The sequence below is a fragment of the Vibrio sp. 1069 genome (genome assembly GCF_033340555.1).
Genome location: NZ_JAWOWP010000007.1, coordinates 1 through 57671 on the forward strand (window position 1 = coordinate 1; position 57671 = coordinate 57671).

Annotated in this window: 56 protein-coding genes (1 of these 56 running past the window's edge); 49 read left to right on the plus strand and 7 right to left on the minus strand. The window is 45.7% G+C overall.

What is annotated here, in order from left to right; all coding sequences use genetic code 11:
* From R7040_RS12550 to fliJ, 15 genes are all read left to right on the plus strand, one after another.
* The coding region (locus R7040_RS12550) for a flagellin (protein ID WP_318081604.1) at nt 1–465 on the plus strand (465 nt) is incomplete at its 5' end.
* 288 nt (nt 466–753) lie between these two features.
* A complete protein-coding gene (locus R7040_RS12555) occupies nt 754–1884 on the plus strand; it encodes a flagellin (RefSeq protein ID WP_005380449.1) in 1131 nt (376 codons plus the stop codon).
* A 92-nt stretch (nt 1885–1976) separates the two neighbouring features.
* Complete coding sequence (gene flaG, locus R7040_RS12560; protein WP_005384493.1) at nt 1977–2411, plus strand: flagellar protein FlaG; 435 nt, start codon at nt 1977–1979, stop codon at nt 2409–2411.
* A gap of 21 nt (nt 2412–2432) precedes the next feature.
* Nucleotides 2433–4427, plus strand: a complete 1995-nt coding sequence (gene fliD, locus R7040_RS12565; protein WP_318081602.1) for a flagellar filament capping protein FliD — start codon at nt 2433–2435, stop codon at nt 4425–4427.
* Between the two features lie 3 nt (nt 4428–4430).
* Nucleotides 4431–4736 carry a flagellar protein FliT gene (locus R7040_RS12570; RefSeq protein ID WP_213866398.1) on the plus strand — a complete coding sequence of 102 codons (306 nt, stop codon included), beginning with the start codon at nt 4431–4433 and terminating at the stop codon, nt 4734–4736.
* Between the two features lie 12 nt (nt 4737–4748).
* A complete protein-coding gene (gene fliS / locus R7040_RS12575) occupies nt 4749–5159 on the plus strand; it encodes a flagellar export chaperone FliS (RefSeq protein WP_005380457.1) in 411 nt (136 codons plus the stop codon).
* 287 nt (nt 5160–5446) lie between these two features.
* Complete coding sequence (locus R7040_RS12580; protein ID WP_005384490.1) at nt 5447–6913, plus strand: sigma-54 dependent transcriptional regulator; 1467 nt, start codon at nt 5447–5449, stop codon at nt 6911–6913.
* 199 nt (nt 6914–7112) lie between these two features.
* Nucleotides 7113–8144 (plus strand): sensor histidine kinase, encoded by a 1032-nt coding sequence (locus tag R7040_RS12585; RefSeq protein ID WP_005380459.1) that lies wholly within the window; start codon nt 7113–7115, stop codon nt 8142–8144.
* A gap of 36 nt (nt 8145–8180) precedes the next feature.
* Nucleotides 8181–9590 carry a sigma-54-dependent transcriptional regulator gene (locus tag R7040_RS12590; protein ID WP_005394318.1) on the plus strand — a complete coding sequence of 470 codons (1410 nt, stop codon included), beginning with the start codon at nt 8181–8183 and terminating at the stop codon, nt 9588–9590.
* Between the two features lie 123 nt (nt 9591–9713).
* Complete coding sequence (fliE, locus tag R7040_RS12595; RefSeq protein ID WP_005384482.1) at nt 9714–10025, plus strand: flagellar hook-basal body complex protein FliE; 312 nt, start codon at nt 9714–9716, stop codon at nt 10023–10025.
* Nucleotides 10026–10039: 14 nt separating this feature from the next.
* The gene (gene fliF / locus R7040_RS12600; RefSeq protein ID WP_005380462.1) at nt 10040–11782 is read left to right on the plus strand and encodes a flagellar basal-body MS-ring/collar protein FliF; all 1743 of its coding nucleotides are present in this window, start codon (nt 10040–10042) and stop codon (nt 11780–11782) included.
* On the plus strand, nt 11775–12830 hold the full coding sequence (gene fliG / locus R7040_RS12605; protein WP_005380470.1) for a flagellar motor switch protein FliG: 1056 nt from the start codon (nt 11775–11777) through the stop codon (nt 12828–12830). Before fliF ends, fliG begins: the two co-directional genes overlap by 8 nt.
* A 71-nt stretch (nt 12831–12901) precedes the next feature.
* Nucleotides 12902–13702, plus strand: coding sequence for a flagellar assembly protein FliH (fliH, locus tag R7040_RS12610; protein ID WP_005394317.1), 801 nt, complete (start codon nt 12902–12904; stop codon nt 13700–13702).
* Between the two features lie 3 nt (nt 13703–13705).
* A complete protein-coding gene (fliI, locus tag R7040_RS12615; protein ID WP_005384474.1) occupies nt 13706–15025 on the plus strand; it encodes a flagellar protein export ATPase FliI in 1320 nt (439 codons plus the stop codon).
* Nucleotides 15026–15031: 6 nt separating this feature from the next.
* On the plus strand, nt 15032–15475 hold the full coding sequence (gene fliJ / locus R7040_RS12620) for a flagellar export protein FliJ (RefSeq protein WP_005380474.1): 444 nt from the start codon (nt 15032–15034) through the stop codon (nt 15473–15475).
* A 40-nt stretch (nt 15476–15515) separates the two neighbouring features.
* On the opposite strand, the gene R7040_RS12625 is transcribed toward fliJ, so the two are convergent.
* Nucleotides 15516–15830 carry an NIPSNAP family protein gene (locus R7040_RS12625; RefSeq protein ID WP_017820815.1) on the minus strand — a complete coding sequence of 105 codons (315 nt, stop codon included), beginning with the start codon at nt 15828–15830 and terminating at the stop codon, nt 15516–15518.
* Between the two features lie 280 nt (nt 15831–16110).
* On the opposite strand from R7040_RS12625, the gene R7040_RS12630 reads away from it, so the two are divergent.
* The 31 genes from R7040_RS12630 to R7040_RS12780 all read left to right on the plus strand — a co-directional run bounded on the left by R7040_RS12630 (nt 16111) and on the right by R7040_RS12780 (nt 44940).
* Entirely contained in the window at nt 16111–17964 is a 1854-nt protein-coding gene (locus tag R7040_RS12630; protein WP_318081601.1) for a flagellar hook-length control protein FliK, read from the plus strand.
* Nucleotides 17965–18049: 85 nt separating this feature from the next.
* Nucleotides 18050–18553, plus strand: coding sequence for a flagellar basal body-associated protein FliL (fliL, locus tag R7040_RS12635; RefSeq protein WP_005380477.1), 504 nt, complete (start codon nt 18050–18052; stop codon nt 18551–18553).
* A gap of 7 nt (nt 18554–18560) precedes the next feature.
* Complete coding sequence (fliM, locus tag R7040_RS12640) at nt 18561–19607, plus strand: flagellar motor switch protein FliM (RefSeq protein WP_005380478.1); 1047 nt, start codon at nt 18561–18563, stop codon at nt 19605–19607.
* Nucleotides 19608–19665: 58 nt separating this feature from the next.
* Nucleotides 19666–20076 carry a flagellar motor switch protein FliN gene (gene fliN, locus R7040_RS12645; protein ID WP_005380479.1) on the plus strand — a complete coding sequence of 137 codons (411 nt, stop codon included), beginning with the start codon at nt 19666–19668 and terminating at the stop codon, nt 20074–20076.
* 1 nt (nt 20077) lies between these two features.
* Nucleotides 20078–20491 (plus strand): flagellar biosynthetic protein FliO, encoded by a 414-nt coding sequence (fliO, locus tag R7040_RS12650; RefSeq protein WP_005380480.1) that lies wholly within the window; start codon nt 20078–20080, stop codon nt 20489–20491.
* Nucleotides 20478–21347 (plus strand): flagellar type III secretion system pore protein FliP, encoded by an 870-nt coding sequence (gene fliP / locus R7040_RS12655; protein ID WP_005394311.1) that lies wholly within the window; start codon nt 20478–20480, stop codon nt 21345–21347. The genes fliO and fliP overlap by 14 nt, the downstream gene beginning before the upstream one ends.
* A gap of 24 nt (nt 21348–21371) precedes the next feature.
* Nucleotides 21372–21641: a flagellar biosynthesis protein FliQ gene (gene fliQ, locus R7040_RS12660; protein ID WP_005380488.1), complete on the plus strand. Its 270-nt coding sequence runs from the start codon at nt 21372–21374 to the stop codon at nt 21639–21641.
* Nucleotides 21642–21649: 8 nt separating this feature from the next.
* On the plus strand, nt 21650–22432 hold the full coding sequence (gene fliR, locus R7040_RS12665; protein ID WP_005384463.1) for a flagellar biosynthetic protein FliR: 783 nt from the start codon (nt 21650–21652) through the stop codon (nt 22430–22432).
* Between the two features lie 3 nt (nt 22433–22435).
* Entirely contained in the window at nt 22436–23566 is a 1131-nt protein-coding gene (gene flhB, locus R7040_RS12670) for a flagellar biosynthesis protein FlhB (RefSeq protein ID WP_005380490.1), read from the plus strand.
* A gap of 210 nt (nt 23567–23776) precedes the next feature.
* A complete protein-coding gene (gene flhA, locus R7040_RS12675; RefSeq protein WP_025998722.1) occupies nt 23777–25876 on the plus strand; it encodes a flagellar biosynthesis protein FlhA in 2100 nt (699 codons plus the stop codon).
* A gap of 28 nt (nt 25877–25904) precedes the next feature.
* Nucleotides 25905–27422, plus strand: coding sequence for a flagellar biosynthesis protein FlhF (gene flhF, locus R7040_RS12680; protein ID WP_085569739.1), 1518 nt, complete (start codon nt 25905–25907; stop codon nt 27420–27422).
* Nucleotides 27423–27436: 14 nt separating this feature from the next.
* Entirely contained in the window at nt 27437–28324 is an 888-nt protein-coding gene (locus tag R7040_RS12685; protein WP_005380498.1) for a MinD/ParA family protein, read from the plus strand.
* A complete protein-coding gene (locus R7040_RS12690; RefSeq protein ID WP_005380499.1) occupies nt 28317–29051 on the plus strand; it encodes an RNA polymerase sigma factor FliA in 735 nt (244 codons plus the stop codon). Before R7040_RS12685 ends, R7040_RS12690 begins: the two co-directional genes overlap by 8 nt.
* A 45-nt stretch (nt 29052–29096) precedes the next feature.
* The gene (cheY, locus tag R7040_RS12695; protein WP_017635949.1) at nt 29097–29465 is read left to right on the plus strand and encodes a chemotaxis response regulator CheY; all 369 of its coding nucleotides are present in this window, start codon (nt 29097–29099) and stop codon (nt 29463–29465) included.
* A gap of 116 nt (nt 29466–29581) precedes the next feature.
* Entirely contained in the window at nt 29582–30322 is a 741-nt protein-coding gene (locus tag R7040_RS12700; protein WP_005380502.1) for a protein phosphatase CheZ, read from the plus strand.
* 9 nt (nt 30323–30331) lie between these two features.
* Nucleotides 30332–32566, plus strand: coding sequence for a chemotaxis protein CheA (locus R7040_RS12705; protein ID WP_318081600.1), 2235 nt, complete (start codon nt 30332–30334; stop codon nt 32564–32566).
* Between the two features lie 29 nt (nt 32567–32595).
* Nucleotides 32596–33708, plus strand: a complete 1113-nt coding sequence (locus R7040_RS12710; RefSeq protein WP_318081599.1) for a chemotaxis response regulator protein-glutamate methylesterase — start codon at nt 32596–32598, stop codon at nt 33706–33708.
* A gap of 8 nt (nt 33709–33716) precedes the next feature.
* Entirely contained in the window at nt 33717–34496 is a 780-nt protein-coding gene (locus R7040_RS12715) for a ParA family protein (protein ID WP_005380505.1), read from the plus strand.
* A complete protein-coding gene (locus R7040_RS12720; RefSeq protein WP_318096879.1) occupies nt 34486–35556 on the plus strand; it encodes a chemotaxis protein CheW in 1071 nt (356 codons plus the stop codon). Before R7040_RS12715 ends, R7040_RS12720 begins: the two co-directional genes overlap by 11 nt.
* A gap of 35 nt (nt 35557–35591) precedes the next feature.
* Nucleotides 35592–36086: a chemotaxis protein CheW gene (locus R7040_RS12725; RefSeq protein WP_005380507.1), complete on the plus strand. Its 495-nt coding sequence runs from the start codon at nt 35592–35594 to the stop codon at nt 36084–36086.
* Between the two features lie 13 nt (nt 36087–36099).
* Nucleotides 36100–36594, plus strand: coding sequence for a DUF2802 domain-containing protein (locus R7040_RS12730; RefSeq protein ID WP_213868031.1), 495 nt, complete (start codon nt 36100–36102; stop codon nt 36592–36594).
* 290 nt (nt 36595–36884) lie between these two features.
* Nucleotides 36885–37502, plus strand: a complete 618-nt coding sequence (gene ccmA / locus R7040_RS12735; protein WP_151515036.1) for a cytochrome c biogenesis heme-transporting ATPase CcmA — start codon at nt 36885–36887, stop codon at nt 37500–37502.
* Nucleotide 37503: 1 nt separating this feature from the next.
* Entirely contained in the window at nt 37504–38172 is a 669-nt protein-coding gene (ccmB, locus tag R7040_RS12740; protein WP_005380512.1) for a heme exporter protein CcmB, read from the plus strand.
* Nucleotides 38173–38281: 109 nt separating this feature from the next.
* Nucleotides 38282–39025, plus strand: a complete 744-nt coding sequence (locus R7040_RS12745) for a heme ABC transporter permease (protein WP_005380513.1) — start codon at nt 38282–38284, stop codon at nt 39023–39025.
* A gap of 11 nt (nt 39026–39036) precedes the next feature.
* Nucleotides 39037–39243, plus strand: coding sequence for a heme exporter protein CcmD (gene ccmD, locus R7040_RS12750; protein ID WP_005380515.1), 207 nt, complete (start codon nt 39037–39039; stop codon nt 39241–39243).
* Complete coding sequence (gene ccmE / locus R7040_RS12755) at nt 39240–39725, plus strand: cytochrome c maturation protein CcmE (RefSeq protein WP_005380516.1); 486 nt, start codon at nt 39240–39242, stop codon at nt 39723–39725. The genes ccmD and ccmE overlap by 4 nt, the downstream gene beginning before the upstream one ends.
* Nucleotides 39722–41698 carry a heme lyase CcmF/NrfE family subunit gene (locus tag R7040_RS12760; RefSeq protein ID WP_064354224.1) on the plus strand — a complete coding sequence of 659 codons (1977 nt, stop codon included), beginning with the start codon at nt 39722–39724 and terminating at the stop codon, nt 41696–41698. Before ccmE ends, R7040_RS12760 begins: the two co-directional genes overlap by 4 nt.
* Nucleotide 41699: 1 nt before the next feature.
* Nucleotides 41700–42254, plus strand: coding sequence for a DsbE family thiol:disulfide interchange protein (locus R7040_RS12765; RefSeq protein WP_005380518.1), 555 nt, complete (start codon nt 41700–41702; stop codon nt 42252–42254).
* Nucleotides 42251–42736, plus strand: a complete 486-nt coding sequence (locus R7040_RS12770; protein WP_005380519.1) for a cytochrome c-type biogenesis protein — start codon at nt 42251–42253, stop codon at nt 42734–42736. The genes R7040_RS12765 and R7040_RS12770 overlap by 4 nt, the downstream gene beginning before the upstream one ends.
* Nucleotides 42736–43950, plus strand: coding sequence for a c-type cytochrome biogenesis protein CcmI (ccmI, locus tag R7040_RS12775; RefSeq protein ID WP_064354223.1), 1215 nt, complete (start codon nt 42736–42738; stop codon nt 43948–43950). Before R7040_RS12770 ends, ccmI begins: the two co-directional genes overlap by 1 nt.
* Nucleotides 43951–44166: 216 nt before the next feature.
* Complete coding sequence (locus R7040_RS12780) at nt 44167–44940, plus strand: VacJ family lipoprotein (protein ID WP_005380523.1); 774 nt, start codon at nt 44167–44169, stop codon at nt 44938–44940.
* Nucleotides 44941–45014: 74 nt separating this feature from the next.
* On the opposite strand, the gene R7040_RS12785 is transcribed toward R7040_RS12780, so the two are convergent.
* The 4 genes from R7040_RS12785 to R7040_RS12800 form a co-directional block, all read right to left on the minus strand.
* Nucleotides 45015–46331, minus strand: coding sequence for an outer membrane protein transport protein (locus R7040_RS12785; RefSeq protein ID WP_047104363.1), 1317 nt, complete (start codon nt 46329–46331; stop codon nt 45015–45017).
* A 309-nt stretch (nt 46332–46640) separates the two neighbouring features.
* Nucleotides 46641–47900, minus strand: a complete 1260-nt coding sequence (locus tag R7040_RS12790; RefSeq protein ID WP_064354222.1) for an outer membrane protein transport protein — start codon at nt 47898–47900, stop codon at nt 46641–46643.
* Nucleotides 47901–48197: 297 nt separating this feature from the next.
* Nucleotides 48198–48929: a DUF3379 domain-containing protein gene (locus R7040_RS12795; protein WP_054576272.1), complete on the minus strand. Its 732-nt coding sequence runs from the start codon at nt 48927–48929 to the stop codon at nt 48198–48200.
* Complete coding sequence (locus R7040_RS12800; RefSeq protein ID WP_005380528.1) at nt 48922–49497, minus strand: sigma-70 family RNA polymerase sigma factor; 576 nt, start codon at nt 49495–49497, stop codon at nt 48922–48924. The genes R7040_RS12795 and R7040_RS12800 overlap by 8 nt, the downstream gene beginning before the upstream one ends.
* Before the next feature lie 720 nt (nt 49498–50217).
* On the opposite strand from R7040_RS12800, the gene fadI reads away from it, so the two are divergent.
* Nucleotides 50218–51525: an acetyl-CoA C-acyltransferase FadI gene (gene fadI / locus R7040_RS12805; RefSeq protein WP_213913642.1), complete on the plus strand. Its 1308-nt coding sequence runs from the start codon at nt 50218–50220 to the stop codon at nt 51523–51525.
* The gene (gene fadJ, locus R7040_RS12810; protein ID WP_005380532.1) at nt 51525–53636 is read left to right on the plus strand and encodes a fatty acid oxidation complex subunit alpha FadJ; all 2112 of its coding nucleotides are present in this window, start codon (nt 51525–51527) and stop codon (nt 53634–53636) included. The genes fadI and fadJ overlap by 1 nt, the downstream gene beginning before the upstream one ends.
* Before the next feature lie 62 nt (nt 53637–53698).
* Here fadJ and R7040_RS12815 read toward each other — a convergent pair whose 3' ends face one another.
* Nucleotides 53699–53953 (minus strand): hypothetical protein, encoded by a 255-nt coding sequence (locus tag R7040_RS12815; protein ID WP_005384444.1) that lies wholly within the window; start codon nt 53951–53953, stop codon nt 53699–53701.
* Between the two features lie 167 nt (nt 53954–54120).
* The gene (locus R7040_RS12820) at nt 54121–56898 is read right to left on the minus strand and encodes an insulinase family protein (protein ID WP_017635935.1); all 2778 of its coding nucleotides are present in this window, start codon (nt 56896–56898) and stop codon (nt 54121–54123) included.
* A gap of 374 nt (nt 56899–57272) precedes the next feature.
* Here R7040_RS12820 and sixA point away from each other — a divergent pair, with 374 nt between their 5' ends.
* Nucleotides 57273–57671, plus strand: the 5' portion of a protein-coding gene (gene sixA, locus R7040_RS12825; protein ID WP_005380537.1) for a phosphohistidine phosphatase SixA. It continues 66 nt past the right edge of the window; 399 of the gene's 465 nt are visible here — the first part of the coding sequence; it begins with the start codon at nt 57273–57275; its stop codon lies beyond the right edge, outside the window.

Here is a 57671-nt window from a genome sequence, read left to right on the forward strand (position 1 = left end):
ACTTACATTAACGGTCAAACTGACCTAGTGAAAGCCTCAGTAGACCAAGACGGTAAACTGCAAATCTTTGCTGGCAATAACAAAGTCGAAGGCGAAGTCGAGTTTTCAGGCGGCCTATCTGGCGAGCTAGGTTTGGGCGAAGGTAAAAAAGTGACGGTAGATACTATCGACGTAACCTCAGTTGGTGGCGCACAAGAATCTGTTGCTATCATCGATGCGGCACTGAAATACGTAGATAGCCACCGCGCAGAGCTGGGTGCTTTCCAGAACCGTTTCAACCACGCAATCAGCAACTTGGACAACATTAACGAGAACGTGAATGCGTCGAAGAGCCGTATCAAAGATACTGACTTCGCGAAAGAAACGACGGCAATGACCAAATCACAAATTCTATCGCAAGCGTCAAGCTCAATCCTTGCGCAAGCGAAACAAGCGCCTAACTCAGCGCTAAGTCTGCTAGGTTAATTTCAAACCTAAGACGAGAACCTCATTGGCTCGTGGTGAGAGATGAGCGAGTAAACCCAGCTTCGGCTGGGTTTTTTTCTGTCTTTTGGGGACTCAGGATTTCTGCGAATCACGGCATTAGAGCTTCATCACATTTCAGTAAACCAAAGAAAATAATCGCAAAAAATTGAAAATTTCTTCTAAAGGATATTCATTGGTCGCCGTTAAAGGGACTGAGAGAAATGAGATGTACCTAAGTGAGGTGAGAGACACGACGGTACATTCACTAAAGCCTTAAGGAGATCAATTATGGCGATTAACGTTAATACTAACGTTTCTGCGATGACTGCACAGCGTTACCTAAACCAGGCAGCTGACGGTCAACAAAAATCAATGGAGCGTTTGTCTTCGGGTTATAAAATCAATAGCGCGAAAGACGATGCTGCAGGTCTACAGATTTCAAACCGCTTGAATGCACAAAGCCGTGGCCTAGACATGGCAGTGAAAAACGCAAACGACGGTATTTCTATTGCACAGGTTGCTGAAGGTGCAATGAATGAATCTACCAACATCCTACAACGTATGCGTGATCTTTCGCTTCAATCGGCGAACGGCTCTAACTCAAAAGCAGAACGTGTAGCGATCCAAGAAGAAGTAACAGCGCTAAACGACGAGCTAAACCGTATTGCTGAAACTACCTCTTTCGGTGGTAACAAGCTTCTAAACGGTACTTACGGTACTCAATCTTTCCAAATCGGTGCGGACTCAGGTGAAGCAGTGATGCTTTCTATGGGTAACCTACGCTCAGACACTTCAGCAATGGGTGGTAAGAGCTACGCAGCAGAAGAGGGTAAAGACGCATCTTGGACTGTTGGTGAGAAAACCGAGTTCAAAATGAGTTACACCAACAAGCAGGGTGAAGAGAAAGAGCTATCAATCAGCGCTAAGCAAGGCGATGATATTGAGCAGCTAGCGACATACATCAACGGTCAAAACGATGATGTAAAAGCCTCTGTTGGCGAAGATGGCAAACTACAAGTATTTGCTTCTTCTCAAAAAGTTGAAGGTGATGTTGAGTTTTCTGGCAACCTAGCAGACGAGATCGGCTTTGGTGGCCCGAAAGACGTAACAGTAAAAGACATCGACGTAACCACAGTAGCTGGCTCTCAAGAAGCAGTAGCGGTTATCGACGGTGCTCTTAAGTCCGTAGACAGCCAACGAGCTTCACTCGGTGCTTTCCAAAACCGCTTCAACCACGCAATCAGCAACCTAGACAACATTAACGAGAACGTTAACGCGTCTAAAAGCCGTATTAAAGATACTGATTACGCGAAGGAAACCACTGCGATGACTAAGTCGCAAATTCTTCAGCAAGCAAGTACTTCAATCCTAGCTCAAGCGAAGCAGTCTCCATCTGCAGCGCTAAGCTTGTTGGGCTAAGTGGTAAACCCAGCCTGAGGTCAACACCTTAGTGCTGGGGCACCAAAGCGATAGATTCTATCGTTAGCCCATAAGGTGGAAGGGAGATTGTAATGGATATATCCTCCTACGCATCGAACATCCAGCCTTACGGCACGCCAAATGGCACAAAGTTTGCAAATAAAAATGGCAATGATATAGGCACGTCTAGCCCAGCAAATTCAAATGGTGAGATTTCGCCGCAAAAAGCGAAAAACACCGAATACGACTTCTCTGTTCAAGCTGCGATCGAGATGGCTGAAAGTCGTCAAGAACTGAACAAAGAAGAACGTGAAAAATTGGTCGCACAAATGAATGAATTTGTAACGTCCATAAACAAAGGAGTCGCATTTCGAGTGGATGAAGAATCCGGACGAGATGTGGTGACGATTTATGAAGCCAATACCGGTGACGTGATTCGTCAAATTCCTGATGAAGAAATGCTAGTGGTATTGCGTCGCCTAGCTGAGCACACAGCCAACAGCGGGTTGTTGACTGAAAAAGTGTAAGTCGTTTTTAGAGGTGATTTGATGAGTTTAGGCCCTTTGGGGATGTCTGGCGGCATGGATATTAATTCCATGGTCAGCAAAATTGTGGATGCCGAACGCGTACCAAAGCAGCAACGCATCGACAACGAACGCACGACAATTAATGCCAGTATCAGTGCTTACGGGCGACTCAGAGAATCATTGGATACGATGAAAAATCTCATGGCGAACTTTCGTCAGGAGAAAGCATTTGCCGTTCGCACCGTCGAAACGACCAATGACAATATTGTATCTGCCACGGCAACCACAGATGCTATCGCTGGCAAATATGCTATCGATGTGTTGCAGCTTGCTCAGAGCCATAAAGTCGCTTCTGACGTATTGCCAGAAGACGCAAAATTTGGCCCTGGTAAGCTGCAGATTTCGCTTGGTGACGAGCGTTTTAATATCGATGTTCGTTCCCGATCTAAGCTCATCGATGTCGTACGCGGCATTAATGGCGCTAAAGATAACCCTGGCGTTCGTGCATCTCTTATTAACGACGTCGAAGGTCCACGCCTTATCCTTGCTTCTAACCTCTCTGGTAAGGATCATCAAATCAGAGTCAGTGTGGAGGCAGAAAAAGGCAACCCTCTTAAATATTTCGAATACCAAACACTTGAAGACCGCGTCAACGCGCTTGAAGAAGCTCGTTCAGCGGCGGAAGATGTCTTAGGTCCTCTTAAATTTCCGGAACAACCAGCAGCAGAGCTGGATGCAAACGGCAATCCTCTACCTCCAGAAGAGCAAAAAGCGGCAGACGATGTACAAGATGATGCATCGCAAGCGCCAATCTCTGCGGCGGGTGCAGAAGCAGCCAAAGCTGGTCAAGAAGCCATTGATGAAGCCAACCGACGCGCGAGCTTACGCCCTGAAGACAGAATTCCAGGGTGGACAGAAACTGCGTCAGGTACTTTGTTGGACTCTTATGAAGAACCAGAGCTTGAACTCGACGAAAAGGCAATAGAGAAGGCACCAGATGTACCAGGCTGGAATAATGCCGCATCGGGCACCCTAACCGATTCTTACGTTACGACGAAAGAGGCTAAGCAGCTTCTTGAGCAAGAAAAAGCGGAAATCGAGCAAAAAATTGCGAGTGAAAAGCAAGCGTTAGACGAAAAAGTGGCACGTGGTGAACTTTCCGAAGCGCAAGCTAAGCAAATTCATCGCGCTAAACTTGATCCTCAAGAACGTGAGCGTCTGGAAAAAATTGATGAAGCAGAAGCGAAAATCGCAAAGGCACAATCTGCTTTTGAACAATACCTTGGGATGACAGAAGTACAAGCAGGGCAAGATTCAGAAGTTCTGCTTGATGGCGTGGCAAAGCTATCTAGCCACAACAATGTGATTGAAGATGCGATCGAAGGTGTTGATTTAACACTAAAAGGCAAATCAGAACCGAATAAACCGCCTGCTGAAATTGGTGTCGAGTACGACCGTCAAAGTGTACGCAACGATATCGAAAACTTTGTGGCAGCGTATAACTCGTTTTATCAAACCTCCCAAGCGTTGGCGAGTGTGGATCCGGTAACTGGCCAAAAAGGGCCGTTGTCAGGTGACAGCACCGTACGCAGTGCAGATTCACGATTAAAATCGGTCTTTTCTACTCGAATCGATAAAGCACCTGAAAACCTAAAGTCCTTAACAGAATTTGGCATTACGACCACACGTCAAGGCACCCTAGAAATCAACTATGACATGCTAGACCGCCAGTTGAACAATAACTTCAACGAGTTAGAAAAGTTCTTCGGTGGCAACACAGGTTTTGCTAAACGAGTAGAAGATGCGATTCACGGTATCACAGGTATTACAGGCAGTATTCGTACTCGAGAAAAAAGTCTCACAGAACAAAACTACCGTTTGAGTGACGATCAAGCGGCATTAGATCGCCGCATGGAAAGCCTAGAGAAGCGTACTCATGCGAAGTTTACCGCGATGCAAGATGCAACCGGTAAAATGCAAGGCCAGTTAGGCACTTTGATGAGTGCGTTGGGTTAATAAATGCAAAAAGAACTCATAGAAATTAGTGATATAGATCAACTAATTACGCAAGAATTAGAGAAAATTGATTTTAATGCTGAAGAAATTCTTCGCTTGGTCGATATCAGGGAACGGTTATTGCAAAACCTGTTACCAATTATTCATCAAAATCCTTTGGTTAAGCAGGATGCAGAGTGGCAAGCATTGCTAACTCGTACCAAAAGAATTGTCGAGCTGATGCAATCGGAAACGTCAAAGGTCGGAAAAGAGCTCCATAAGTTTCGTTATGGCCAGCGTTCACTTCAGCAGTACAAAAAATTTATTTAAAAGAGGATTACTATGCGCGGTTCTTTGCAAGCATACAAAAAGGTATCAGTCGACAGCCAGCTTAGCGCGGCTTCTCCGCACAAAGTCATTCAAATGCTTATGGCTGGTGCGATTGAGCGCCTTATTCAAGGTAAAGCAGCCATGCAAGCAGGCAATATTCCAGCAAAAGGTGAGCGCTTGGGTAAAGCGTTAGACATCATTATCGCGCTACGCAGCTGTCTATCTATGGATGACGGTGGTGATATTGCTTCAAACTTAGATTCACTGTATGAGTTTATGATCACGCAAATTTCTGCTGCTAACCATCAAAATGAGCCTCAGCTGATCGATGACGTTATCGACATTATCCGTGAGATCAAGTCCGCTTGGGACCAAATCCCAACAGAGTTTCATAATCTTACCGCTGCTGAAGTTGGTATTTAATAGTCAAAACAATGCGTTAAGATACTAGACGAATATATTTGTCAATTGCGCAACGAGTTGTGTAGCAAAGTTTCTATCAAGCTCACACCTCTCCATTGCTTGGTTGCCTTATTTTTATATTCAAATAAAATAGAAGCCATTAGTAGCCCTAATGGCTTTTTTGTTGCTGATTTTCCTATTTTGTCTATCGTAAATTGAGTGTGGTGGTTCTGCCTTCTTTAGCACCCAATTGCGCAAATCAAGGTTTGGCCGCAACGCACCTAAAATAAAGGCAATCATTCTTACTTATGCATGGTTTGGCAAAGCTGCTTGTAATTGATGATGACGCATCAAGTCGTTTAAATTTAAGCAATATATTGGAATTTGTTGGAGAAAATTGCGAAGCGGTCAGTTCTGATCAGCTCAGCGATGTTGATTGGTCTAGCGTATGGTCGTGCTGTATTGTTGGTAATATTCCAGCAGGTCAAGCGGCGAGTACGGTTATCTCTCATTTAAACAGCGCTTACCACATCCCTCTTCTAGTCATGGGCCGTTTTCCTTTGCCTGTTGATGATCTTCCAAATTTTGTTGGTGAACTAGAGCTGCCGCTTAATTACCCACAGCTTAGTGAAGCGTTACGCCACTGCAAAGATTTTCTGGGGCGAAAAGGAGTGAATGTTGTTGCTAGTGCACGCAAAAACACGCTTTTTCGCAGCTTAGTTGGTCAAAGTAGAGGTATTCAAGAAGTTCGACACCTGATTGAGCAAGTATCAAACACGGAAGCAAACGTGTTGATCTTAGGTGAGTCCGGTACGGGTAAAGAAGTTGTTGCGCGTAACATCCACTATCATTCTTCATACCGCGATGGCGCATTTGTACCTATTAACTGTGGTGCAATACCGCCTGAGCTCCTAGAAAGCGAATTATTTGGTCACGAAAAAGGCGCGTTTACTGGTGCGTTAACTGCCCGTAAAGGTCGATTTGAGCTCGCAGACGGTGGCACGATCTTTCTTGATGAGATTGGCGATATGCCAATGTCGATGCAAGTAAAGTTGCTTCGTGTATTGCAAGAACGCTGCTTTGAACGTGTAGGTGGCAATAGTACCATCAAGGTAAATGTTCGAGTGGTGGCGGCGACACACCGTAATCTAGAAAATATGATTGAAGAAGGCACGTTCCGAGAAGACTTGTTCTATCGCCTGAACGTGTTTCCAATTGAGATGCCAGCGCTGAAAGAGCGCAAACAAGATATACCATTGCTGCTGCAAGAACTGATGACACGTTTAGAGGCGGAAGGCGGACAACCTATCTGCTTTACACCTCGTGCAATCAACTCACTTATGGAGCATAACTGGCCGGGCAACGTACGCGAGTTGGCTAATCTTGTTGAGCGAATGATTATTCTGTATCCAAATAGCTTGGTGGATGTAAACCATCTACCAACCAAATATCGCTACAGTGACATCCCAGAGTTCCAACCAGAGAGCAATCCATTTGTTTCGGTGGAAGAGCAAGAGCGTGATGTATTCCAAGATATCTTCTCTGAAGATTTTAGCTTTGAAGATCAAGACGACCTTGATCACAGCATGAACGCCCCGCAAGCGCTGCCACCGGAAGGGGTTAATTTGAAAGAACTGCTAGCTGATTTAGAAGTTAATATGATCAGCCAAGCATTAGAAGCGCAGGGTGGCGTTGTAGCAAGAGCGGCCGACATGCTGGGTATGCGACGTACTACGCTGGTGGAAAAAATGCGTAAGTACAACTTACAGCGCTAGGTAAAGTGAAGTTTTAAGACGATATCTGAATTATCACTTGTGCTAGTTAACATCGTTTTTCTGGCATCCAAAACCGTTATCTCTGAGTGTCAACTTATTGTCGATAGCTTAACGTCCTGATAAATATAGAAAATAGCTTGGTACGCTAATTGCTTACCAAGCTATTTTAGTTTTAGCGGCGATATTTCGACAGGCAGTAATGGATAACAACACCAATCAATCCCATTTAGATTCCGTAGAGAATCAGGTTGAGCGCTACAAACAGGTGCTCGATGTGATGCCTGCTGGAGTGATTTTGCTCGATACGTACGGAGTAGTGCGTGAAGCAAATCCAGAAGCGCACCGAATTCTTGAGATTCCACTGGTTAACGAAAAATGGTTCAACGTTATCCAGGCGGTGTTTGACCCACGTGAAGATGATGGCCATGAAGTTTCCCTGCGGAATGGCCGTAAAGTTCGACTCGCCATCTCGGCGTCCACAACAGGTCAATTGATCCTGATTACCGATTTAACCGAAACCCGTTTACTTCAAGCTCGTGTCAGTGATTTACAGCGCTTATCGTCGTTAGGACGTATGGTTGCGTCGCTTGCTCACCAAGTAAGAACGCCGCTGTCGAGCGCTATGTTATATGCATCCAATTTGGGAGCGCCAAATCTTCCTCCAGCGACAAAAGATCGCTTCCAAACCAAATTAATGGATCGACTGCACGATTTGGAAAAGCAGGTTAATGATATGCTGCTTTTTGCTAAAGGTGGTGATAATAAAGTCATTAAGCCATTCACGATTGCCCAGTTGGTAGCGGAATATCAGCCGATGGTCGAAACCGCGCTAAAAAACAACAGTATTGATTACTGCCTAGAAGTTGAAGAAGAACAAACTGAGCTACTAGGCAATGCGAACGCCATTGCATCTGCATTAAGTAATCTGGTCATGAATGCGATTCAAATGTCTGGTAAAGAATCGCAAGTCGATATTTTTTTCCGCCCGGTAAATGGTGAGTTACGCATTTCTGTGCAAGACAGCGGACCGGGTGTGCCCGAAGAACTGCAAGCCAAAATCATGGAGCCATTTTTTACCACACGTTCTCAAGGAACTGGATTAGGGTTGGCAGTTGTTCAAATGGTTTGCCGTGCCCATGACGGTCGATTGGAACTTATTTCAGAGCAGGGTGATGGAGCCTGCTTCACCATGTGCATTCCGCTAGAGCGAGTGCAAACAGAAGCGCAATAAGCGGCTTTTGGTAATAACAATTTCTGGAGAATCATAATGGCGCAAAGCAAAGTGCTGATCGTAGAAGACGATGAAGGTCTTCGTGAAGCCCTAGTCGATACTCTGGCTCTGGCAGGGTATGAGTGGTTGGAAGCGGACTGTGCTGAAGATGCACTGTTAAAGCTGAAATCGAATACGGTTGATATCGTCGTTTCTGATGTGCAAATGGCGGGTATGGGTGGCTTAGCTCTGCTCAAAAGCATCAAGCAGAATTGGCCTAACTTACCAGTATTGCTAATGACGGCGTACGCCAATATTGAAGATGCCGTGTCTGCAATGAAAGATGGCGCGATCGACTACATGGCGAAACCATTTGCACCAGAAGTGTTGCTAAATATGGTCAGTCGTTATGCACCGATAAAAAGTGATGACAACGGTGACGCTATCGTTGCTGATGAGAAAAGTCTACGTTTACTCGCGTTGGCCGATAAAGTGGCACGTACAGATGCGAATGTTATGGTGCTAGGTCCGAGTGGCTCAGGTAAAGAAGTGATGTCGCGCTATATTCACAACGCGTCAAATCGTAAAAATGGTCCTTTTGTCGCAATTAACTGTGCCGCGATTCCTGACAATATGCTCGAAGCAACACTGTTTGGCTATGAAAAGGGCGCATTTACTGGTGCTGTTCAGGCATGCCCAGGAAAGTTCGAACAAGCGCAAGGTGGCACAATCTTGCTTGATGAAATCAGCGAAATGGACTTGAACCTGCAAGCGAAGTTATTGCGTGTTCTACAAGAGCGCGAAGTAGAGCGCCTAGGCAGTCGCAAAAGCATCAAGTTAGATGTTCGTGTGTTAGCGACGAGTAACCGTGATCTTAAGCAATACGTGTCAGAAGGAAACTTCAGAGAGGACTTATATTACCGCCTGAATGTATTCCCAATTGCGTGGCCTGCACTTAAAGAACGTAAAGGCGATATTGCACCGCTTGCCAAGCATCTTGCTGAGCGTCATTGCAGCAAAATGGGCATGCCAGTGCCTCAATTCTCGACCGTTGCGTTAGAAAAACTATTGCAATACCCTTGGCCGGGTAATGTTCGTGAATTGGATAACGTGGTTCAACGAGCGCTGATATTAAGTGAAAATGGCGACATCGATGCAGAGCACATTTTGCTCGAGGGCGTAGATTGGCAAGATGCCAATAGCTTGCAACACGTGGTGCAAAATGCAGATATGGTCGTGCCCAATGTTAAGCCAGTTGCTCAAGCTGAGAGTGTCAGCCGCCCAGTAACTGGTGGAGAAGGCTTAGGCAGCGAGCTGCGCGATCAAGAATACGCCATTATTTTGGAGACTTTGGTTGAGTGTAATGGTCGACGCAAAGAAATGGCGGAGAAACTGGGTATAAGCCCTCGAACCTTGCGCTATAAGCTTGCCAAAATGCGTGATGCTGGTATAGATATCCCGAATTAACACAGACAACGGCCATAAGACAAAAAAGTGTAAGTAAATTGATTGCTAATGTCTTATGGCACGTTAATTGCTGTGTCAATAATCAGTTTTGTTAATAGTCAATCTTTTGGCTTAGAGGTGCTAATGAAAATTGATGGTATTCAGGCAGAAATGCGCGCCATGATGGTAGAAGCAACCAATACGGCTCCTACTGCAAGTGGGGCGAAAGTTGGAGCAGATTTTAACGATCTCCTAACTAAAGCCATCAATAACGTAAACACACTTCAAAAAGCATCTGGTGATTTACAAACCCGTTTTGATCGTGGTGATGCCGATGTATCCCTTTCTGACGTTATGATCGCTCGTAACAAGTCTAGTGTCGCTTTTGATGCGACGGTTCAAATTCGCAATAAACTCGTTGAGGCATATAAAGATCTCATGAACATGCCAGTGTAATTTAGGTAATAAGTGTGGCAGACAAGTCTACAGATTTAACCGTCACTGAAGGCGGCTCAGATGGTGCACTGGTAGCAAGTTCCGATGTGGATGTGGAGAGTCAAAATCCAGATCTAGAGGAGCGTAGTGCGTCAAAATTCGATATGGCAGTGGGCGACCTCGATTTACTTCGTCAGGTTGTGCTTGTGCTGTCGATATCCATCTGTGTTGCATTGATCGTGATGCTGTTCTTTTGGGTCAAAGAACCGGAAATGCGCCCACTTGGTGCGTATGAGACCGAAGAATTGATCCCCGTTCTGGATTATCTGGACCAGCAGAAAATCAATTATAAGCTTGATGGCAATACTGTTTCTGTTGAATCGAGTGAGTACAACTCGATCAAACTTGGCATGGTTCGTTCCGGCGTTAACCAAGCTACAGAAGCGGGCGATGATATTTTGCTGCAAGACATGGGTTTTGGTGTTTCACAACGTCTCGAGCAAGAGCGTCTCAAACTCAGTCGAGAGCGCCAATTGGCTCAAGCAATTGAAGAAATGAAGCAAGTTCGCAAAGCACGAGTGTTATTGGCACTGCCAAAGCACAGCGTGTTTGTGCGTCATAACCAAGAAGCGTCTGCGTCGGTATTTTTGACATTGTCGACAGGCACGAACCTTAAGCAACAAGAAGTGGATTCTATTGTCGACATGGTGGCTAGTGCTGTGCCGGGAATGAAAACTTCTCGAATTACCGTCACAGATCAGCATGGCCGCTTACTCAGCTCAGGCTCCCAAGATCCCGCTTCTGCGGCGCGACGCAAAGAACAAGAATTAGAACGCAGCCAAGAGCAAGCGCTGCGCGAAAAAATTGATTCCGTACTATTACCCATTTTAGGTTATGGCAACTATACGGCGCAGGTTGATATCCAAATGGACTTCAGTGCGGTTGAACAAACCCGCAAACGCTTTGATCCAAACACCCCTGCGACTCGCAGTGAGTACGCACTCGAAGATTACAATAACGGTAACATGGTAGCGGGTATTCCGGGTGCGTTGAGTAATCAGCCTCCAGCGGATGCCTCAATTCCGCAAGATGTGGCTCAAATGAAAGATGGTTCTGTCATGGGGCAGGGTTCAGTTCGTAAAGAATCCACGCGTAACTTTGAACTTGATACGACCATCAGCCACGAGCGAAAGCAGACTGGGACGGTGGCTCGTCAGACCGTTTCTGTTGCGATTAAAGACCGTCGTCAAGTTAACCCTGATACGGGTGAAGTGACTTATACCCCAATGTCCGAATCTGAAATCAATGCCATTCGCCAAGTATTAATTGGTACTGTTGGCTTTGATCAAGGCCGTGGCGATTTGCTGAATGTATTGAGTGTAAAGTTTGCTGAGCCAGAGGCTGAGCAGCTAGAAGAACCACCAATTTGGGAGCACCCTAACTTCAGTGATTGGGTTCGTTGGTTCGCAAGTGCATTAGTGATTATTGTGGTTGTGTTGGTTCTGGTTCGCCCAGCAATGAAGAAATTGCTTAACCCTACCAGCGATGATGAAGACGAAATGTACGGACCAGACGGCTTGCCGATTGGTGCGGATGGTGAAACTAGCTTGATTGGCAGTGACATCGAAAGCAGCGAACTGTTCGAGTTTGGCTCAAGTATTGATTTGCCAAACCTTCATAAAGATGAAGATGTATTGAAAGCGGTTCGCGCTCTGGTTGCGAATGAACCTGAACTGGCTGCTCAAGTAGTGAAAAACTGGATGAATGACAATGGCTAACGATATCGTACCTCAAGATGACAACGCCGCGGGAATGCCAGTAGAGCTGGATGTTTCAACCATTACCGGCGAAGAAAAAGCGGCAATTTTACTACTGAGCCTTAATGAACAAGATGCAGCTGGCATTATCCGTCACCTAGAACCAAAACAGGTTCAGCGTGTTGGTAGTGCGATGGCTCGCGCGAAGGATCTCAGCCAAGACAAGGTATCTGCTGTTCATCGTGCGTTTTTGGAGGATATCCAGAAATACACCAACATTGGTATGGGCAGCGAAGACTTTATGCGTAATGCACTGGTTGCCGCTCTTGGTGAAGACAAAGCCAACAACTTAGTTGACCAGATCCTACTTGGTACGGGCTCAAAAGGTTTGGATTCTTTGAAATGGATGGACCCACGCCAAGTGGCGAGCATTATTGTCAATGAACACCCACAGATTCAAACTATCGTACTGTCTTATTTAGAAGCAGACCAATCTGCAGAGATTTTGTCTCAGTTCCCTGAGCGCGTGCGTTTGGATCTGATGATGCGTATTGCCAACCTTGAAGAAGTTCAGCCATCAGCATTGGCAGAGCTGAACGAAATCATGGAGAAACAGTTCGCGGGTCAAGCGGGTGCACAAGCAGCCAAAATTGGCGGCCTGAAAGCAGCAGCGGAGATCATGAACTACCTAGACAACAACGTCGAAGGTTTGTTGATGGAACAAATTCGCGATCAGGACGAAGACATGGCGACGCAAATCCAAGACCTAATGTTTGTCTTCGAAAACTTAGTCGAAGTGGACGACCAAGGTATTCAGAAGTTGCTGCGTGACGTACCACAAGACGTGTTGCAAAAAGCACTCAAAGGTGCAGATGACTCGTTACGTGAGAAAGTCTTCAAGAACATGTCTAAACGTGCTGCTGATATGATGCGTGATGATATAGAAGCGATGCCGCCAGTACGAGTGGCAGATGTAGAAGCCGCTCAGAAAGAAATCTTAGCAATTGCCCGTCGAATGGCGGATGCTGGTGAGCTCATGTTGTCTGGCGGTGCTGACGAATTCTTATAATTTCTATTGCTTCGCAATTATCCTATTGCGGAGCACCCTCACTTCTTAATCGAACACACAATAGGTAACCCATGGCTGGCGATAGAAAACGTGGATTTATCCGTCCTGATGAAGATGATTCGATGATCGAACCTCAACGTTGGGGGCTGCCTGATTATGGCGAGCCTAAAGCCAAACAAGCAAAACAAACCGCGTTCAACTATGACCCGGGGTGGGTGCCGAATTTTGATGAGCCTGAAGAAGAGCAGCCACTTGCGCTAACCGAAGAACAAATTGAACTGATTAAGCAAGGCGCTTATCAAGAAGGCTTACATCAAGGTCAGGAAGCTGGCTTTAAGCAAGGTTACGACAAAGGTAAAGAAGAAGGGTTGCAAGCCGGCCATGCTGAAGGTCTTGAGCTCGGAAAAGCTGAAGGGGTGACTGCAGGGCAAGAATACATTCAGCAGCAAGTTGAAACCTTTATGAACTTGGCCAATCAGTTTGCTCAACCTTTGGAGTTGATGAATGCTCAGGTTGAAAAGCAGCTGGTGGATATGGTGCTCTGTTTAGTTAAAGAAGTGGTGCACGTTGAAGTACAAACCAACCCTCAAATTATTTTAGATACGGTGAAGCAGTCGGTCGAAGCGCTACCAATATCAGGCCACCCTATTACCTTGCACCTGAATCCAGAAGATGTCGCGATTATTCGTTCAGCTTATGGTGAAGAAGACCTTAATTGTCGCAACTGGACGTTAGTTGCTGAGCCATCGCTCAATCGAGGTGACGTCCAGATTGAAGCCGGTGAATCAAGCATTAATTATCGCATGGAAGAACGCGTCAAAAGCGTATTGCACAGCTTTTGTGGCGCAAACCGTCATCAAGAGGGTGAGTAATCCATGCAAGCACTCGCTGACCGCTTAAAAAGCTACAAAGTTGAAGGTCTTACGACGCGCCCTGTCGCCTCTGGCAAACTGGTGCGTGTGGTTGGGTTAACGTTGGAAGCAACCGGCTGTCGCGCACCAATTGGCAGTTTATGCTTAGTGGAAACCATGTCAGGTCAGATGGAAGCCGAGGTTGTCGGCTTTTCAGGTGACAACCTATTTTTAATGCCAAGCGAACAAATTACGGGCATTTTACCTGGTGCGAGAGTCACCCCTTTAACCAGTGACGCTGGTTTGCCTGTCGGCATGGAGCTACTTGGGCGCGTTATAGACGGGGTTGGGAATCCACTTGATGGACTTGGCCCTTTGTATACCGATCACCGTGCCTCTTTTAATGCCGAACCAATCAACCCATTGGCTCGAAAGCCAATTTCTGAACCGCTCGATGTTGGCCTAAAAGCCATCAATGGTTTGTTGACGGTCGGTAAAGGTCAGCGTATCGGTCTGTTTGCAGGTTCTGGTGTGGGTAAATCGGTCACGCTTGGCATGATGACGCGAGGCACCACCGCACAGGTTGTGGTCGTCGGCCTGATAGGTGAGCGTGGACGTGAAGTTAAAGAATTCATCGAAGAGATCTTGGGTGAGGATGGTCGTCGCCGCTCAGTGGTGGTCGCGGCGCCTGCCGATGCTTCACCTCTAATGCGCTTAAAGGGGTGCCAAACGGCATTAACGATTGCTGAATACTTCCGGGACCAAGGGTTAGATGTTCTGCTATTGATGGACTCGTTGACTCGTTTTGCACAAGCACAGCGTGAAATCGCACTTTCTGTTGGTGAGCCGCCAGCGACGAAAGGTTACCCGCCTTCTGTATTTGCCAAGCTGCCAGCGCTGGTTGAGCGAGCGGGTAATGGAAGTGCCGAGCAAGGCTCGATTACGGCGTTCTTTACCGTGTTGACCGAAGGGGATGATTTGCAAGATCCGATAGCGGATGCATCGCGAGCTATTCTTGATGGCCATATTGTACTTTCTCGTGAAATGGCGGATGCAGGCCATTATCCGGCGATTGATGTCGAGAAGTCGGTGAGCCGTGTTATGCCGCAAATCACGACCGAAGAGCACGTTCTGATGTCAAAAGCGGTGCGACAGGTCTTGTCTATTTGTCGCAAGAATCAAGATTTGGTCTCGATTGGAGCGTACAAACCGGGTACCGATCCTGCTATTGATGGCGCATTTACTTTGAAACCGAAGTTAGACGAATACTTGCAGCAGAGCATGAAAGAATCGGTGCCATACGATATGTGCGTCAATATGCTTAGAAACATTTTGGGTGGGTGATAGCGCATGAATAATGCGATGGAGTTTCTACTTGAGCAAACGAAGGATCGTGAAGACCAAGCTGTGCTTGCACTGAACAAAGCGCGTTCTGAACTCGAAGATTATTACCGTCAGGTTGAACAAATTGAAAAGTATCGGCTTGATTATTGCCAGCAACTCGTCGACCGTGGTCAGGCGGGCCTAACGGCAAGTCAATATGGGCACCTAAATCGATTCCTTACCCAGCTAGATGAGACTTTATCTAAGCAAAAGCAAGCAGAAAGTCATTTCAAAGAGCAGGTTGAAAACTGTAAAGAATATTGGTTAACCGTGCGTAAAGAACGCAAATCCTATGAGTGGATGATAGACAAACGCGAAAAAGAGAAACAACTTGCTGAAGCTAAGCGCGAACAAAAGCAAATGGACGAGTTTTCCACCTTACTTTACAGTCGAAAACCACATCGTTTCTAAAGGTTATCGGTTCGATATTGCATTACGGTGTTGCAGTTGACTACATCTCTACCGATTCAAGTAAGGTAACTTTGATTGAGTCTTGTTCAATTAGCTCAAATACCTTCGGTCGAATCTCGCGAACCCACCACTCGTTGTATGTTTCTTCGTAGAGAGCCTGGCGTGCTTGTTCATTGTCGAACTCTCTAAGCCAAACAAAATAGTCATGTCCATCATCACCAGTGTGGACGTAAGTATTCAGCACACGCATGCCTTGTGAGCGTTGATAGGGCAACAGTTCTTCCTTCATCCAACTTAGCCACTGATCTGTTTTGCCTGCTTTGATTCTATATTGGCGTAATTCTGTGATCTTCAAAGTGATTCCTTAATTGTTAAGCCAAGTGTCTGTTTACGCTTATCGTTTTTCAAAGTCAATCAAGTAGCTGTACATCATGTTAGGAACCAGGTTATCGGATAGTATTGTTGATGTTTGTTCCATAAACATGCCATCTATTAGCTTGCCGAGAATTGGCTCAATATTGTGGTGTGATTTTTGCATTTTAGCTGTCAGTGTCGGGTCTTTTTGACCTTAGTTTGCCGCCAGTATTGCTGCCTGCCAGCGATATACTCAGAGCCACGAGAACGAGAGTTTCTAAATGAGTGTGAATTTGTCCCATGTATCTGCGACTACCAAGACGCCAGTTTCTGATGTGTCCGCTAAAGCGTCCGCAGAGAGCACTGAGAGCAAGGGATTTTTAGAAACGTTAACCGATGCGTTTGCTGGTAAACAAAAGCCCGAAAAAGTAGCAACAGAATCGACAGTGGTTGAAGAAAAAGAAAGAGCGGATGTAGGCAGTACTTCTTCTGCTAACGTCTCGGACGAATTGTTGGCGCAAGAAAGCCAAGAATCCGTCAGTGACGAGCCCCATGGTTTTGATGAAATATCAGCAAACAAACCGAATGCAACCTTAAGTGAAGAAGCAAGTTTACAAAAGGCGAGTAACAGCACACCTTTGGAGAATGATGTTGAAGCTATTGAAAAAGTGAAATCAACATCAATCGATACGAGCAACCCATCAAATATAGTGGACGTAAAAAGCACGATGGGCGAAGGACAACAGCTTCTTGGTCGAATTGAACAAGCGAATCAAACCCTGAATGCGAGTAATGCATCCATCGATAGTGGCAAAGTTTTGCCTCAGAGCGCGAATTTAGTGCATTCGTTCCACGAGCAAGCAACCGTTTCGACACACCTTGATGAGCTGGCTTTGAATGAAACGCCATCAGTTCATTCTCTTGAACAAGCACAGATGATCCCAGGACAAGACTTAGAGCCAATTTTAGATAAGAATGGTCAACCTATCGATGTCGACAAACTCTCGTCTGAGTTTGCTGCTTGGCAAGAGCTAGCGAAACAAGCCAGCCATCCGACGACTAAGAGCGCAGTCAGTGGTGAAGTAGCTAATGAGCTGTCGCCGTTGTTAACAGACGTTGATGGTTCCAACATCGACGCGCTTCCACGAGTCTCCTTGGATGAACTTGAAGTTATAGATACCAAGTTGGCGCAAGGAAAACCACTGACCCAGCAAGAAGCTCAGATCATTGAAGGGTTGAAACAAGGAACGATCACGGCGGATATTCCTGAGCAAGACCTTGCCCAATTTGTTGCGCTCCCTAATGACATTAAACAGATTCTAGCAGAGCAACAAGTACAACATAACTTAACTCGCCAGGCTGGACCTATGGCAGTGTCTCAGCAAATCCAGCATACAGCGGCTCAAGTACCCCAGCCACAAACTGCTCATAGTGGAGAAAAAGTCGCATTATCTCCAACGCCCGATACGTTGATAACCGCGCAAGTGCCGACGTCGCTTCAAGGTGTGAAAGACGGAGAGATTAGCCAGAAAGTGATGAACGCAGCATTGGCGACTGGTGCGCTAAAGGCGACTGCGGATAAACAAGATAAGCCGGATCTCCAACACGGTTTCGCTGGACAGCTTCAGGCTATGGCAGGTCAGCAAGGAATTAATGTACAGCAACAAGCGCGTATTGATGCTGCACAACAAGCTCAGCTTCCGTTGCAACTAACTAAAGAGCTAGCCAACGAGCAAGTTGCGGAAAAAGTGCAAATGATGATGTCGAAGAATCTGAAAAATCTCGATATTCGTCTTGATCCACCAGAGTTAGGTCGTATGCAAATTCGTATGACCATGAATAATGACGTTGCCAATGTACATTTTACAGTGAACAACCCGCAAGCTCGTGACATTATTGAACAGACGCTCCCTCGTTTGAGAGAAATGCTAGCACAACAAGGTATGCAGCTGGCTGATTCTTCCGTCCAGCAACAAAACAGCGGGCAACAGCAAGGTAGGTATACTGCTGAACAACATGGTCAAAGCGCGCAAAGTGGCGGTTTTTCTGGACAGTCCGAAGAGGGTTTTGAATATGATGTCAATCTGGATTTGAATGTCGCTTCAAAGCGTGATGGAATTAGTTTTTACGCATAAAAGGCCGTTTAACGGCAATGGAATATGGTTACCAAGCAACTCACTAAAACGTCTTGGTAACTCAAAAAAACAATAAGAGACAAGAATGGCAGAAGAACAGTTACAAGGGGCCGATGCGCCGAAAGGAAAAAGCAAGTTACTTATCATCATCATCGCTGTTGTAGTATTACTACTTGGTGGCGGGGCAGCGGCATTTTTTCTAATGGGCTCTGATGAACCTGCTCAGGCTGAATCGTCTCAACAGGCTCAAGTGAAGGCATCGGATGCTGCGCCCATCGCGTATGTGAATCTTCCTCAGGCATTTGTATTTAACGTTACTGGGGATAGCCGCGATAGGCTGGTTCAAATTAAAGCGCAGTTAATGGTTCGCGGTGCAGAAAATGAAGAGTTGGCGCGGTATCATTCGCCACTGATTGAAAGCTCTATGCTATCAACGTTTGCTTCCGCGACGGTTGATCAATTGCGCTCTCCTACAGGACGAGTGGAATTGCGCGATCGTGCTTCCGAAGATATCAAAGCAGCGCTGAATGCTGCGGTCGGTAAGCCAGTGATTGAAAAAGTACTGTTTACAGATTTTGTTATTCAATAGGTAAAACGTGACCGATCTATTAAGCCAAGACGAAATTGATGCGCTATTGCATGGGGTTGACGATGTTGATGACGTCGATGAACCGATAGAAAACGACACTGAGGGTGCCGTCAATTTTGATTTCTCGTCGCAAGACAGAATCGTACGTGGTCGAATGCCGACGCTCGAACTTATCAACGAGCGCTTTGCACGGCACATGCGTATTAGTCTGTTTAATATGCTGCGTAAAACGGCAGAGGTGTCGATCAATGGCGTGCAGATGATGAAGTTTGGTGAATACCAGAACACATTGTACGTGCCAACCAGTTTGAACATGGTGCGTTTTCGTCCGTTAAAAGGTACTGCGTTGATCACCATGGAGGCTCGTTTAGTCTTTATTCTGGTAGAAAACTTCTTTGGCGGTGATGGTCGATTCCACGCCAAAATCGAAGGCCGCGAATTTACCCCAACGGAACGCCGCATCATTCAGTTGTTACTGAAAATTGTATTTGAAGATTATAAAGAAGCGTGGTCGCCAGTGATGGGGGTAGAGTTCGAATATCTCGACTCTGAAGTAAACCCAAGCATGGCAAACATTGTCAGCCCGACAGAAGTGATTGTCGTGAGTTCATTCCATATAGAAGTTGACGGCGGTGGCGGCGATTTTCATGTCGTTATGCCTTACTCCATGGTTGAGCCTATTCGTGAACTATTGGATGCAGGTGTTCAGTCCGACAAGATGGAAACGGACGTTCGCTGGAGCTCAGCACTACGTGAAGAGATCATGGATTGTCCGGTTAACTTCCGCGTGAACTTGCTCGAAAAAGACATTTCTTTGCGTGATCTCATGGAGCTGCAACCGGGCGATATCATCCCGATTGAAATGCCAGAACATGCGACGATGTTTGTAGAAGACCTACCGACCTATCGCGTAAAAATGGGTCGTTCGGAAGACAAATTAGCGGTGCAAATTTCTGAGGAAATTGAGCGCCCACATGTCGTCAAAACAGATTTAGCTTTCTTAGGTAAAGACATCATGTCTGAGCTTGAGAGTGAAGACGATATAGACCATTAAGATACCTTATTAAACAGACATGCTATGGCATGAGTTAGGCGTAACACAGGATAGAAAAATGGAACCAAGTGACGATCAAAAGCTAGCAGACGAATGGGCAGCCGCTCTTGGCGAAGACCCGTCTGCCCCTTCTGTAGACGTAGATGAAGTATTGGCTGCGCCACTGGAAGAGCTAAAAGACACTTCAAGCCCAATTAGCGAAGATGAGCGTCGTAAACTCGACACTATTATGGATATCCCGGTGACGATTTCGATGGAAGTCGGTCGTTCTCAAATTAGCATTCGGAACCTGTTGCAGCTTAACCAAGGTTCGGTTGTTGAGTTGGATCGTCTAGCCGGTGAGTCGCTCGATGTATTGGTTAACGGTACTTTGATTGCTCACGGCGAAGTCGTGGTCGTCAACGATAAGTTTGGTATCCGTTTGACGGATGTGATCAGCCAAACTGAACGAATTAAGAAGCTGCGTTAAGATGAGTCGTTCAATCAAAATGCGATTGAAGCAAATCACTGGAGCACTGAGCTTAATGCTAAGTGCTCCTTATGCATTTGCTGCCGCACCAAATAATCTGGATCTTGCGACGACACTTGGCTCGCTTGTGCTTGTAATCGGCGTGATTCTTTTGCTGGCTTGGTTGCTGAAACGTATGCAAGTGCCAGCGATGGGACAACAAAAGGGCTTGCGTATAGTGAGTCAGTTGCCAGTGGGTACAAAAGAAAGAATCGCAGTAGTTCAAGTGGGTGAAGAACAGTTTTTGGTTGGGATTACTAGCCAATCGATCCAAACTTTAGCCAAGTTAGATAAGCCACTGAAAGAGGAAGAGTTGGCGACCAATGCTTTTGCGACTCAATTTAGCCAGCTGATCAAAAAACATGACAAAGGGTAATCCAATTCGTTTGCTCCTGAGTACGTTGTTACTTTTTGTCGGCGTGCTGTTTTCTTCATTTACCTTTGCTGAAGCAGAGGAGTCAGCGCTGCCAGATAACTTAGCCGATGGAAGTGGTGTTACAGTTCAGGCTATGCAAAGTGATACTGGTGCTAGCCGTGCTATGTCCGTTTCTAGTGGCGGTGGTATTCCAGCATTCACCATGACCACGAACCCTGATGGCAGTGAAGACTACTCGGTTACACTACAAATTTTAGCGTTAATGACCATGCTTGGCTTCTTGCCTGCCATGGTGATTCTGATGACCTCGTTCACTCGAATTGTGGTGGTGATGTCGATATTGCGTCAGGCAATGGGTTTGCAACAAACGCCTTCTAATCAGGTTATTATTGGTATTGCGCTGTTTTTGACCTTTTTTGTTATGTCTCCTGTCCTGAACGAAATCAACGACAAAGCTGTTCAGCCTTATTTGAACGAGCAAGTTACGGCGCGAGAAGCGTTTGATGCTGCACAAGCGCCAATGAAAGCATTTATGCTTAAGCAGACCCGAATCAAAGATTTGGAGACGTTCGTAACCATGTCAGGAGAGCAAGTCGAGAATCCAGAAGATGTGTCGATGGCGGTGTTGATTCCGGCTTTTATCACCTCAGAGCTAAAAACTGCATTCCAAATTGGCTTTATGCTCTTCTTGCCGTTTTTGATTATTGACCTTGTAGTCGCTTCGGTACTGATGGCAATGGGTATGATGATGTTGTCACCAATGATTGTTTCGTTGCCGTTCAAGTTGATGTTGTTCGTATTGGTCGATGGTTGGAACTTGATACTCTCGACACTTGCGGGCAGCTTTGCCCTTTAGATAAGCGCAGATAGAGGATAAGACATGACACCAGAAATGTTTGTCGAGCTTTTCCGTGAAGCACTTTGGATGGTGCTTATCATGGTCTGCGCTATTATCATCCCAAGCTTGCTTATCGGCCTTGTAGTTGCGATTTTTCAAGCTGCGACATCCATCAACGAACAAACATTGAGCTTCTTACCGCGTTTGATTGTCACGCTTTTGGCCCTGATGCTGTTTGGGCATTGGATGACGCAAATGTTGATGGAATATTTCTATGGCTTGATTGAACGCTTACCTCAGGTGCTTTATTAGAGGCGCCTATGGAGTACCCCACTAGCGTTGTCTTAGATTGGATCGCAAACTACTTCTGGCCCTATGTTCGTATCTCATCCATGTTGATGGTGATGACAGTAACCGGGGCCCGATTTGTTTCGCCAAGAATCCGCCTTTACCTCGGTTTAGCCATCACTTTCGCTGTCATGCCAGCCATCCCCGCCGTACCTCAGGACATTGAGCTACTCTCGTTTCGTGGCTTCATGACCATTGCCGAGCAAATGATCATCGGCATAGCGATGGGTATGGTTACTCAATTTATGATTCAAACCTTTGTCCTACTTGGTCAAATATTGGGTATGCAATCAAGTTTGGGCTTTGCTTCTATGGTTGATCCCGCAAATGGTCAGAACACGCCATTGCTTGGCCAGTTATTCATGTTCTTAACGACAATGTTTTTCCTTGCCACCGATGGACACTTAAAAATGCTGCAATTGGTGGTGTTCAGTTTTAAAACTTTGCCGATTGGCTCCGGCTCGCTCAACGCGGTTGATTTCCGTGAAATGGCAGGCTGGCTTGGTATTATGTTCCAAACTGCATTGAGTATGTCTCTATCCGGCATTATTGCACTACTGACCATTAACTTGTCGTTTGGTGTAATGACCCGTGCCGCACCACAGCTGAATATCTTCTCGCTTGGTTTTGCTTTTGCTTTGATGGTGGGTCTATTACTTTGTTGGTACATACTGGCTGGTCTATACAGTCATTATGAAATGTTCTGGACAGTGGGTGAGGCGCAGATTTGTCGGCTCATTCGCTTGGAGTGCTAAGATTTGGCAGAATCAGACGGTCAGGAACGCACCGAAGAAGCCACGCCCCGACGGTTACAACAAGCCAGAGAAAAGGGGCAGGTCGCTCGATCTAAAGAGCTTGCATCAGCATCTGTGCTGATCGTTGGCGCCATTTCATTGATGTGGTTTGGCGAGGCGTTAGCACGTTCATTGTTTTCCATCATGAGCCGTTTATTTGATCTTCAACGAGAAGAGATTTTCGATACTGCAAAACTGTTTGATATCGCTTTGGGCGCGATGAGTGATTTGTTGTTCCCACTATTTTTGGTGTTAGCGACATTGTTTACCGCCGCCATGATTGGAGCAGCAGGTGTGGGAGGAATCAGTTTTTCTGCCCAAGCGGCCATGCCCAAGCTGTCGAAAATGAATCCACTTAGCGGCTTAAAGCGAATGGTTGGCATGCAAAGCTGGGTAGAGTTGATCAAATCAATCCTTAAAGTGGTTCTGGTCACTGGTGTCGCCATCTATTTGATCCAAGCATCGCAGGCCGATCTGATTCAATTGAGCATGGATGTGTATCCGCAAAACATCTTCCATGCTTTAGATATTTTGCTGAACTTTATTTTGCTGATCAGTTGCTCGCTATTGATTGTGGTTGCCATCGATATTCCATTTCAAATTTGGCAGCACGCCGATCAGTTAAAAATGACCAAGCAAGAAGTCAAAGACGAATACAAAGAGACTGAAGGTAAGCCGGAAGTGAAAGGCCGTATTCGTATGTTGCAAAGGGAAGCGGCTCAACGTCGAATGATGGCGGACGTTCCTCAAGCTGATGTTATTGTTACTAACCCAGAGCACTTCTCGGTAGCGCTTCGTTATAAACAGAAGACAGACCGTGCGCCAGTCGTGATCGCTAAAGGTACTGACCACATGGCGATGAAGATTCGAGAAGTCGCCCGCGAACATGACATTACGATTGTGCCCGCACCACCTTTGGCTCGTGCGTTGTACCACACGACAGAGCTCGAGCAAGAGATCCCCGATGGGTTATTTACTGCCGTCGCTCAGGTTTTGGCATTTGTATTCCAATTGAAGCAATACCGAAAACGAGGTGGACAGCGCCCGAAAATTCAAGATTATGATTTGCCAATCCCGCCCGAGCACCGTCATTGATACGAAAAGCGGTAAAGCCTTAAAAAAGCTCGTTTGATCAAAAGCTAAGCTCTATTTGAGTGTTTAGTCATTATTTTGGCGCTAATTATGGTACATAGATTGCTTAAAACGCTTTAATTATCAACCCTACCTAAACTTTTAGGCTAAAGCGGTCGCGTATTAATAGTAAGAGCTTACGTGACGCTTCAATCGATTGAGATCTCTCGCAGTATGAAGTTAAGCCTGCCGTTTGCAGATAAATTGCCACGAATCCCTCAACGTGAAATGCCAGCTATTGGTGCTCCGGTGATGGTTTTGGCCACCCTAGCGATGGTGGTACTGCCGATTCCAGCATTTTTGCTGGATATGTTCTTCACCTTTAACATCGCGCTGTCGATGGTGGTGTTGTTAGTGACCGTTTACACACGTCGCCCTTTGGACTTCGCTGCTTTTCCAACGGTATTGCTGATCGCCACGTTGCTCCGCTTGGCTTTGAACGTTGCCTCGACTCGTGTCGTCTTACTGCATGGTCATGAAGGCGGTAATGCGGCAGGTAACGTAATTGAGGCGTTCGGTAACGTCGTTATTGGTGGTAACTACGCGGTCGGCCTAGTGGTTTTCCTCATCTTAATGATCATCAACTTTATGGTGGTGACCAAAGGTGCGGGTCGTATCTCTGAGGTAAGTGCTCGCTTTACGCTTGATGCGTTGCCGGGTAAGCAAATGGCGATTGATGCCGACTTGAATGCCGGATTGATAGACCAAGAGCAGGCAAGAGTTCGTCGTTTTGAAGTGACCAAAGAAGCGGATTTCTATGGCTCGATGGATGGTGCCTCGAAGTTCGTAAAAGGTGACGCGATTGCCGGTATTTTGATTCTGTTTATCAACATCGTCGGCGGTCTGTCGATCGGTATGGCGCAGTATGGATTGGGTTTCGGTGAAGCGATTGAAATCTATACCTTACTGACAATCGGTGATGGTTTGGTCGCACAAATCCCATCGCTATTGCTGTCGATTGCAGCGGCAATGATGGTGACGCGCCAAAACACCGATGAAGACATGGGGGAACAACTGGTCTTCCAGATGTTCGACAACCCAAAAGCGCTGATGATTACTGCGGCTATTCTTGGTGTGATGGGCATCGTACCGGGCATGCCACACTTTGCGTTTTTGAGCCTGGCAGTCGCGGCCGGTGCAGCGGCATATTTCATCGACAAACGGCAGAAGCAGAAAGCGAAAGAGCCCGCTTTACCAGCAACAGCAGACGAAGGTACAGAACCTTCCTCACAGCGCGAACTGTCTTGGGATGACGTCCAGCCAGTCGATATTATTGGCTTGGAAGTCGGTTATCGCTTAATCCCTTTGGTGGACAGAGACCAAGGTGGGGAACTGCTAGAGCGCGTAAAAGGCGTGCGTAAAAAGTTATCGCAAGATTTTGGGTTCCTAATTCCAGCGGTTCATATTCGTGACAATCTTGAGCTGACCCCAAACAGTTACCGAATTACATTGATGGGGGTTGCGGTGGGCGAAGCAGAGATTCGTCCGGATCAAGAGCTAGCGATTAACCCAGGTCAGGTGTATGGCATGATTGATGGTGAACCAACCATTGACCCTGCTTTTGGACTGGAAGCCGTATGGATCCGAGAAGATCAGCGTGAGCACGCGCAGGCTCTGGGTTATACGGTTGTTGATTCATCAACGGTATTAGCGACGCACCTAAGCCAGCTATTGACCAACAACGCATCACAGCTAATTGGCCATGAAGAAGTAGAGAATTTATTAGAAATGTTGGGACGCAGCGCGCCTAAGTTGGTCGAGAACTTTGTTCCTGACCAATTACCATTAGGTGTGGTGGTGAAAGTCCTACAAAACTTGTTAAACGAGGCCATTCCAATCCGCGATATTCGCACGATTGTTCAAACTTTGGCTGAGTACTCAAGTAAGAGTCAAGAAGCTGACATATTGACGGCAGCAGTTCGAATTAGTCTTAAACGTCTAATTGTTCAAGAAATCAATGGTATAGAGCCTGAGTTACCAGTGATCACCTTGATACCCGAACTGGAACAAATATTGCATCAAACTATGCAAGCATCAGGAGGCGAATCCGCGGGGATTGAACCGGGACTCGCTGAGCGATTGCAGTCTTCACTAAGCCAAGCGACACAGGAACAAGAACTGAAAGGCGAACCTGCCGTTCTGCTTACTTCCGGTGTATTACGCTCGACGTTGGCGAAATTTGTGAAGAACACAATACCTAATCTCCGGGTACTGTCTTACCAAGAAATCCCGGATGAAAAACAGATCAGAATTGTGCAAGCCGTGGGTAACTGATCTCACGCATCATTAATGGATTCATAGTTTGAAAATAAAGCGATTTTTTGCCAAAGACATGAGAACGGCGCTGCTCCAAGTGAAAGAGGACTTAGGCGCGGAAGCGGTGATCATGTCAAACAAGAAAGTGGCTGGTGGAGTAGCGATTGTTGCGGCGATAGATAGTGAATCTAATCCGTCTCAAGCAAGCGCAGCGTCACAGCAAAATCGCGGTGCTTCTCAATCGAATCGCTATAACGAACATCGTCAAATGTCATCGTCTTCTGCTGATCGTTACCAAGATCGTCATTTAGATGAAGATAAAATTAGCCTGAACAGTAATAACAGTAACAATGAAAAAACAGGCTCAATGACGCAGCGATTCGCTAATATGCTTAAGCAATATAGCGGTGGTGCAGCAGATGCTGACGATCACGTAGCAGAAAATGAAGATTCGCTCTCTGCTTTGCTGCAACGCCAAAATAAGCATCGCGACGGCTACAACCAAGAAAAGCCAGCGCCATATCAACCAGATTCACCTTTGGCGAAGCTAATCGCACAGGACAATCGATTTGAACGTCCGACGCCCAAGCTGGACCCGACGCGCTATGACCGACGTCGCCCAAGTGATGAGCGTGACGAATCGGCCGATGAGCTAGAAAGCATGCGCGAAGAGATGACGTCAATTCGTCGTCTGTTGGAGCACCAAGTTTCTGGCCTGATGTGGCAAGAAGTAGAACGCCGTGAGCCGCTAAGAGCTATGCTGATTAAGCGCTTAGAGCGAATGGGCGTTTCTCCGGAGTTAGCAGACCAGATGGCCTGTTATATCCCGGAAGATACAAAGCCAGCGCGAGCGTGGAAAGCGTTATTGTCGCTGGTGGCGGATCAAATCAATATTCCTAAACAGGACATTTTAAAACGTGGTGGCGTAGTCGCATTGTTGGGTCCGACGGGGGTTGGGAAAACAACAACCGTAGCGAAACTCGCAGCACGCGCAGCCATGGAATACGGTGCCGACAATGTGGCCCTTGTGACAACAGATACATATCGCATAGGTGCACATGAGCAACTCTCAATTTACGGAAGAATCATGGGTTGTCCCGTAAGAGTTGCTAAAGATTCTAACGAGTTAGCCGATGTTATATATCAGCTAAGAAACAGAAGACTGATTTTGGTCGATACGGCAGGGATGGGGCAACGAGATGTGAGGCTTTCCGAGCAGCTCGACACTCTAATGCAAGAGAGCGGAGAAGTGATCCACAGCTACCTTGTTTTGCCGGCTACCGCACAACGTCGTGTTCTACAAGAAACGCTGGATCACTTCCGACGTATACCACTTTCGGGTTGTATTATGACGAAGCTTGATGAGTCATTAAGCCTAGGCGAATTCATCAGTGTAGTGATTCAAAACGCAATGCCAGTAGCTTACATCGCTAATGGTCAGCGCGTACCAGAAGACATTGTGATAGCGCAACCAAAATATATGCTTGCGAAAGCAAATGAACTGTTAGAGAAGTCGACAGAGAACGAACCTCACTTTTGGAACAGTGACAGTGAAGGACTCTAAGGCGGCGGACTACTATGACTGAGAATATGATACACGATCAAGCAAGCGGCCTCCGTCGCTTAACACAACCATCGTTGACCAAAGTGATTGCTGTTACTGGCGGCAAAGGTGGTGTGGGGAAATCAAACGTAACACTGGGTCTGGCGATTTGTATGGCTCGCCAAGGCAAGAAGGTGATGGTTCTCGACGCTGATTTAGGTCTGGCCAATGTGGACGTGATGCTCGGAATTCGTGCAAAACGTAATCTAGGACATGTCTTAGCGGGTGAATGTGAGCTAAAAGATGCGATTGTCGAAGGGCCTTATGGTATAAAGATAATTCCTGCAACTTCTGGCACACAGAGCATGACAGAGCTTTCTCACGCTCAGCATGCCGGACTCATCCGAGCATTTGGTAGTCTTGAAGACGAAATGGATGTCCTGCTGATTGATACCGCTGCTGGTATCTCTGACATGGTAATCAGTTTTTCGCGAGCAGCTCAAGATGTGGTTGTAGTTGTGTGTGATGAACCGACGTCAATCACAGATGCCTATGCATTAATCAAGCTGTTGAGTAAAGAACACCAAGTTCAACGCTTTAAAGTTGTAGCAAATATGGTCAGAAGCTACCGTGAAGGGCGAGAATTGTTTGCAAAGTTGACACTAGTCACAGAGCGATTCTTGAATGTTAGCCTTGAACTCGTAGCATGTATTCCATTAGATGATAAAGTACGACAGGCTGTAAAAAGACAAAAAATTGTCGTTGATGCGTTCCCACGCTCGCCTGCCGCTTTAGCTATCAGCTCACTAGCAAACAAAGCGTTGACGTGGCCACTACCGAAAACACCAAGTGGACACTTGGAATTTTTTGTGGAAAGGTTGCTAAATCGTACCGAATTCGCAGAGGACCCTTTTGGTGAATAAAGCGATAACCTATGACCAACATGGCAAATTTAATAGCCAGCAGGCGTTCATTGAACGTTATTCAGTGTTGGTTAAGCGCATTGCTCACCACCTACTAGGCCGTTTACCGCCGAGTGTTCAGGTAGAGGATTTAATTCAGGCCGGCATGATCGGTCTTATCGAAGCTCAGCAGAATTATGATGGTTCTAAAGGTGCGAGCTTTGAAACTTATGCAGGTATCCGTATTCGTGGCGCAATGTTAGATGACATGCGTAAAGGCGATTGGGTACCGCGTTCTGTTCATAAAAATAATCGAGAGATTAACCAAGCGATTGCGGAGCTGGAAGGCGAATTAAATCGAGATCCTACTGATTCTGAAGTAGCCACGCATCTCGGTATGACACTGGATCAATATCATAGTGCTCTTACCGATATCAACTGCTCAAAATTAGTCGGTATTGAAGATTTAGGCGTTTCTGATGATGTGATTTCACCAGCGGATGAAACCGATGACAGCAACCCATTCAAAGGGGTAGTTGATGAATCATTTCGAAAAGCACTGGTTGAATCAATAAAACAGCTTCCAGAGCGTGAAGCTTTGGTTCTTTCGCTTTATTATGATGAAGAACTCAATTTGAAAGAAATTGGCGATGTGTTAGGCGTAAGCGAATCTCGCGTAAGTCAAATACTGAGTCAAGCGATGCAACGTTTACGTACCAAGCTCAGTGCGTGGACACAAAATGACTAAAAACACTGATTTTACGATTCAGTGGAGGCAATTTTGAATAAAAACATGAAGATCCTTATTGTTGATGATTTCTCAACAATGCGCCGTATTGTTAAAAACCTGCTTCGTGACTTGGGTTTCAATAACACTCAAGAAGCGGACGATGGTTTAACCGCATTACCAATGCTGAAAAAAGGTGACTTCGATTTTGTTGTAACTGACTGGAACATGCCAGGTATGCAAGGCATCGATTTGCTTAAACACATCCGCGCGGATGCAGAACTTAAGCATCTGCCAGTTCTAATGATCACGGCTGAAGCGAAGCGTGAGCAGATCATTGAAGCTGCTCAAGCAGGTGTAAACGGCTACATTGTTAAGCCATTTACTGCTGCAACATTAAAAGAAAAATTAGATAAAATTTTCGAGCGTTTATAACTCTCTTTCTCTTTGTTATTCGAGTCATTCATACCAATTATTAAATACCTATTAAATGACTCGTTTAGCGTTTTCAAAGTGATAAGAAGAACTAAACGTAAAAGGGTCTATTCAGAATGATCTCACTAGAGCAGGCGAAGTCACTCGTTCAAATGCTAGAAAACGGGGAACAAGACCAAGCCAATATGCTTGTTGCCTCGATCTACGAAGGTGCCGATAACCCAATGCTGCAAGAAATTGGAGCGTTAACTCGAGACCTTCACGAATCACTCAAGCAGTTCAGTCTCGATCAGCGCATGACCGAAATTGCGAAAGACGAAATCCCTAACGCTAGGGATCGTCTCAATTATGTGATCGAGAAGACAGAGCTTGCAGCCAACAAAACAATGGATGCGGTCGACTGCTGCCTTCCTATCGCTGACAACCTGCATGATTGCCTTCTAAAAGTTCGTCCTCAATGGAATGAACTCATGCACGGGCGCATAGAATTAAGCGAATTTAAAGCACTGTGCCACCGAATCGACGGGCTATTAGTGCAAGTCGAAGGTGACAGCACTGAATTGCGCGGCCAGTTGACCGAAATTCTCATGGCGCAAGACTTCCAAGACCTAACTGGCCAAATCATTCGCCGCGTAATTACGTTGGTTAATGAAGTAGAAGGCCGCTTAGTGGAAATCCTAACCGTATTCTCTGGAAATAAACTCGAAGAACACATTCAAGTTTTGTCAGAACCGGCAGATAAAAAGAATACACAAACAAGCGAAGCCGAAGGCCCGATTCTTCATCCAGAACTGAGAGAAGATGCGGTTTCATCGCAGGACGAAGTCGATGACTTGTTGTCCAGTCTTGGATTTTAAAGGTAACGTATGAGCTACGATTTAGACGAAGATATTCTTCAGGACTTTCTCATTGAGGCTGGGGAAATTCTCGAGCTGCTTTCTGAGCAGTTGGTTGAATTGGAAAATAACCCAGAAGACAAAGACTTACTTAATGCTATTTTCCGCGGGTTTCATACCGTAAAAGGCGGTGCCGGCTTCCTTTCATTGGCAGAGCTAGTCGATACTTGTCATGGTGCGGAGAACGTGTTCGACGTTTTACGAAACGGTCAACGCACGGTAACGCAAAACTTAATGGATACGATGCTAAAAGCCTTGGATACGGTTAATACCCAGTTCCAGGCTGTTCAAGATCGTGAGCCGTTAGAAGCTGCGGACCCTGAGCTTCTTGAAGAACTTCATCGTCTATGCAAACCTGAGTCAGAAGATGAAGTAGCGGCAACCGTAGTTGAAGAACCAGTGGCTACTCCAGAGCCTATTATTCCCGAGCCTATCATCGAAGAACCTGCTGCGCCGTCAGCACCATCAAGTGTCGGCTCTGTTGATGAAATTACCCAAGACGAATTCGAAAAGCTACTTGATGAGCTTCATGGTAAAGGTTCAGCGCCAGGCACCTCAATGTCTGCGACATCTACAACGCCATCTGAACCGCCTCAATCGAGTGCACCATCAGTTGAAAGTGGTGATATCACTGATGATGAGTTTGAACGTTTACTCGATGAACTGCACGGTGTAGGAAAAAGCCCTTCTACGGCAGAGGCTGCTGCATCTGTACCAGTAGAGCCACCTAAAGCGGCAGAGCCTTCCGCTCCAGTGTCATCTTCATCAAATCAAGACAGTGACTTAATGACGGACGAAGAGTTCGAAAAGTTACTAGATGAGCTACATGGTTCAGGTAAAGGTCCAACGCTAGAAGAATTGGATATGGCAACGAAGCCAGCTTCAGCAAACGTAGAGCAAAGCCCTGCGAAACCTGAGCCTGTTGCTAAGCCAGCACCGGTTCAAGCAGCGCCAGCACCAAAGCCAGAATCTAAACCAGTCGCGGTAAAAGAAGAAGCCAAAGCACCAGCGGTTAAAAAACCTCAGGCTGAAGCAACCGTTCGTGTTGATACCTCGACGCTTGATACCATCATGAACATGGTGGGTGAGCTCGTATTGGTTCGAAACCGCCTATTAAGCCTTGGTTTGAATAGCGACAACGAAGAGATGTCCAAAGCGGTCGCTAACCTTGATGTGGTAACTGCGGATCTACAAGGCGCGGTAATGAAAACGCGTATGCAGCCAATTAAGAAAGTGTTTGGCCGTTTCCCACGCGTTGTCCGTGACTTGGCTCGTAACCTAAATAAAGACATCGTGCTAGAAATGCGCGGTGAAGAAACCGATCTCGATAAAAACCTTGTAGAAGCATTGGCCGATCCGTTGATTCACTTGGTGCGTAACTCGGTTGATCACGGTATTGAAATGCCAGACGCACGCGCGAAGGCCGGCAAATCACGCACAGGTAAAGTGATTTTGTCAGCATCGCAAGAAGGGGACCATATTGAACTATCCATCGTAGATGATGGTGGCGGTATGGACCCGAACAAACTGCGTGGCATCGCGGTGAAGCGTGGCATGATGGATGAAGATGCGGCGGCACGTTTAACAGATAAAGAGTGCTTCAACCTTATCTTCGCACCTGGCTTCTCAAGTAAAGATAAAATTTCTGACATCTCTGGTCGTGGCGTGGGTATGGACGTGGTTAAGACGGCGATCAATACCTTAAACGGTTCAATCGATATCGATTCTGAGCTAGGCAAGGGCACTAAGATTACGATCAAAGTACCACTAACGTTAGCGATTTTACCGACACTGATGGTTGGTGTTGGCGGTCATCCGTTTGCTCTACCACTGGCTTCGGTGAGTGAAATTTTCCACTTAGATCTTAGCCGTACAAACGTGGTAGATGGTCAGCTGACGATCATTGTGCGTGAGAAATCTATCCCACTATTTTACTTACAAAACTGGTTGGCATCCAAATCGCAAAACGTCCAAGAGCGTACTGGTCACGGTCACGTGGTGATTGTACAGATTGGTAACCAGCGCGTTGGTTTTGTTGTGGATACGCTTATTGGTCAAGAAGAAGTGGTTATTAAGCCACTCGATAATCTATTACAGGGCACTCCAGGTATGGCTGGTGCGACAATTACTAGCGATGGCCATATTGCATTAATTCTAGATGTGCCTGATTTACTTAAGCGATATGCTGCGGCTTCACGCCTTTAAGCAAAGCTGACGTTATTAAAAGGAATAAGATGGCGATTAAAGTACTAGTCGTTGATGATTCGAGTTTTTTCCGACGTCGCGTGAGCGAAATCATCAACTCAGAATCGCGCCTAGAAGTGATTGACGTTGCGGTAAATGGTAGAGAGGCGGTTGAGAAAGCCAAATCTCTCAAACCTGACGTCATCACGATGGATATTGAAATGCCAGTGATGGATGGCATTACAGCTGTACGTGAAATTATGGCCGCTGCTCCAACGCCAATTCTAATGTTTTCGTCCCTGACCCACGACGGGGCGAAAGCTACGCTTGATGCGCTAGATGCAGGCGCATTGGACTTCTTACCGAAAAAGTTTGAGGACATTGCGCGTAACCGTGAAGAAGCGGTGTCATTACTTCAACAGCGTGTGATTCAGATTGCCTCGAAGCGCGCTTTCATGCGTCGACCTATCGCTCGCCCAACAGCGAGTACCAGCACGACTACTCGATCATTAGGTTCAAGAACGGCTTCACCTGTGACTCCAACACCAACTCGACCTGCTGCGACAAAGTACCGTGCTTCTGGTAAGAAGTATCAACTGACGGCAATTGGCACATCAACAGGTGGCCCCGTTGCTCTACAAAAAATTCTGACGCGTTTGCCGATGAACTATCCGCATCCGATTGTATTGATTCAACACATGCCAGCAACGTTTACTTCTGCGTTTGCCAGCCGTTTGAACACCTTGTGTAAGATTCAAGTGAAAGAAGCACAAGATGGCGATGTGTTACAGCCCGGTGTGGCATACCTTGCACCAGGTGGGAAACAAATGATGGTGGATGGACGAGCGGGCGCTGCTCGTCTTCGCATTATTGATGGCGGCGACCGCATGAACTACAAACCATGTGTGGATGTGACTTTTGGTTCTGCCGCAAAAGTATATGGCGACAAAGTGCTCTCTTTAGTGTTGACAGGCATGGGTGCAGACGGTCGTGAGGGCGCTCGCATGTTGAAGTCTTCAGGCTCAACAATTTGGGCACAAGATGAAGAAAGTTGTGTTGTTTATGGCATGCCCCAAGCGGTTGCTAAAGCAGGCATTTCTTCAGAAGATTTACCGCTTGACCGCATTGCTGAACGCATGTTGGTGGAAGTTGGCCTAGCTTAGGATTCATCATGATTGTTTGGAGTGTAGCTAACCAGAAAGGAGGCGTGGGTAAAACCACCTCAACAGTGACATTGGCGGGCTTATTGAGCCAGAAAGGCCATCGAGTATTGATGGTTGATACTGATCCTCACGCCTCACTGACTACTTATCTCGGTTATGATCCTGATGCAGTAACTTCGAGCCTATTTGATTTATTCCAGTTGAAGACGTTTTCTCGTGAGACGGTTAAGCCGTTGATTTTAGAAACAGAGCTGGAAGGAATGGATATCATTCCCGCGCATATGTCCCTTGCCACGCTTGATCGCGTAATGGGTAATCGCAGTGGTATGGGATTAATCTTAAAACGGGCGCTGCAAACTGTCTCACAAGACTATGACTATGTGTTGATTGATTGTCCGCCAATCCTTGGCGTGATGATGGTGAACGCGTTGGCAGCCAGTGACCGAATTTTGATTCCTGTTCAAACAGAGTTTTTGGCGATGAAAGGTCTAGAGCGCATGATGCGTACGCTAACCATTATGCAAAAATCTCGCCCGGGCGGTTTCAAAGTGACTATCGTCCCAACCATGTACGATAAGCGCACGAAAGCGTCATTGCAGACATTGATGCAACTGAAAAAAGATTACCCAAATCAAGTGTGGACCTCAGCGGTGCCTATTGATACCAAGTTCCGCGATGCCAGTTTAAAGCACTTGCCAGCGTCGCATTTTGCTTCTGGTAGTCGTGGTGTGTTTGCCTATAAACAGCTACTGATTTATCTGGAGAGGTTGGCGTTCGATGAGCAGTAATGATGTGCTGTCCAGTGAACAAGCACTTGATGACTACTTTAATGCATTACTGGATGATGAAACTGAAATAACGACTCTTGAGGAAGACCTTGACCTGTTGGCTCAAGAGGTATCATCTGCAGAGCCAGAGCCAGAGCCAGAGCCAGAGCCAGAGCCAGAGCCAGAGCCAGAGCCAGAGCCAGAGCCAGAGCCAGAATTACAGCTACAATACTCGGAGCCAGAAACGTACCAGTTTCAAGAAACATATCCGCCAGAGTTGGAAGCTCCAAACCTGGAAGATGTTCAAAGGCTATTAAGTCAGCTTGAAGCAAGCAACCCAGTGGCTGAGTTGGATATTGATAGTATTCTTGAACAAAATACGATTGATATTGCAGCAGAGATAAAAGCGGCTGAGCCTGAGGTACAAACCTTTAGTGAGGTGCCTGAGCTTCAGGTTGTTGAGGAAATACAGGACTGGGTGACTGATGAGCCAGTTTTTGAGGAAGCGCAACCAGAGGTGGATGAACCTCACGCAGTGATCGAACAAAGTATCAATATAGAATCGAACGTCGATACTGAACTCGAAACACAAGCAGATTCCGATATACCAACGGTCTGGGAAAGCACGAAGCGAAGTGAGGACTTCCAAGTTCTTTACTTTGATGTGAATGGTGTCACGTTTGCTGTACCTCTTGATGAGTTAGGTGGTATTCATCGCATTAGCGAGTTTAACCATTTGATAGGAAAACCCGCCTGGTATTTGGGGCTACAAACAAATCGCGAGCAGCAGTTTGATGTCGTCGATACCGCGAAATGGGTGATGGCAGATAAGCTTCGTGATGATAGCTATAAAGATAACTACCAATATGTCGTCATGCTTGGTGAGAGCATGTGGGGGTTGGCCAGTAACCAATTAATGGGGACTGAAACGCTTAATATCGACAAGGTTCGCTGGCGTGAGCAGGCGGGTAAACGCCCTTGGCTAGCGGGCATGGTAAAAGAAAAAATGTGTGCCTTAATTCATGTCCAGGCGCTCATTGACATGCTAAACGCCGGTTTAGATGTCAAATCACTGAATTAGATTTAAGTCGGGAACGACATTAACGAGGATTAACTATGTCTCAAGCTTTTGAAGTAGAAGTGAAGAAAGATGCATCGAATGACGAAGTTCTTCAGTGGGTGACGTTCCAGCTAGAAGAAGAAACGTACGGCATCAACGTAATGCAAGTTCGTGAAGTACTTCGTTATACTGAAATTGCCCCTGTTCCAGGTGCACCAGATTATGTACTTGGTATCATCAACCTACGCGGTAATGTAGTTACTGTTATCGATACACGTTCACGTTTTGGCCTGATGGAAGGCGAAGTCACTGACAACACTCGTATTATTGTGATCGAGTCTGAGCGTCAAGTGATTGGTATCTTAGTAGATAGCGTGGCAGAAGTTGTTTATCTGCGTTCTTCTGAAATTGATACGACGCCTTCAGTTGGTACCGACGAGAGTGCGAAGTTCATCCAGGGTGTGAGCAACCGTGACGGCAAGCTTCTTATCCTTGTGGATTTGAACAAGCTGCTAACAGATGACGAGTGGGACGAGATGGCTCATCTTTAATGGCTGAATGATGATGGCTGAAGAGACTCTTTTATCTGCTCCATTCCTTGCGGGTGGCGTCGCTTTTATCGTGTTAGTATTGGTTGTTTTGCAACTGCGGATTCGCTCGGGGTTACAAAAGCAGTTAGACCAACAACGATCTCAATCTCGACACGCAGATAAAGAAGTGCAAAAGTTGAGTAAGCAGTTACTCGAAGTGCGCTCGGTTGTCGTTGGTCTTGGACAAAAAGTGACGGAGCAACAAGACATTATTCAGCACTTAAACGAGAGAATTCGCGAACTCGAACACGCTGATACTGATGGTCGCTTGTACAGTCGCGCTTCTAAAATGGTACAGCTTGGCGCTGATATCAACGAGCTGATTGAAGAGTGCGAACTACCAAAAGCCGAAGCTGAGTTGATGCTTTCACTGCAGAAGAAGCTGGCGGGGAAAGAGAAGATTCCACCATTAAGTGGTCAGCCATCAGATGACGCAGAATATCCAACGCGTGGACGTCGTCGACGCTAAAGGTTATCAAGCGATAAAAAAGAGGCATTATTACGCCTCTTTTTTTGTTTTTAGCCGCTAATGCTCTTCTTAAATACAACCCTAGATAACCTTCAGTCGATCTTGCTCTTAGCTCTGGCCTCTCAAATTCAAAATGAGCGCTTATAACTACTTATAGTTAATTTTATTAAAGTGTGATGATTAATTAACAAAAATACATGAACTTACATGTAACCTAGCCCTCTTATCCTGTTTTGTCATAACTAAGCTGTGCTAATATAGCGGCTCGTTCATTTTTTAGTTGAAGCTCTATGTTAGAAGTGTCTAACCTGACAGCAATCCGTGATGAAAGGGTTCTGTTTGAAAACCTGCAGTTTGAAATTAAGCCTGGTGAATTGGTCCAGATCGAAGGGCGTAATGGTACTGGTAAAACTACATTGCTACGGATTGTGACAGGGTTAGGTGATAGAGAAGAAGGTGTCATTAAATGGAAAGGCGAAGAGGTTGAAAAATCTCGTGATGTTTTCCATCAAGATCTGCTTTTCTTAGGACATCAAACAGGAGTGAAACGAGAGCTTACCGCTTTAGAAAACTTACGTTTTTATCAATCTATTCAAAATAATCGCTCTTCAGACGAAGAAATCTTCATCGCTTTGACTCAAGTAGGATTAGCTGGTCGAGAAGATGTGCTTGTAGCACAACTTTCCGCAGGTCAGCAACGACGAGTCGCATTGGCAAGGTTATGGCTCAGTAAGCAAATTTTATGGATTTTAGATGAGCCGTTGACTGCCATTGATAAGCAAGGCGTCAAGGTGCTTGAATCTTTGTTCGCAAGTCATGCTGATAATGGCGGTATTGTTGTCTTGACGACGCATCAAGATATGTTTGCGGACAGCCCGAAACTTAGAAAAATAAAGCTGGGTGACTGATATGATTTCATCGATGACCACCATCATTCGTCGTGAGCTCCTAATCGCATTTCGCCGTCAGGCAGACATTCTGAACCCGCTGTGGTTCTTTATTATTGTCATTACTCTCTTTCCTCTGAGTATTGGACCAGAACCTAATTTGTTAGCACGTATTGCAGCGGGCATCGTTTGGGTTGCCGCATTGCTGTCCGCCTTATTATCATTAGAGCGTCTATTTCGTGATGATTTTCAAGACGGTGCACTAGAACAAATGATGCTAATGCCGATTCCATTGCAACTTGTAGTGGTTTCAAAGGTCATAGCACATTGGTTGTTAACAGGGTTACCTCTGATTTTAATTAGCCCATTATTGGCGGTTTTACTTTCGCTCGACTTCAATACTTGGCTATCGGTTGTACTAACCTTGATGATCGGTACACCAACACTAAGTTTTATTGGCGCCATTGGTGTGGCGTTGACTGTTGGGTTGCAAAAGGGTGGCGTTCTTTTGAGTTTGCTTATTCTTCCGCTCTACATCCCAATTTTGATTTTCGCAACATCGGCAATTGATGCTGCCGCACTCGGTATGGCGTATAACGGTCAACTAGCGATTTTAGGTGCGATGCTAATGGGGGCGATGACATTAACGCCTTTTGCCATCAGTGCCGCATTACGAGTTAGTGTTAACTAACTCAATAAAGTGCCAATGAAGCGGCGCTTGATCAAAGAATTATTATTAAAGCACTGCTACGGTCTCAACCCTTTAGACAGTGTCCCTGAAGTAAGAGTGAGAACAAAACATGTGGAAATGGCTACATCCTTATGCCAAGCCAGAAGCAGCTTATCGTTTGAGTGGTAAGTTTCTGCCTTGGTTTTCTGTATTGGCCCTCGTATGCTTATCGGTTGGTACGGTTTGGGGGCTTGCATTTGCGCCTTCAGATTACCAACAAGGTGACAGTTTCCGAATCATCTACATTCATGTCCCATCAGCTATTTGGTCTATGGGCGTTTATATGTCGATGGCGATCGCTGCATTTATTGGCCTAGTATGGCAAGTTCGCCTATCTGATATGGCGGCACTTGCGATGGCTCCGATTGGTGCAGTATTTACTTTTATTGCTCTACTTACAGGTGCTGTTTGGGGCAAGCCTATGTGGGGCACTTGGTGGGTATGGGATGCCCGTCTTACATCTGAATTGATTCTGCTATTTCTCTACCTTGGTGTGATTGCGCTCTACCATGCGTTTGACGATCAAAAAACCGCTGCAAAAGCCGCTGGTATCTTAGCGATCGTAGGCGTAGTAAACCTACCTATCATTCACTTTTCCGTGGAATGGTGGAACACGCTTCATCAAGGTGCGACGATCACGAAATTTGAGCAACCTTCTATTTCATCCGACATGCTTTGGCCGTTATTGCTGAACATCTTTGGCTTTGCGTTCTTCTTTGGTGCCGTGACGATGGTCCGTTTTCGTAACGAAATCATCAGTAAAGAAAGTCACCGCCCCTGGGTGCGCAAACTCGCAACAGAACAAACTCAGTGAGGTAACTGATTATGCATTTTGAATCTCTGAGCGACTTTTTTGCCATGGGTGGCTACGCATCATACGTATGGAGTGCGTTTGGTATTACTTTCTTATCCATGCTGATTCTTCTGATCACTAGCCTTCGCCGCGGTGATGCATTATTGAAAGAAGTGAAAGCAAAAATTGACCGTCAAGCTCGTATCGACGCAGCGAAGAACATGGAGAACACCTTATGAACCCGAGACGTAAAAAGAGGCTAGGTATTGTACTAGCGATCTTTATCGGTATTAGTGCCACCATTGGTTTGATACTTTATGCGCTTAACCAAAATATGGACCTTTTCTACACTCCAACGGAATTGGTTAATGGTAAGCCAGATGGCACCAAGCCAGAAGTAGGCCAGCGTCTGCGTATCGGTGGAATGGTGGTTGTGGGCTCAGTTCGTCGAGATCCTAATTCTTTGAAAGTGAGTTTTGACCTGCACGATGTCGGTCCGAAAGTGACGATTACCTATGACGGTATTCTTCCTGACTTGTTCCGTGAAGGGCAGGGTATTGTTGCTCAAGGTGTACTGAAAGATGCCACGACAGTTGAGGCATTTGAGGTCCTAGCGAAGCACGATGAAGAATACATGCCACCAGAAATTGCAGAAGCGATGAAGAAAACGCATGAACCGCTTCAATACAGCACCGAACAGAAACAAGGAAGCGGCCAATGATTGCTGAAATCGGTCACTTTGCTCTCATTCTTTCGCTTGCAATGGCTGTGCTGTTGAGCGTATTGCCATTGTGGGGAGCATCGAATAATAACACCATGCTCATGAACACAGCGCGACCGCTATCTTGGTCTATGTTCCTGATGCTGTTGTTCTCTTTCGCCATTTTATGTTGGGGATTTTATACTAACGACTTCACGTTACAGTATGTAGCGAGCAACTCGAATAGTCAGCTTCCTTGGTACTACCGTTTAACCGCAGTATGGGGTGCACACGAAGGTTCACTGTTGCTATGGGTGTTAATCCAAGCTGCTTGGACTGTCGCTGTAGCGACGTTTAGTCGTGGTATGCCGCAAGAGTCGGTTGCACGTGTACTTGCTGTTATGGGCATGATCTCAGTGGGTTTCCTACTGTTTATCATCCTAACGTCAAATCCATTCCTACGTACGTTACCGTTCTTCCCGGTTGACGGACGTGACTTGAACCCTCTGCTTCAAGACCCTGGTTTAATTGTTCACCCGCCAATGCTTTACATGGGCTATGTTGGTTTCTCGGTTGCGTTCTCTTTTGCGATCGCATCCCTAATGACTGGACGCCTTGACACGGCTTGGGCTCGTTGGTCTCGTCCTTGGACAACCGCTGCATGGGTATTTTTAACACTTGGTATCGCACTAGGTTCTTGGTGGGCTTACTACGAACTTGGCTGGGGTGGCTGGTGGTTCTGGGACCCAGTAGAAAACGCATCATTCATGCCTTGGTTAGCGGGTACCGCATTAATGCACTCTCTTGCCGTGACAGAAAAACGCGGCACATTTAAAGCGTGGACGGTACTATTGGCAATCTCTGCATTTTCGTTGAGTTTGTTGGGCACCTTCTTAGTCCGTTCCGGTATTTTAGTATCGGTGCACGCGTTCGCGTCTGACCCGTCGCGCGGTATGTTTATTCTAGGCTTCCTCGTTTTCGTTATCGGTGGCTCTTTATTGCTGTTTGCCGTAAAAGGGGCAGCAGTGCGTGTACGAGGTAACTTCGACTTAGTCTCACGTGAAAATGCGCTCTTAGCCAACAACGTATTACTTATCGCCGCTCTTGTTGTGGTGTTAGTGGGGACACTGTTGCCGCTCGTACACAAGCAGCTTGGTTTGGGGTCGGTCTCTATCGGTGCGCCATTCTTTGATATGCTATTTGCGTGGTTAATGATGCCATTTGCTTTCCTGCTTGGTATTGGCCCTCTTATTCGTTGGAAGCGAGACAATTTATCTAAACTTGTGAAGCCAATGCTCGTTTCAGGTGTGCTTGCTTTCGCCTTGGCCGCGCTATGCGTGTACCTGTTTGCCGATTTCTTCTCAACCATGGCTTACATTGGTTGGGTGATGGCGATTTGGATTATTGCGATGCATGGCTTTGAACTGTACGAGCGCGCAACGCACCGTCATAGCTTTAGTGAAGGTGTTCGCAAGCTGCAACGTAGCCACTGGGCAATGATGTTGGGTCATGTTGGTCTGGCGGTATCTGTTATCGGTATTGCGATGGTACAGAACTACAGCATCGAGCGTGATGTACGTTTAGCACCTGGCGAACACTTCCAAATTCAAGGCTATGATTTCTACTTCTCAGGCTTGCGTGATAAAGATGGTCCAAACTACGATGGCTACATCGCAGACTTTGAGATCACACACAATGGCAAATACGTGAATACGCTTCACGCAGAGAAGCGCTTCTACCGTACGGCTAAGTCTATGATGACTGAAGCAGCCATTGACCGTGGTATTAGCCGCGACTTATACATTGCAATGGGTGAACGTTTAGACGACAACCGATCTTGGGCTGTTCGTATTTACTATAAACCGTTCGTTCGTTGGATTTGGGCTGGCTCTTTGATTATGGCATTAGGCGGCGCACTAGCGATTTCTGATAAACGCTACCGCTTCCGTAAATCGCCGAAGAAAAATGCGAAGTCAAAAGAGCAGGAGGCATAACATGAATAAGAAAATCTTATTTATTCCGCTTGTCGCTTTCATGATTCTAGCGGGCATTTTCGCAACCCAATTAATGCGTAACCAAGAGGGCGATGATCCAACTAAATTGGAGTCGGTTTTGGTTGGCAAGCCAGTTCCTGAGTTTCATTTAGAAGACCTGGCTGAGCCTGGAAAACAGTACGACCAATCAATTTTTAAAGGTGAACCGTTGCTCTTGAACGTTTGGGCAACGTGGTGCCCAACGTGTTATGCAGAGCATAAATACCTAAACGAATTGGCGGGTAAGGGCGTTAAGATCATCGGTATGAATTACAAAGATGATCGTAATAAAGCAATAGGTTGGCTGAATGATCTCGGCAACCCGTACTTGATCAGCCTATTTGATGGCAGTGGTATGCTTGGCCTTGACCTTGGCGTTTATGGTGCTCCAGAAACATTCATTATTGATGCAAATGGTGTGATTCGCTATCGCCATGTAGGGGATGTAAACCCACGTAATTGGTCAGAAACACTGGAGCCGCTTTACAACAAATTGGTTGAGGAGGCGAAGCAATGAGAAAGCTAATTCTTGCCGTTTTTGCTGCGATGACATTATCTCTTGCTGCTCATGCGGCCATTGAAGTGTACGAGTTTGATAATTTGGAACAAGAACAGCAGTTCAAAGAGTTAAGCCATACGCTCCGTTGCCCTAAATGTCAGAACAACACGATCTCGGATTCTAACGCTGAACTTGCTCAGGACTTACGCCATAAGGTGTACGAAATGACCAAAGAAGGTAAGTCCAAAGATGAGATTGTTGATTACATGATCGCCCGTTACGGTAACTTCGTGACTTACAACCCACCATTTACGGTCGCGACTGCGATTTTGTGGCTAGGGCCACTCGCTGTAGTACTGGGTGGTTTTGGTTTGATTGTGCTGCGTAGCCGTAAATCTAAAGTTAAGGCAAAAGCGAGCAGTGACGAGCAATGGGATGAGCAAAAAGAAGCTCGTTTAAAAGCATTGCTTGAAGAAGAGAACAACGGAGATAAGAAGTAATGACACTATTTTGGATTTCCACCGTTGTTCTCACGCTTATTGCTTGTGCGCTGGTGGCTTTGCCGCTGCTTAAACAAAAAGCGAACAATGATGATGTGTTACGCGATGAGCTTAACAAGGCATTTTATAAAGACCGACTATCTGAGCTTGCAGAAGAAACTGACGAAGGTCTAGTTGAAAGTGAAGACGAACTGATTTCTGATCTAAAGCAATCACTGCTTGACGATATCCCTGGTGATAAAGCGCAAAAAGAAACTAAGGTTTCTCCAATCGCGGTTTTAGTTCCATCGGTAATTCTGACGGTGGTGCTGAGCTATGGTTTGTATTATAAATTTGGCGCGTCAGACGATATTGTTCAATGGCAAGAAGTGTCTGCAAATCTACCTGAGTTATCGAAAAAGCTGATGTCGGCTTCTTCTGAGCCGCTGAGTGACGATGAAATGGCGGATTTGACCCTTGCCCTTCGAACTCGCTTACATTACCAGCCGGAAGACTCGACAGGTTGGTTACTGCTAGGTCGTATTGCGTTAGCAAATCGTGATGTCACCACAGCTATCGATGCGATGGAAAAATCGTACCGCCTAGAGCCAAAAGATCCTGATGTGATGTTGGGTTATGCACAAGCTCTGATGCTGTCTCAAGAGGAAATGGATCAAGCGACGGCTCGCTCATTACTCGGCAAGCTGATGCAGCAAGACTATGTCGATCTGCGTGTGTTTTCTTTGTTAGCGTTCGATGCGTTTGAGCGTCAAGACTTCCCGGCAGCCATCAAGTACTGGGGAATCATGCAGCAAATGATTGGTCCAGAAGATAGTCGCTACGAGATGTTGTCACGCAGTATTGAGAGTGCTCGTAAGCAAATGGGCGAAGCGGTTTTACCGGATAAGAGTGTAGCTGTGACAATTAATGTGGCACCAAATGCTCAGTTGGATCCAAACGCAGTTCTGATTGTGTCAGTACATCGTTCAGATGGCTCTCCAATGCCTGTGGCTGCTGCTCGTTATCCGCTAGGTACTTTCCCTCGCACAGTCGTATTAGATGATGGCAATGCCATGATGCAAGGGCAAAAGTTATCTTCACTCGATAAGCTAATCGTCCGTGTGCGTGTAGATTCCGACGGTAACGTAGCAACGCGTGATCAAGATTGGCACGGAGAAAGTGACGTCGTTGAATTTGGCGCACCAGTAGAAGTGACCATTGATCAGCAGTATTAATTGTTAACATCTGTCTCTGAAACATGACAACGAGGTAGAGTCAGTTGCCTTTAGTGGTATGACTCTAAACGATCGAGTAGAATACCGAAGGCCAGCGATTGCTGGCCTTTATTTATTCCCATATCTGAGTCATCTTTACTATGTATCCTGCTCAACATACGTACAATGGTTAATCGGGGTGACTTAGGTACATTAATAGTCGTTATGGAAAATAAAATGTATAACAAGGGTAAATCTACCTTCTTGTTGCTGTTAGCCGTTGGACTGGTTGGCTGTTCAAGTGCGCCTGATGAAGCAGTAACAGGACAAGAAACAAATCAAACGACTTCTGATGTGTATGACCCGTTGGAAGGCTTTAACCGAACCATGTGGGAACTCAACTACGAATATTTAGATCCGTATTTGGTTCGTCCTGTATCACTTGCGTATGTAGAATACACGCCAGTTCCTATTCGTTCTGGTATCGCTAACTTCTTATCGAACTTAGATGAGCCAGCAAGCATGGTTAATAACTTAATCATGGGTAATGGTACGAAAGCCGTGGACCACTTTAACCGTTTTTGGATTAACTCGACGTTCGGTATTTTCGGTTTATTCGATATTGCAAGTGCCGCGGGTATTACGAAGTACGACGAGAAAGCGTTCAGTGATGCAGTAGGCCACTATGGTGTTGGAAATGGTCCTTACTTCATGGTTCCAGGTTATGGTCCGTATACCTTACGTGAAGTGACAGATACCGTAGATAGTACGTATTTACCCCTCTCTTATCTCAACTTCTGGGCGAGTTTGGGAAAGTGGGCGTTTGAAGGAATGGAGAAGCGTGCTTTATTAGTACCGCAAGAAGCGCAGCTAGACTCGTCGCCGGATCCATATATTCTAACTCGCGATGTTTATATCCAGCGTCAAAACTTTAAAGCAGAAGTTGAAACGGTAGAAGAAGTTAACATCGAAGAAGAAGAGTATTTAGATGAATATCTAGAAGACTTTTAAGCGTTGTTCTTCACAATAGAGAAATGAAAAAAGGCTTAGCTGATGCTAAGCCTTTTTTGTATTTTGCAGCTTGGTTAGAAACGGTAGTTTGCTTGAACACCGATTAGCCAAACATTACCCGTAGTTTCGCCTACAAATTGGCCACCGACTTGTTCTGCAGTGTCGTCTGACTTGTAACCACGAGACTCAACGATTGGTGCGTCTTTCGCAAAAATATAGGTGAAGCCAGCGTCTAGGCTGAAGTCTTTCGTCCAATCGTACGTTGCGCCAATACTTAGCCAAGTGCGGTCAGTTTCTGGAATAGTGATCGTACGGTTTTTGTCGCTTACCGCTGAAGTATCGTATGCAATACCAGTGCGTAGCGCTAGCTTAGGATCAAGCTGGTAAGTGGCACCAACAGCAAAGCGATAGTTGTCTTCCCAGTTTTCTACTTTAACCATATGCGTGCCAGCAGTATCTAGACGTGCTTCCAATTTCTCGAAAGAGCTCCAATCCGTCCAGTTAACGCTTGCGTGTAATGCAAGTTGGTCTGTTACTTGGTGGAAGCTTGCCAACTCAGCTGTTGCAGGCAGGTTTAGATACATGTAGCCGTTGTCGCGTTCAGAAGTACCGAAGCCAAAACCAAGACCTTCAGCATGGCCTTCAAGCTTCAGTTCAACTTCAGATTTGTACGCGAATCCGATACGGTTATTTTCATTGATCTGCCATGCTGTACCAACTTGCCAGCCCCAAGCGGTATCGTCACCTTCCATGTATTTTAGAGCGGTACCTTGAGGAACACTGATTGGTTGATTAGTTTCAGGGTTTAACCCTACAACGTTATTCTTAGGAGCTGCTGCGCCAAAGCTGCCTTCGCCGATGATGTAACGGATACCACCACCAACGCTGATCGATTCATTGACTTTGTAAGCTGCGTTTAAGTTCGCTTCCATTGTCGTTACGCTTGCTTCATTACCGAAGTGCGAGGCACCAAAGCCTTTACCTAAATCGGTTTCCATGCCGTAGTTGGTGCCAAATGCCAAACCAATCGCGAATTTCTCATTATATTGGTGTGATAGGTAGAAGTTTGGAATGATTGCATCATGTGCGAAGTCATCTGAAGATGCAGAAGAAGTGCTACCGTGGAAGTTTACATCACCTTCAATATCAATATTTGGGTTCACATAGATTGCACCAACGGACACTTGAGTGCCTTCCAAATAAGTTAGCATTGCTGGGTTACGCCATTGTGCACTTGCGTTGTCAGCCATTGCAGCTTCACCAGCATATGCTCGACCTAGGCCTGTCGCAGAATATTCAGCAAGTTGGAAACCTGCTGCGTTAGCCATGCCCGTTGTGCCAAGTAGGCTTAATGCCACTGCTGTTGATAGAAGAGTCTTGTTGGTTTTCATTCGAATGTTCGCTGATTTGTTTATAACGTGGGACGAAAGTTTAAAGGTAGAGTTTTTACTTTAGAAATGAAAATCCAGCGCAAGTGGTCATTTGGAATATTATCCTTTCAAATGTTATTTGTGTGGTTTAATAATCTAACTGTGAAAGGCTTGTAAACGGAATTCAGCGAACAGCTGTGCGTCCTAATTGTGAGATTTAGATACACGTGTTCACTCAAATTGAGTGGGCAATAAATCGCAGATATGAAAAAAGGCTGGAAATCCAGCCTTTTATATAAAGTATTTTTCTACTAACTAACAGCGAAGTGTTTAGAAGCTACGGCTGTATTGTAAGCCGAATAGAATTGCATCAGCATGAGTTGTTGCTGTTACACCGGTAGAAAGACCAGGAGCTAATTGAGTATTCTCATTAACTTTTACATCTTCACCTAACAAGTACGTGAAGCCAAAATCGATGTTTGAGCTATTATCAATATGGTAAGAGAAACCTGTGGAGAACCACTGGCGATCTGAGTCTGGTACCGAGATAGACGTTACTTTATCTTGAGCGCTTGTGTCGTACATGTAACCAGCACGAAGTGTCCAGTTGTTGTTTAGGTAGTAAGTACCACCAATTGCGTAGTGCCAGCCATCTTGCCATTGATAGTCTTTCGAGTAACCACCTTTAAGTAAACCCTGATTTAGGTTCTCAAAATCAATTTGGTCGAAATCTTTCCAACCGATGTATTGGATGCTGTAGTGTACAGCAAACTTAGTGTCTTGGATTTTGTGGAAACCAGAAAATTCGGCCATATCTGGTAGAGGTAGCGTGATTTCCTGACCTTTGTCGTCTTTCGCCGTAAATTCAGGGCTGTAACGATACGCTAGACCAAAACGGTTGTTTTCATCTAGTTCGTACACAGTACCAACGTTAAAACCAACAGCCCAACCATCAGCTTTATCTACGTCCAGAATTTTTTGACCGCCAACCCCTGGGACTGAAGAGCTAGTTGTACGCTTCATTGTGCCTTGGCCGTAGATTAAATCTAAACCAGCACCAAAGCTCCATTGTTCGTTTAAACGGTAAGAACCCGCCAATCCAAAGTTGAAGCTTTTTACATCCGTAAGACCACCGTACTCGGTTGCGGTGTAGTTATCTGAAAATTCAGTTTTAGTGCCGAAATTAGAGTATGCGTTTACGCCCCATGCAAACTTGTCATTTACTGGAACGATTAGGTGAATGTTTGGAGCTATTGACGTATCACCCACATCATCAGTATCAGCAACATTTACAGTACTGGAGCCCAAAGGAGTATTAACGTTATATTTCGCATCTTTCACTTCAATCATTGAAGTAATGCTTTCGAAGCCTAACGAAAGTTCCATTTTATCAAATAGAGCCATTGCTGCTGGGTTACGAGCCATTACCGCGGCGTTATCTGCGATTACTGCATCACCAGCAAATGCACGGCCGATGCCAGTTGCTGATTGAGCGTTGATTTGGAAACCCGCTGCCATCGATTGACCTGAGGCAAAAGCTACCGTTACTGCTAGGAGAGTCTTTTTAAACAGACGCGTGTTCTGAGTCATTTGTTTTTCCTTATTAGATTCGTCTCTTTGGACGATAAATTGAGCTTTTGCTCAGTGGCGCAGATAGTAGTATCAATAGTTGCTTGGACAAATCCGACCATTGGATAAAATTGAATAAAAATTGCAGAAATGATGTCTAAAAGACGGGAAATTGCACTTAAAATGCATAATTTAGAGTTTAAGCTCTAAATGCAATAGAGGTGGTGAATGTTTTGTGTTCTATTTATACAAAAATGCCGCTAAATAAGATCATTTAGCGGCATTTAACCTTTTGAAGGCTGGAAATCGTCGAAGTTGTTACATCGGCTTAATCATTGATGCAAGAGTCGTAGCGATCGCATCAATATTTTCACCTTCTTCCCCGACTAAAATTAGGCTTGAACTCCCGACGGGCTGAACGATTCCGGTCATGCCATCCTTACTAAAGTCGGTACTTTGTTCGCTTGGAATACCAGTAATAAATAACGTTACTTTACCTTTTGGACCTTGGAACACCATATGTACCGCATTGGATTCGCCAAAACCGCAGTGGTTTAGGTAGTAAACGTGATATGGAAAGTTTTCACTAAACTGGTAATGAAATGGCGACATTTTCGCATTAATTTGCGAGCTCGGTACATCCTCATCAAGATGACGAACAAACGGTTCTTCATGAATAACGTGTTTCATCGCGGTATCCGCTAAACTGGCTTGTGCTGGAGACACCAAAACATTTCCCCAGTTTACTTGACCAACGAATAATCCTGCGGTGAACGCAATAGAAGCGGCAAGTGCCATTGCTTTGCGGACAAAGTTTGGTCTTACGACCTTCTCTTCATCAAGTGCACTCGACGTCTGGCTAAATAAAATCTTATCTGCGAGATCTTCGGGTACATCCACATTCATGGCTTGTTTAATTTTTACATCGAGATCCAAAACGTCATCAACAAACTTATTGTTGGCGTCGCTACCAGCTAAAGCTTGCAGAATCTCTTCATCCTTTTGTTTTGGATCCGACAAAATACGACGACGAAATTCTAAATCATCCATTCTTTTGTCCTCTCTTGGTATCTTGAGAATCCAACATCTCTTTAAGTTGATTACGAGCGCGAAATAGTCGAGTCATCACTGTGTTTTTATTTAAATCAAGAATGTCGCCAATTTCTTCTCCACTGAAACCACCAACAACCTGGAGAAATAAAGGCTCACGGTATTCAACATCGAGCTTCATGATCTGTGCCTGCAGCCATTCTTGCTGATGATGTGAGTCATCGCTGACTTTAGCGTCATTGCCGTAATCATCGATATCAACTAAATCAAATTGTTTACGTTCGAAGCGGCGCGCATTTTCTCGTCTCAATATTGTGATGAGCCAAGACTTGGCAGCTTTTTCGTCTTGGAGGCTATCGAGTGACTTCCAAGCTCTAAGACAGGTTTCCTGAACTAGATCTTCCGCGACCGCTTTATCTTTGCACAACCAATATGCGTAGCGGTACAAGTCACGATGATACCCTCGGACGAGCGCTTCGTATTTTCTTTGCTTGTCCATATCAGAGTTGACCGGACTGTTGGAATTTTTCTTTCCAAACATTTTTAATATGGCCACAGGAGCCTCCATCCTCGCTCTGTGAGTTTCTTATTTGTTCTGAGCATGACTTTACTTGCTTCATCGCTTAGCGGTTTTGGTTGCAGGATTTGTCATGCAACCCCTTTGACACAATAAGCCATGTGGTTACCTAAAAGTGTATACGCAAATGTCAGATATCATCGAACACGAATTGATATATATTGTTAACAATATCATCATTAGTAATCAATGGCTTGGATAAGTTCACTCGATGGAGCATTAAAAGGGACTTCTGATGGTGGATTCTTGAATTGTTTTGAATCAATAATCGCTTTAGGTGAGCTTAAAACTCGTAAAATCACTATAAAATTGATCTATTTCAAAATATCAAGCAGTGAAGGGGTTATAGTACACCTTGTCATCTCGTTAGTCATTGCGACTAACATGTTGAGCAAGATGACACTTCCTTTTGAAGGCTGACTTTACTTTCTCCTAATCAGGAAACTGATTACTTTTCAATTGGCGTAAGTTAATTGTTTTATAGATATTCCGACCACACAGTTATGTGTGGTTTTTTTTTGCTTCGATTTTACTTTCCGTATACCTCTTACCGTTTTAACTCTCTATAGTTAACCATTAGTAATCGCATAAGAATCAAAGAAGTAGAGTAATTGAACTACTTGCTTCACGTTTATTTAAACGCACGTTTGATAAATTTAACAAATTCATTACAATGCATCAGGTCAGACCTCTTGTATTTAAGGAGAAACAATGGGCAAGCAGGAAGTAAAAACACGCAATGGTGAGCGTGTCGCTATTGTCGCGGGGCTTCGAACTCCCTTTGCTCGTCAAAGCACGGAATTTAGCCAAGTGCCAGCGGTCGATTTAGGGAAAATGGTAGTAAGCGAAATGCTTGCTCGAACAGATATTGATCCGAAGCTAATCGAACAAGTGGTATTTGGACAAGTAGTACAAATGCCTGAAGCGCCAAACATCGCACGAGAAATCGTGTTAGGCACTGGTATGAACATCCATACTGATGCTTACAGTGTGACTCGAGCGTGTGCGACGAGTTTTCAAGCGGCGGTTAATGTCGCAGAAAGCATCATGGCGGGAACCATCGATATTGGTATTGCTGGCGGTGCAGACTCTTCTTCCGTCCTGCCTATTGGCGTATCAAAGAGATTGGCTGCTAATCTGCTTGCTCTTAGTAAGACAAAAACAATGGGTCAGAAGCTTAGTATCCTCAAAAACTTGAGCTTTAAAGACCTGATGCCAGTGCCACCAGCAGTAGCAGAGTACTCTACGGGTTTATCCATGGGACAAACTGCAGAGCAAATGGCTAAAACACATGGTATTTCTCGCGCAGAACAGGATGCGCTTGCACATCGTTCTCATACGCTGGCTTCTCAAGCTTGGAAAGAAGGAAAAATCCAAGATGAAGTGATGACGGCTTTCCCTGAACCATACAAAAAGTGGATTTCGGAAGACAACAATATCCGTCATGACTCAACGGTTGAGGGATACGCGAAATTGCGACCTGCGTTTGATCGTCAGTATGGCAGTGTTACGGCTGCGAACAGTACGCCATTGACTGATGGTGGTGCGGCAGTGATGTTGATGCGAGAAGGTAAAGCGAAAGAGCTCGGAATGGAGATTCTTGGTTACATCCGAGGTTATGCATTCTCTGCTATCGGCGTGGAAAAGGACATGCTGATGGGGCCGACTTATGCCACAGCGAAAGTGCTTGAAAATACAGGCTTGGAACTGTCAGACCTGACGTTGATCGACATGCACGAGGCCTTTGCTGCTCAAGCATTGGCGAATGTGAAGATGTTTGCTTCCGATAAGTTTGCTCAAGAAAACCTTGGTCGCTCAAAAGCGATTGGTGAAATTGACATGGATAAGTTCAACGTGCTTGGCGGATCAATTGCTTATGGTCACCCATTTGCTGCGACTGGTGCGCGTATGATGACGCAAACCCTACGAGAACTAAAACGCCGTGGCGGTGGTATTGCATTGAATACCGCATGTGCTGCTGGTGGTCTTGGTGCGGCAATGATTCTGGAGGTTGAGTAATGAGCGAGCAAAAAGCATTTAGTCTAAAGGTTGATGAGCAAAATATTGCTTGGTTAGCAATTGATGTTCCTAATGAAAAAATGAATACGCTGCAGGCGGCTTTTGCTGACGAAATGAAAGAAATTTTTGCTCAGCTAAAAGACTCCAGTGGTATTAAAGGGATGATCATCCACTCCCTAAAACCGGACAATTTTGTTGCGGGCGCAGATGTTCGAATGCTAGAAGCATGCACCACAGCAAGTGAAGCGGAAGACTTAGCAAGGCAAGGTCAGGATTTATTCCAGCAGCTATCGGACTTACCGTATCCTGTCGTTGCGGCTATTCATGGCCCATGTTTGGGCGGTGGTTTAGAACTGGCTCTTGCATGTGATTACCGTGTTTGTACGGATTCTGACAAAACGCGTTTAGGTCTGCCAGAAGTACAACTTGGTTTATTGCCAGGTTCTGGTGGTACTCAGCGTCTGCCACGTTTGATTGGCCTGTTACCGTCGTTGGACTTGATCCTGACGGGTAAACAACTTCGTGCGAAGAAAGCTAAAAAATTGGGCGTTGTGGACGCCTGTGTGCCTGACACCATTTTGCTCGACGTAGCAAAACAGTTTATCGACAAAGGTAAAAACAAGGGCACGAAAAAGCTATCGACGAAAGAAAAGGTGATGTCTGGTAGCGGGCTAGGGCGCAAGTTTGTATTTGAGCAAGCTGCGAAGAAAACGAATCAAAAAACTCGCGGTAACTATCCAGCAACGGTTGCAATTCTAGAAGTTATTCAACATGGCTTAGAGAAAGGCTTCGCTAAAGGTCAAGAGCTTGAAGCGAAGCGCTTCGGTGAGCTTGTGATGAGCTCAGAGTCAAAAGCGCTCCGTTCGATCTTCTTTGCCACAACAGAAATGAAGAAAGAAAATGGCACGGATGCGAAACCAGCACCAGTTCATAAAGTTGGTGTGCTTGGTGGTGGTCTGATGGGCGCCGGAATCAGCCATGTGTCTGTTGCAAAAGCAAAAGTACCTGTTCGCATCAAAGACGTTAGCAACGATGGCGTTTTAAACGCGCTCAACTACAACTACAAGTTATTTGAGAAACAGCGCAAACGTCGCATTCTATCCAAGGCCGATCTGCAAGCGAAAATGCTGCAACTGTCTGGTGGTGTCGATTTTACCAGTTTTAATCATATTGATGTCGTAATTGAAGCCGTTTTTGAAGACTTAGATCTTAAGCAAAAAATGGTGGCGGACATTGAAGCGAACGCTAAGACAGAAACTATCTTTGCGACCAATACTTCTTCGTTGCCTATCCACAAAATTGCAGAAAAAGCGGAGCGTCCAGAAAACGTAGTGGGTTTACATTACTTCAGCCCGGTAGAAAAAATGCCGTTGGTGGAAGTGATTCCGCATGAAACGACGTCAGATGAAACCGTTTCAACAGTTGTTGCACTTGCTAAGAAGCAAGGTAAAACCCCGATCGTAGTGAAAGACAAAGCGGGCTTTTACGTGAACCGCATTCTTGCTCCATACATGAACGAAGCGGCGCATATTTTGTTGGCTAACGAACCGATCGAAAAGATTGATACGGCGTTGCTTGATTTTGGTTTCCCTGTTGGCCCGATTACCTTGTTGGATGAAGTTGGTGTCGACATTGGCGCGAAAATTATGCCGATCCTGGTTAATGAGTTAGGTGACCGATTCAAAGGGCCGGATGTGTTTGATATCTTGTTAAATGATGGACGTAAAGGACGCAAGAGTGGTAAGGGGTTTTACACTTACAAGGGCAAGAAGAAAGATGTCGACAAATCGGTTTACAAACTGCTTAAGCTCGACCCTGAATCTAAGCTAAGCGATAACGATATTGCGTTGCGCTGTGTGCTGCCAATGCTGAATGAAGCGGTACGTTGTTTGGATGATGGTATCATTCGCTCGCCACGTGACGGTGATATTGGCGCGATATTTGGTATTGGTTTCCCACCGTTCTTGGGTGGTCCGTTCCGTTACATGGACCAATTTGGCATTAAAGAGCTCGTAGAGAAAATGAATGAGTTTGCATCGAAGTATGGCGATCGTTACGCGCCATGTGATGGTTTGCTTACTCGAGCTGGTGAAGGGACAACGTTCTATTAAACGTTGCTGCGGTAGAGAAAAAGGCTTGCCAGTGGCAAGCCTTTTTCATAAAGAAGAAATGGTTACTTCTTCTTGTCTTTCTTATCTTTATTGTGGCCTTTACCTGGGTTGTCGTCCCCGTGAACGCTGCTGTTACCTTTTTTGTCTTTATCATTCCACTGCTTTGAAGAGCAATCATCTGATTTGATGGATACATTGTCTCCGCTAAGGCGCACACAGTCGTCACTTAATTCGAAGCCATCGCCTTTGACTGAGATTTCAGCGTGAGCAGATGCCAATGGCAGTATAAGAGCCACAAGTAAAAGTGCTTTTTTCATGATTACCTCATTAAGTTATTTTTAGTGCGGTAATTAGAGCATAAGCCGCAATGGCGTAATTTCAATTTTCTGCCAATTATGGTGCCGATTCAATCTATGAGACCGACAACCTCATGGGTTTGTAGGTTCATTCTAGTAATCGACAATTTTATTTCTGCGCAACTAGATCACCCCAAGCCGCAATCTTTTGGCCGAAGTTGGAACTCTTCAATCGATCCTATTTCTTGTCCTAGATGGATGCGCGGAGCCTCCGAATGCGCTTGACCTTGAGAGTGCATGATCAAACGATTTGCAGTACGAGGTTTCAATTCGTTCACAACGAAGCGAATCATGTCTGCGCGCGTCAGCTTCTTCAACTCCGCCAGTACCTTGTCACGTTGGTTAAACTCAGTGTCTTTGTTTCCTATCGCAACCCAAAGACGTTGAGCCCGACCTCGAAGTGTGGTGTCCGGCGTTGCTATTTGGTTCCACAAGCCGCGCTTACTGCTGTGCCATTGGTAATCGTTTAACTCTAACAGCACCATATAAAAGGCATTTAAAAACTCATCGATTGAGGTAACCAGCTCGGCAGGTGCTGCATTAGGTGACTGCACATACAGTACAATACCAGGGTGACGATTTAGCGGCATATTGCCAGTGCCTACCATGTAACCTAATTGCTGCTTGGTACGGATTTCGTGGAAAAACGTTGCCGACATAAGGTGATTGGCCAATGAGTATAGCGCGATACTGCGAGGCTCAATATCCTCGCACTGGTGGTAAATAACGACCGCGGAATCTTGCTGATTACAATGCACCTCACGTTGAAAACTGCCATTTTTACCTAGCATAATGAGCGGACGAAGTGCTTCTTCATAACGTTGCTCGTTAACTCTTAGAGCATCTTTTAAAGTCGTTGCCATGTCATGGGCTTGCTGGCGTTGCCAGTCTCCGTAAACAAACATTTCAACGTGCAGTTCTGCAAGAATGGATTCTACGAATACCGAGAGTTCATCGACTTCGATTTCTTCTAGCGCTTCGACTAAGGTTGCGAAAGGCGGGTTATTGGGTTGAAGTAACCCAGTAAGTGCGTTAAACAGCTGCGAAATAGGGCGATCTTGTGAAGCATTTCTCCAGTTTCGTAACAGTTGTTGTTTGATGGTTTCAAAGCGAGCAGGGCTGAAATCTCGAGAAGCAAAACGGTGCAGAATCATTTCTAGCAACTGAGGCAGCTTTTGACTGAACCCTGAGAGGGTTAAGGTCACGCCACCTTGGTGAGCGTACATGTTGTAACCCATCCCTGCGATTTCTGCTTGATAGGTTTCTTTTGCTAGCGAATCGAGGAACATCTCTACACATAAGCGCGTTTTGACGATGTTCTTTGGTGATGCAACGGCATGAGAGCTGTCGATAGCGACATAAACGACACCTTTAGGCACGCGAAATTCGTCATCTTGCAAATGCCACAGCCGAAACCCTTCGAGATCCTCAATCAACTCTGGCAGTGAATCACCATTTTCGAGTGGCATGGGGTCGAGATCGTAGCAAATATAAGGGTTCTTTTCCGGTAAGACGAATTGCCAGCTTGGGTCGATTTGTTGATAGAAACGACGTTGGTCTTCACTAAAAGGTGTGACGGAGTACGGGGTAAAGTACCATTCGGCAGTACGGTTGTATTCCAGGCCTTTAGCAATCAAAGTGACGCGTACATTATCGATGGTTAAGTATCGCAGCAATGAACGCTGTAACTCCTCATCGTAGCCCGCCATTTTGTAGTCACCATAAACCGTGTCTTCCGGTTGATAGTGCTGCATGTTGATCACCAGATGGCTGACGAGATCCATTGGGCGCGATGGCTCTTGGAAGCGGAAAGCCGATTCTAATACCGCTTGTTTTTCGAGATAGCGCCATTCATCTAACCCGTCTTGTTTGATCATCGAGAGGTATTGAAAAACCGCTTGAACGATATCATCAACATGATCTAAGCCGTTTGGCGTCAGGGTGCAGCTTACGGTAAAGTCTCGGTAGTTACTGCCACTCGCGCCGCCGCCCGCTGAGAGAGAGGTAATCCAGCCTTTTTCTTTGAGTTGAAGCATCAAACTGCCTTCTCCTTCATAACCCAACAGGTGAGCAAAGTAGGAGAGTGGCTTCACGCTATAATGCGCATCCATTCCCGGCATGGGGAATGTGAGAATCAGTTTACGGAACTCTTTGAGCGGCTCGACTTGAACCAAAATGCCCGTGCTTTCCTCAGTGCCTATCGGTACATCAATCGATTTTCCACGAAGGTGGTGATTTGGGATGTCAGCAAACATGGTTTCTACCCAAGCTTGCTGTTCATCGAGCGACTGTGGCCCAAATAGAGTCAGTGTCATCAAATCGGCGGAATACTGAGAGTGGTGAAACTCCACAATTTCGTCGCGGATGGATTTACCATCTCGGTCGCCAAGAGTATCTAAGTTTCCGACAGAGAATTTTGAAAACGGGTGCTCTGGATTGATGACTTCTTTGTTAACTTGATACAGGCGACGAGAATCATCATTGAGTTTGAGCTTGTATTCGGAGTCGACAGCCTGGCGTTCTTTGTCTAATGCTTCTTCGTTAAACAAAGGTGCGGTAAAAAATTGGCTAAATCGATCTAAGGCACTTTCAAAGGCATTTGGAGCAATATTGAAAAAGAAACAAGTGTGCTCTGTACCAGTCCAAGCGTTGTTTGTTCCACCGTGTTGGCTAATATAGCTTTGAAACTCGCCCACTTTAGGGTATTTTTCCGTACCCAAAAAAAGCATGTGTTCTAAATAGTGTGCCAGACCTTGGCGATCGTTTGGGTCGTCGAAGTGTCCAACGTTCACTGCCAGAGCAGCTGCCGACTGTTGAGCTGTATCGGAATGAATCAGCAGTACACGCAGTTCATTGCTCAAGGTAATGTAGCGGTATTGATTTGAATCGTTAGGACTTAGATGCACGATGCGTCTCCAGATTTCGCATTACAGTAATTTAGGCTCCCCTCGCGGGGGGCGCAAAGTTTGCGTTTCGACAAATACTGCTTGCCGTATTTTTGTTATTCGTAGACTTCTGCACAGGCCCATCGCGTTTGCGTATGGGGAAGAACTGTTTGAGTGAATGCTCTGAACTCATTGCACAGTTAAATAGTGTGATGAACTGAGTACATTCTTTTAATAGATTGTTAAGAAAGTCGCTATCTTTAACAAGCGAATTGGTATAATGAACAGATAATTATATCAGTATTTTTGTTTCGTCATTGTTAAAGTTAGCCCCGTCTATCTAATAAAGATAGCAGTCAACCTTTTGGTAGCGTTAGCTATCCCTAGGAAATAACATGAAAATATTCATCATGCGTCACGGTGAAGCCGAGCATTTTGCAGATTCAGACGCAGCACGACAATTGACCCCAAGAGGCAGAGTCGAATCAGAAGCGGTTGCGAGAGCCTGTAAAGAACAGGGTTTTGCGCAATTCGATAAAGTGTTGGTGAGTCCGTACATTAGAGCTCAACAAACTTGGCAAGAGATCAGTGCGTATTTCTCTGCAAAAAGCATTGAAACTTGTGAAGATATTACACCTTATGGCCAGTCCGAGCATGTCTTCGATTTCGCAAGTGCGTTAATCGAAGTCGAACAATTGGACTCGCTTTTGTTCGTATCGCATTTGCCTTTGGTCGGTTATCTGACTTCAGAGTTTGTAAAAGACATGACACCTCCGATGTTTCCTACATCAGGC

Excerpts from the sequence above, each read along its gene's own strand:
- R7040_RS12630 (WP_318081601.1), top strand. The coding sequence starts at position 16,111 with ATGAGTGTGAATTTGTCCCATGTATCTGCGACTACCAAGACGCCAGTT.
- fliE (WP_005384482.1), top strand. The coding sequence starts at position 9,714 with ATGAAAATTGATGGTATTCAGGCAGAAATGCGCGCCATGATGGTAGAA.
- R7040_RS12765 (WP_005380518.1), top strand. The coding sequence starts at position 41,700 with ATGAATAAGAAAATCTTATTTATTCCGCTTGTCGCTTTCATGATTCTA.
- ccmD (WP_005380515.1), top strand. The coding sequence starts at position 39,037 with ATGCATTTTGAATCTCTGAGCGACTTTTTTGCCATGGGTGGCTACGCA.
- fliN (WP_005380479.1), top strand. The coding sequence starts at position 19,666 with ATGGAACCAAGTGACGATCAAAAGCTAGCAGACGAATGGGCAGCCGCT.
- R7040_RS12815 (WP_005384444.1), bottom strand. The coding sequence starts at position 53,953 with ATGAAAAAAGCACTTTTACTTGTGGCTCTTATACTGCCATTGGCATCT.
- R7040_RS12770 (WP_005380519.1), top strand. The coding sequence starts at position 42,251 with ATGAGAAAGCTAATTCTTGCCGTTTTTGCTGCGATGACATTATCTCTT.
- R7040_RS12795 (WP_054576272.1), bottom strand. The coding sequence starts at position 48,929 with ATGGATGATTTAGAATTTCGTCGTCGTATTTTGTCGGATCCAAAACAA.
- R7040_RS12790 (WP_064354222.1), bottom strand. The coding sequence starts at position 47,900 with ATGACTCAGAACACGCGTCTGTTTAAAAAGACTCTCCTAGCAGTAACG.
- fadJ (WP_005380532.1), top strand. The coding sequence starts at position 51,525 with ATGAGCGAGCAAAAAGCATTTAGTCTAAAGGTTGATGAGCAAAATATT.
- flhA (WP_025998722.1), top strand. The coding sequence starts at position 23,777 with ATGAAGTTAAGCCTGCCGTTTGCAGATAAATTGCCACGAATCCCTCAA.
- R7040_RS12580 (WP_005384490.1), top strand. The coding sequence starts at position 5,447 with ATGCATGGTTTGGCAAAGCTGCTTGTAATTGATGATGACGCATCAAGT.
- fliD (WP_318081602.1), top strand. The coding sequence starts at position 2,433 with ATGAGTTTAGGCCCTTTGGGGATGTCTGGCGGCATGGATATTAATTCC.
- R7040_RS12590 (WP_005394318.1), top strand. The coding sequence starts at position 8,181 with ATGGCGCAAAGCAAAGTGCTGATCGTAGAAGACGATGAAGGTCTTCGT.
- R7040_RS12780 (WP_005380523.1), top strand. The coding sequence starts at position 44,167 with ATGTATAACAAGGGTAAATCTACCTTCTTGTTGCTGTTAGCCGTTGGA.
- R7040_RS12745 (WP_005380513.1), top strand. The coding sequence starts at position 38,282 with ATGTGGAAATGGCTACATCCTTATGCCAAGCCAGAAGCAGCTTATCGT.
- ccmB (WP_005380512.1), top strand. The coding sequence starts at position 37,504 with ATGATTTCATCGATGACCACCATCATTCGTCGTGAGCTCCTAATCGCA.
- fliO (WP_005380480.1), top strand. The coding sequence starts at position 20,078 with ATGAGTCGTTCAATCAAAATGCGATTGAAGCAAATCACTGGAGCACTG.
- fliR (WP_005384463.1), top strand. The coding sequence starts at position 21,650 with ATGGAGTACCCCACTAGCGTTGTCTTAGATTGGATCGCAAACTACTTC.
- fliJ (WP_005380474.1), top strand. The coding sequence starts at position 15,032 with ATGAATAATGCGATGGAGTTTCTACTTGAGCAAACGAAGGATCGTGAA.
- fliH (WP_005394317.1), top strand. The coding sequence starts at position 12,902 with ATGGCTGGCGATAGAAAACGTGGATTTATCCGTCCTGATGAAGATGAT.
- fliP (WP_005394311.1), top strand. The coding sequence starts at position 20,478 with ATGACAAAGGGTAATCCAATTCGTTTGCTCCTGAGTACGTTGTTACTT.
- R7040_RS12710 (WP_318081599.1), top strand. The coding sequence starts at position 32,596 with ATGGCGATTAAAGTACTAGTCGTTGATGATTCGAGTTTTTTCCGACGT.
- R7040_RS12705 (WP_318081600.1), top strand. The coding sequence starts at position 30,332 with ATGAGCTACGATTTAGACGAAGATATTCTTCAGGACTTTCTCATTGAG.
- R7040_RS12585 (WP_005380459.1), top strand. The coding sequence starts at position 7,113 with ATGGATAACAACACCAATCAATCCCATTTAGATTCCGTAGAGAATCAG.
- cheY (WP_017635949.1), top strand. The coding sequence starts at position 29,097 with ATGAAGATCCTTATTGTTGATGATTTCTCAACAATGCGCCGTATTGTT.
- R7040_RS12700 (WP_005380502.1), top strand. The coding sequence starts at position 29,582 with ATGATCTCACTAGAGCAGGCGAAGTCACTCGTTCAAATGCTAGAAAAC.
- ccmE (WP_005380516.1), top strand. The coding sequence starts at position 39,240 with ATGAACCCGAGACGTAAAAAGAGGCTAGGTATTGTACTAGCGATCTTT.
- R7040_RS12720 (WP_318096879.1), top strand. The coding sequence starts at position 34,486 with ATGAGCAGTAATGATGTGCTGTCCAGTGAACAAGCACTTGATGACTAC.
- R7040_RS12555 (WP_005380449.1), top strand. The coding sequence starts at position 754 with ATGGCGATTAACGTTAATACTAACGTTTCTGCGATGACTGCACAGCGT.
- R7040_RS12685 (WP_005380498.1), top strand. The coding sequence starts at position 27,437 with ATGACTGAGAATATGATACACGATCAAGCAAGCGGCCTCCGTCGCTTA.
- fliS (WP_005380457.1), top strand. The coding sequence starts at position 4,749 with ATGCGCGGTTCTTTGCAAGCATACAAAAAGGTATCAGTCGACAGCCAG.
- R7040_RS12715 (WP_005380505.1), top strand. The coding sequence starts at position 33,717 with ATGATTGTTTGGAGTGTAGCTAACCAGAAAGGAGGCGTGGGTAAAACC.
- fliI (WP_005384474.1), top strand. The coding sequence starts at position 13,706 with ATGCAAGCACTCGCTGACCGCTTAAAAAGCTACAAAGTTGAAGGTCTT.
- R7040_RS12570 (WP_213866398.1), top strand. The coding sequence starts at position 4,431 with ATGCAAAAAGAACTCATAGAAATTAGTGATATAGATCAACTAATTACG.
- fliL (WP_005380477.1), top strand. The coding sequence starts at position 18,050 with ATGGCAGAAGAACAGTTACAAGGGGCCGATGCGCCGAAAGGAAAAAGC.
- ccmI (WP_064354223.1), top strand. The coding sequence starts at position 42,736 with ATGACACTATTTTGGATTTCCACCGTTGTTCTCACGCTTATTGCTTGT.
- R7040_RS12760 (WP_064354224.1), top strand. The coding sequence starts at position 39,722 with ATGATTGCTGAAATCGGTCACTTTGCTCTCATTCTTTCGCTTGCAATG.
- R7040_RS12725 (WP_005380507.1), top strand. The coding sequence starts at position 35,592 with ATGTCTCAAGCTTTTGAAGTAGAAGTGAAGAAAGATGCATCGAATGAC.
- fliG (WP_005380470.1), top strand. The coding sequence starts at position 11,775 with ATGGCTAACGATATCGTACCTCAAGATGACAACGCCGCGGGAATGCCA.
- R7040_RS12800 (WP_005380528.1), bottom strand. The coding sequence starts at position 49,497 with ATGGAGGCTCCTGTGGCCATATTAAAAATGTTTGGAAAGAAAAATTCC.
- fadI (WP_213913642.1), top strand. The coding sequence starts at position 50,218 with ATGGGCAAGCAGGAAGTAAAAACACGCAATGGTGAGCGTGTCGCTATT.
- ccmA (WP_151515036.1), top strand. The coding sequence starts at position 36,885 with ATGTTAGAAGTGTCTAACCTGACAGCAATCCGTGATGAAAGGGTTCTG.
- fliQ (WP_005380488.1), top strand. The coding sequence starts at position 21,372 with ATGACACCAGAAATGTTTGTCGAGCTTTTCCGTGAAGCACTTTGGATG.
- flaG (WP_005384493.1), top strand. The coding sequence starts at position 1,977 with ATGGATATATCCTCCTACGCATCGAACATCCAGCCTTACGGCACGCCA.
- R7040_RS12785 (WP_047104363.1), bottom strand. The coding sequence starts at position 46,331 with ATGAAAACCAACAAGACTCTTCTATCAACAGCAGTGGCATTAAGCCTA.
- R7040_RS12730 (WP_213868031.1), top strand. The coding sequence starts at position 36,100 with ATGGCTGAAGAGACTCTTTTATCTGCTCCATTCCTTGCGGGTGGCGTC.